This window comes from Actinorhabdospora filicis (assembly GCF_030269765.1).
GTDB classification, from domain to species: Bacteria; Actinomycetota; Actinomycetes; order Mycobacteriales; family Micromonosporaceae; genus Actinorhabdospora; species Actinorhabdospora filicis.
Window position 1 is genome coordinate 1 of record NZ_BSTX01000008.1, and the last position, 54,944, is coordinate 54,944.

The window sequence follows — 54,944 nt, forward strand, 5'->3', positions numbered from 1 at the left end:
GCCCCCGCCCCCGCCCCCCGATCATCCGGCCCCGGAAATGGCGGCAGCCTCCCCTTCCCCACCCCGATCGCGTATGGTCTCGCGTGTGACTGACGCCTCCCGCCGGATCCTCTTCGTCCACGCCCACCCCGATGACGAGAGCATCGGTACCGGCGCCACGATGGCGCACTACGCCGCCACTCCCGACACGCACGTCACCCTCGTGACCTGCACGCTCGGCGAAGAGGGTGAGATCCACGTCCCCGCCCTGGCGCGGCTGGAGGCGGCGCAGGCCGATCAGCTCGGTGGGTACCGGGTGGCGGAGCTTCAGCGGGCGTGTGCGGCGCTGGGGGTGAGCGATCACCGGTTCCTCGGTGGGGCGGGGCGGTACCGGGACAGCGGGATGATGGGGACGCCGGCCAATGAGAAGGCGCGGGCGTTCTGGCGGGCGGACCTGGACGAGGCCTCGGCGCACCTGGCGGAGGTGATCCTGGAGATCCGGCCGCAGGTGGTGGTCTCCTACGACCCGAACGGGTTCTACGGGCACCCCGACCACATCCAGGCGCACCGGGTGGCCGTGCGGGGCATGGAGCTGGCCGCCGGGAAGGGCCACGCGGTGGCGAAGTTCTACTGGACCACCGTCGCCAAGCGGGAGCTGGCCGCGGCCTTCGAGATCTTCAAGAACTCCACCGAGAACCCCTTCGGGGACGCCGAGAGTCCCGACGATCTCCCGTTCGGCACGCCCGACGCCGAGATCACCGCGCGCATCGAGGTCGGCTCCTACGTGATGCACAAGCACGCCGCACTCAAGGCGCACGCCACGCAGATCCCGGGGGACGACTGGATGTTCACGCTCGCCGCGCGCCTGGGCGAGGACGGGACGATGGGGGAGTACTACATCCTCGCCGACGGTGAACGCGGTCCCGGAGAGGGCTGGGAGACCGACCTCTTCGCGGGGATCTGATCAAGCCGGTCGATGCGACATGCCGACCGCGTTAAGCGTCCTCACATCCGGCGGGGCTAGTCTCAGCCGGTGAGCACTACCAGGACGAAACCCGCCCGGCAGGCGGAGTCGCCGCTGTCGCTGCGCCTGGCGGGGGCCGCGCTGGTGGCCGCCGCCGCGCTGGTCTTCGCCGTCATCGAGGCGTTCCTGGTCCCGCTGCGGGTGCGCGGGCCGTTCGCGGTCACCGTCGGGATGGACGGCGCGCTGATTCCGGTCTCGGCGTTCATCGCGATCGTGGTGAACACCGGACTGCCGTTCCTGGCCGCCTGGCTGACCGAGAAACGCGCGGCGGTGCTGATTCCGGGAATCGTCTGGTTCGTGGTGACGGTGCCGATGACGATGCGCACTTCCGACGGCGATCTGGTGATTTCCGATATGTGGACGGGATACGCCCTGCTTTTGGGCGGCGCGGTTTCCGTGGTGATCTCGGCGTACATCGCCTTCACGCGAAGGCCCTGACCGGCCACTTGCGCGTCCCCCGGCGTTTCCGGTAAGTATGTGCCGTGACGAATCCCCGTACCCGCTGGATTCCCGCGGCCGTTTTCGCCATCGGCATGGTGCTGGCGAAGGTCGTTTCGGGAATCGTCGTGAACGCGAAGAACCTCGACCCACTGGGTGACGAGGCGTTCACCATCGAACTGATCGCGCTCGCTTTCGTACTGGCGCTCAGCATCGCCGCGGGCGTGTGGTGGGGACGCGTGGGACCGCTGTCCCGGCTCATCCCCGAGACCGGCCTGGCGGTCGTGGTCGCCGGTGTCGTCGCCGTCCTGTGCGGCGCGTGGGCCGCCGGCGGCTCACCTTTCGAGGACGGCCTGGGCTTCTTCCTGCAGCGCCTGCTCTTCTTCTGGGCCGTGGGCCTGGTCGGGGTCGCGCTCGGGTACGTCGGCCTGGTGCTGTTCGGCGCCGACCACCGCAGCCGCCAGCTCAAGAGTGCCGAGCGGTACTACTCCGCCCGGGCTAAGCGGCACTGACTCCCCAGTTGACGTAGGTGTGGTGGACGGTGAAGCCGAGCCGGTCGTACATCGCCAGCGCCGCCGCGTTGGTGTCCTCCACCTGGAGGTAGGCGCGTTCGGCGCCCAGCTCCCGTCCCCACTCCATCAGCGCGCCCATGATGTAGGTGCCCAGGCCGCGCCTGCGCGCGTCCACGGCGACGTCGATGAGGGACAGGCCCAGCCAGCCCTCGGAGACCACGCCGCGCCCGATCGCGGCGACCGCGTCGTCCAGCCGCAGGATCGCGAAGCCCGTCTTCGGCGGGCCGCCCAGGATCGTCAGGGCCACCTGCGGCAGCTCGCCGCGGCGGGCCGAGACCAGCGACAGCGCGTCCATGCTCGGGGCCGAGTCGATGCGGACGGGCGGCAGGTCCGGGCGCGCGGCCGAGACCCAGTCGGCCAGCGCGCGCGTGCGGACCTCCACGCGCACCTGCTCCTCCCACCCCGTCTCGCGCAGCAGCTCGCCCACGCCCCGCGACAGCGGCAGGGGGACGGCGAAGGCCGGGGGCAGCCCGCGCGCGCCGTACCAGTCGCCCACGCGCGCCACGGCGTCCTTGAGGGGCATGCCGGGGTCGCCCAGGGGGAGGGCGCTGTTGCCGCGCCTCGTCCAGCCGGAGGCGGCCCGCAGGAGCCAGCCGCCGAGCCATTCGGTGTCCGGCGCGGGCCAGTGGTCGGCGCCGACGCGTTCCAGCGCGGCGATCTCGGAGTACTTCACCGGGCGCGGCGGGACGGGTTTGGCGGCCACGACGACCTCGGCGGAGATCGTCTCGCGGGAGCCGTCGTCGCGGCGCACGACGAGAGAACGATCACTGATCTCGACGAGCTCGCCGAGCACGTCGGTGAACCGTTCCCGGCCTTCGATCAACCCGGCATTCACCCGGATAACGACCCGGCCACCTAGGTGCGAGGGGGTCAGAGGCGGCATGATGAGGGCTCCCGGTTCGCGGCGGACGAAGACCCACACTAGGCTGGTCTTCCGGCAGCGAACCTACCTGCCGACGTGAGAGGACTGGCCGTGACATACATCATCGCCGAGCCGTGCGTTGACCTGCTCGACAAGGCGTGCATCGAGGAATGCCCCGTCGACTGCATCTACGAGGGCAACCGGATGCTGTATATCCACCCCGACGAGTGCGTGGACTGCGGCGCCTGTGAGCCTGTGTGCCCCGTCGAGGCCATCTTCTACGAGGACGACGTGCCCGAGGAGTGGGCGTCCTTCACCGACGCCAACTACAAGTTCTTCGAGGAGCTCGGCTCGCCCGGTGGCGCCTCCAAGCTCGGCAAGATCGAGACCGACGCCCCGTTCGTCGCCTCCCTGCCGCCCAAGGAAACCGAGCACTGACCGATGCTGTCCGACCGGCTGCCGCAGTTCCCCTGGGACCGACTCGCTCCCTACGGTGAGCGCGCGCGCCGCCATCCGGACGGGATCGTGGACCTCTCGATGGGCACGCCGGTCGACCCGGTTCCGCCGCTGGTCCGGCGTGCCCTCGAATCCGCCTCCGCCGAGCCCGGCTACCCGCTGACCGCGGGCACGCCGGAGCTGCGCGAGGCGATCGCCGCCTGGCTGCGGCTCCACTGTGGAGTCACCGGCGACTTCGGCGTCCTGCCCACCATCGGCTCCAAGGAGCTGGTGGGCCTGCTGCCGATGCTGCTGGGGCTGGGCGAGTCCAGGACGGTGGTCATCCCGCGCCTGGCCTACCCGACCTACGACATCGGCTCGCGCGTGTCGGGTTCCCCGGTCACCATGGCCGACCATCCCGGGCAGGTGCCCGCCGTGGACGTCGGGCTGATCTGGGTGAACAGCCCCGGCAACCCCCACGGCAAGGTCGCCACCGCCGGTGAGCTGCGCGCGTGGGTGGACTTCGCCCGCTCGCGGAACGCCGTCCTGGCCGTGGACGAGTGCTACCTGACCCTGGGCTGGGACACCGAGCCGGTCTCGGTGCTGTCCCTTCTGGACGGTGACAACACCGGCGTGCTGGCCGTGCACTCGCTGTCCAAGCGCTCCAACCTCGCCGGGTACCGCGCCGGTTTCGCCGGGGGCGACCCCGCCGTCATCGCCGCCCTCCTGGAGGCGCGCAAGCACACCGGCCTGATCGTCCCGACGCCGGTGCAGGCCGCGATGGCCGCCGCGCTGGGCGACGAGGAGCACGCCGCCGGGCAGAAGGCCGCCTACCGGGCCCGCCGCGAGATCCTGCGCGAGGCCCTGGTCGCGCGCGGCATGCGCGTCGACCACTCCGAGGCCGGGCTGTACCTGTGGGCCACCGCCGGCCGCGACTGCTGGGACACCGTCGCCGAGTTCGCCGACCTGGGCGTTCTGGCCGCCCCCGGCGAGTTCTACGGGCCCGGTGGGCGCGAGCACGTGCGCGTGGCGCTCACCGCCACCGACGAGCGGATCAAGGCCGCGGCTGTCAGACTGGCGGGATGAACGGATTACCGCGATTCGCCCGGGTCTTCGGGCACCAGGGCGTCGCCGAGGCCTACCGGCACCGCCCGCCCTACCCGGACCAGGTCTTCGCGATCCTCGGCCGCCTCGCCACCGCCGTGCCCCGGACCGTGCTGGACCTGGGGGCGGGTGAGGGCGCGCTCGCGCGGCCCTTGGCGTCCATTGTGGAGCGGGTGGACGCCGTCGACGTGTCGGCGGCGATGATCGCGGTGGGCCGCTCGCGGCCGGGCGGGGACGCGCCGAACCTGCGCTGGATCCACGGCCCCGCCGAGACCGCCGGGGCCGACGGTCCCTACGCGCTGGCGACGGCCGGGGCGAGTCTGCACTGGATGGACCTGGCGCCGCTGATGGCGCGGCTGGACGCCGTCCTGGCGCCCGGCGCGCAGCTGGCCATTGTGGAGCACGGCGCCCGGGACGCACCCTGGCGCGAGCGGCTGGACGCGGTGATCGAGCGGTACTCCCGCAATCCCGACCACGACCCGGCTTTCTCGGTGGTGAACGTGCTCGGTGAGACGTTCCGGCGGGCCGGCATGGCCGAGACGCGGCCGGTGCCGTTCCGGCAGCCGGTGGCCGACTTCGTGGAGGGGCTGCACTCGACCTCGGCGCTGGCGCGCGAGCACATGGACGCGCGGGAGTCCGACGCGTTCGGCCGCGAGGTCGCCGAGGCGGTCGGGCCGTGGATCCGTGACGGCGTACTCGACATGACCGTCACGGCGACGGTGACGTGGGGCGTCCCGGCTACGCGGGCGAGATGACCACGGCGGTGCCGTAGGCGCAGACCTCGGCGCCGGTCTCGGCTTCGGTGACGTCGTAGCGCATCGCGATGATCGCGTTGGCGCCGCGCGTCCGCGCCTGCTCGATGAGCCGGTCCATGGCCTGGTTGCGGCTCTCCACCAGCGTCTTGGACAGGCCCTTCAGCTCACCGCCCACAAGGGACTTCAAGCCCGCGCCGATCTGGCTGCCCACGTGCCGCGAGCGGACGGTGAGGCCGAAGACCTCGCCGATGACCCGGTCCACTTTGTACCCGGGGACGTCGTTCATGGTGACCACGAGCATCCCGGACGAGGCGTCCACGCCTCCGCTGTATTCCTCGACCCCCATGACACGACGCTACCGCGCCCCGGGGGTTCCGGGGCGCGGTTCGCCGGTCAGTTCTTGTGCAGCGCGGCGTTCAGGCCGCCCCACGTGCCCGTGCGCGGCTTCGCCTCCAGCGCCCCGGTCTGCGAGTTGCGCCAGTACAGCAGGTTGTCGGCACCGGACAGCTCGCGCGCCTTGACGACCTGCCCGTCCGGCAGCGTGATCTTCGAACCGGCGGTGATGTAGCAGCCCGCCTCGACGACGCAGTTGTCGCCGAGGGAGATGCCGATGCCCGCGTTGGCGCCCAGCAGGCAGCCCTCGCCGATGGAGACGACGTCCTTGCCGCCACCGGACAGCGTCCCCATGATCGAGGAGCCCGCGCCGATGTCGGAGTTGTTCCCCACCACGACACCCGCGACGATGCGGCCCTCGACCATGCTGGTCCCGAGCGTCCCCGCATTGAAGTTCACGAAGCCCTCGTGCATGACGGTGGTGCCCTCGGCCAGGTGCGCGCCCAGCCGCACCCGGTCGGCGTCGGCGACGCGGACGCCCGACGGCACGACGTAGTCGGTCATGCGCGGGAACTTGTCCACCGAGTACACCATCAGGCGGTGGCCCTCCAGGCGCAGCTTCGTGCGGACCTCGTCCAGGCCCGCCGCGGGCAGCGGGCCCAGGTCGGTCCACGCCACGTTCTCCAGGACACCGAAGATGCCCTCCAGGTTCGCCTGGTGCGGGCGGATGATGCGGTGCGAGAGCAGGTGCAGCCGCAGGTAGGCGTCGGCGGCGTCCTTCGGCGGCTCGGCCAGCGAGTCGATGACCGTGGTGACCTGCTTGGTCTCGATGCCCAGGACGTCGTCCTCGCCGGGCTCGAACTCCAGGTCGGATTCCTTCGGCTCGCCCAGGCCCAGCTCGGGGTACCAGACGTCGAGGATGGCGCCGTCGAGGGTGACATGGGCTTCGCCGACGCCCCAGGCGGCGGTGGATAGATAGGTGCTCACAGGGGGAGGGTAGCCGGGTCAGCGACCGGCCCTGGTGAGCAGGGAGTACATGTACGGGACGGGGAGGGAGGGGTTGCGGGCGGCGGCGGCGACGACCTCGCCGTCGGGGTCTTCGGTGAGCGCGATGATGAGCGCCGGATCCAGGGCGCGGCAACCGGCGGCGAACCGGCGGTGCGGCGGACCGGACCCGGCGAGCCTGGGCAGGATCTCGGCCGGGAAGCTCGGGTGGCGGGCGAAGCGCCAGGCCGAGATGGGCAGCTCGTAGCGGAGCAGGATGTCGGCGATGTACTCGCGCGGTGTGGACGGGTGCAGGCGGGCCTCGGCGGCCACGCGCAGGTCCCGGTCCTCCCAGAGGGTCGCCGCGACCGGGCCGGGCAGGCCGGGGGAGGAGGCCACGGTCGCCCGCATGATCCACGCCGGTGAGGCGGCGTAGGGGAGGCGCTCGCCGAGTGGCGCCAGCCGTAGCCACTCCAGCTCCGGCGTGCGCAGGAGGCCCGTGGGGAAGGAGCCGGGAGTGTCGTCCATCAGGTCGAGGAGTTCGGCGCGCGTGTCTTCGGAGAGCTCGCGGCGGGGCGCCAGGCCGTAGGCGATCAGGTGGGCGTCCCAGTCGCGGCTGAGGGCGGTCGTGACGAGCAGGTCGAGGACGGCGGGACTGAGGTGTTCGCGCTCGGCGATGTCCATCCGGGTGTCCTCATCGGCGGCGAGTTCGAGGAGCCGCTCCTCGGGAATCTCCCGTTCGGTGCGGGGAGCGCTCTCGTCCGCCGCGCCGGGCTGGTGGATGGGCCCGGGCCGGGCGAAGTCCGCCACCCGCTCACGGACGTCCTCCGGCGCGGACTCGTTCTCGGCCAGCCCCGCCAGCACGATCCACAGGAGTTCGAAGGCCTCTTCTTCGTCGGCGTGATCCATCCCGCAATCATCCGCGCGCCGCCGCCTGCGCGCCGTCCCGGACAGCTCCACGTGCGACACTCGGCCCATGAAGCCGCGCGTCACCGCCGATCAGCATCTCCTCGACTCCCAGCGCCGTTCCGAGTGGAAGCAGAAGGACGCCTGGCGCACCCTTCGCATCCTCTCCGAGTTCGTCGACGGGTTCGACACGCTCTCGGACGTGGGGTCCGCCGTCGCCGTTTTCGGTTCGGCGCGCACGAAGCAGGGTTCGGAGGGGTACCTGCTCGCCGAGCGGGTGGGGGCCGCGCTGGCCGCCGAGGGGTACGCGGTGATCACCGGTGGTGGGCCGGGGGTCATGGAGGCGGCGAACAAGGGCGCGAGCGAGGCCGGTGGGGAGTCCATCGGGCTGGGCATCGAGCTGCCCTTCGAGCAGGGCGTGAACGACTACGTCGACATCGGCCTGGACTTCCGCTACTTCTTCGTGCGCAAGACGATGTTCGTCAAGTACGCGCAGGCGTTCATCGTGCTCCCGGGCGGGTTCGGGACGATGGACGAGCTCTTCGAGGCGCTGACGCTGGTGCAGACGAAGAAGGTCACGCAGTTCCCGGTGGTGCTGATGGGCACCGAGTACTGGGGCGGCCTGGTCGACTGGATGCGCGACCGCATGCTCGAAGACGGCATGGTGAACGCGCAGGACATCGACATGCTGCTGGTGACCGACGACGTCACCGAAGCCGTCGCCCACGTCGTCAAGGGCGCCGCCGCGGTGAAGGACGCCGACTGACCCTGACCAGGTGACGGGGGCTTGAACGCGCCGAATAGGCGCCGGCGATGGAGTGCGCGGCGGCCGTCAAGGACGCCGACTAGCCCGAGCGGTTCGATCCGGCCGTACAGCCCCCCGGCGGTACGGCACTTCCGTCGCCCCCTCAGCCCGCGTAGAGCGGGCTGAACGCGCCGAATAGGCGCCAGAAATGGAGCAGGCCCACCGTGCCGGGGTGGGCCCTGCGCTCGCGCTAGACGCTCCGCTTGGGCGCCTTCGGCTGCTTGTGCCCCTGGATGGCGGCGACCATGTCCAGCACCTGCCTGGTCGCGGTCACGTCGTGCGCCCGGAAGACGCGGGCGCCGTGCCAGGCCGATACGGCGGTGGCGGCGAGGGTGCCGGGGAGGCGGCGATTGACGGGGAGGTCGAGGGTTTCGCCCACGAAGTCCTTGCGGGACAGGGCGACCAGGACCGGCCAGCCGGTGGCGACGAGTTCGTCGAGGCGGCGGGTGAGCTCCAGGGAGTGCACCGTGGCCTTGCCGAAGTCGTGGGTGGGGTCGATGAGGATGCCGTCGCGGCGGACGCCGGCGGCCAGCGCGCGTTCGGCGGCGCCGGCGAGCGCGTCGGCGACCTCGGTGACCACGTCCTCGTAGGTGACCTTCCCGGCGATGGTGCGGGGGGTCATGCCGCCGGTGTGGGAGCAGACGAGGCCCGCTCCGGCTTCGGCGGCCACCGACACGAGTTCGGGGTCGGCTCCGGCCCAGGTGTCGTTGATGAGGTCGGCGCCGGCCGCGGTGGCCTTCTCGGCGACCTCGGCGCGCCAGGTGTCGACGGAGATGACCAGCCGGGGGTGGCGCTGGCGGAGCTCGGCGATGAACGGGACGGTGCGCTGGATCTCTTCGTCGACGGACACCTCGTCGCCGGGTCCGGCTTTGACGCCGCCGATGTCGACGATGTCGGCGCCGTCGGCGACGGCCCGGTCGACGGCGGCGAGGGCGGCGTCGAAGGCGAAGTTGGCGCCCTTGTCGTAGAACGAGTCGGGGGTGCGGTTGACGATGACCATGAGCGCGAAGGAGCCGGGCCCGAAGGTCCGCGAGCCCAGTCGCAATGTGCCTTGGGGTGTGCCCGGTGAGTTGGGGGTCGGTGCGATTGCAGTCATGGAAGTCAATTGTCCTGGTATCGGGAAGTGTGGGGTGATGACGCTCCTGCGTCTGAGGGGTTCTCTCGGCTCTAGCGCCCGGCCGGGCCCGGGTCCGTCATGGAGCGTCCCTGCGCTCGACGGAAACGGGTCCGGATGGACGCGGCGGCGCTGACGGAGAAGCCGAGGCTCGCGGCGTACCGTTCTTCACGGTGTCTCAGCGCGGGTGTCGTCGCTTGCCGAGGAGTCCTCAGCGGAGAAGGAGTCACCCGCTGGTTAAGGGACACTCGGGGATCACCTCGCACGACCACGATGCTACTACCATGCAACCATGAAAGGAGGGGCAGGAACAGCTCCTGCCGCCGCTCACATGGCTCAATTCCTGCTCCTGCTCGTCGTGGTCGTCATCGCCGCCGGACTGGTGTTCGGGGTGGTCGTCCTGGCCACCGGCAAGGACGACGGGCTGCGCCCGGTCACGCCCGACGGGGTGTCCATCGGGCTCCCGGCCGACCGGCCGCTGTCCGAAGAGGACGTCCTCACCGCCCGCTTCGACACCGGACCGCGTGGTTACCGCACCCGTCAGGTCGATGACGCCCTCGCGCGACTCGCTTACGACGTGGGCTTCAAGGACGAACTGATCAAGGTGCTGGTCTCGGAGGTCCAGGCCTTGCGGGACGGGCGCGAGGACGACGCCGAACAGCTGCGCCTGGCCCGCGCCAAGGCTATCGGTGAGGCCACAGTGGACACATCCGGGGCGCGACCGGACGCCTCCGGCGCGGCACTGCCGCTGGTCGGCGAGGTGCGTCCGGCCGAGGCGCCCGCGCCCGCCGGTGAAGAGGCCCCGGAGTCGGCGTGGACGGAGCCCGTCGAGGGCGCCCCCGCCGATGACGAGCCCGCGGCGAAGAAGGACGCCGAGTGAGCGGTCTGGTCGCCGGCCCCGACGGCCTGCTCCGCTGCTCCTGGGGCGCCACCGCCGACGACTACCGCGCCTACCACGACGACGAGTGGGGACGCCCGCTGCGCGGCGACGACGAGATGTTCGAACGAATGTGCCTGGAGGCGATGCAGTCCGGGCTGTCCTGGATCACCATCCTGCGCAAGCGCGAGAACTTCCGGGCCGCCTTCGACGGGTTCGTCATCGACAAGGTCGCCGAGTACGGCCCCGACGACTACGAGCGCCTCATGGGCGACGCCGGGATCGTGCGCAACCGCGCCAAGATCGAGGCCGTCATGCACAACGCGAGGGTCGCCGCCGACATGGGCCCCGGGCTGTCGGACCTGCTGTGGTCCCACGCGCCCGAACCCCGGCCGCGCCCGCTCAGCATGGACACCGTCCCCGCCGTCACCGACGAGTCGAAGGCCCTGGCCAAGGACCTCAAGAAGCGCGGCTTCAAGTTCATCGGCCCCACCACCGCCTACGCGCTCATGCAGGCCGTCGGCATGGTCGACGACCACGTCGAGGGCTGCTGCGTGATCCTCGGCGAGGACGAGTGAGGCTTGCCTAAGGGGTCCCGCCACGCCACGCCGGTGGCCATGATCTGATGGCCGTATGGCGCACTGGCTGATCGTGGTGGACGACGCGGAGTACGAGCGCCAGCGCATGTACGCCGCCGACTCCGTGCCCCTCACCGTCCCCGGGCCCGCCGAGGGCGACCTGGTGCTGCTCGCCGCCGACGGCGTCCTGTTCGGCGCCGGGACGGTCCGCCGGGGCCGCGTCGCCTACACCCACCGGCTGCTGGACGAGCCGCCCGCGCTCGACGCCCCGGTCACCGGCGAGCTCGACGCCGCCGCCTGGACGGCGCTGCGCGCGCTCGTCCCCGACACCGCCGCCGTCACCGCGCCCCTGCGCGACTACCTGGTGAGCGTGCCGATCTCGGTGGAGGCCGCCTCACCGGCCGAGGCGGCGCGGCTGTACTGGGCCTACGTCCGCGAGCTGGGCCCGGCCGAGCTGCCGGCCTTCGTCTCGCCCTACGGCGACGAGCTGGAGATGCGCGCCTACGTCCTCGGCGAGGTCCACGAGATGGACCCCGAGGAGGAGGAGGACGAGGACGAGGAGTAGCGCCCCTCGCGTCCGGAGGGGCGCCGCCTCAGCTCTGCCGCAGGGTCAGCGAGGGAGCCGCCGTCGTCGCGCGAGAGGGAGAGACCTCGCGGGCGGGCGGCACCGGGCTGACCCGGCGCTCGATGGGACGACGCCAGTCGCCCGGCTCCCGGGAATCATGCCCGAAGAGTGCCCCGGCGACGGCGAGCAGGACGAAGAAGAGTCCGACGAAGACCAGTTCCATGATTGCCTCCGGTTGCGCGTCAAGTCCAGTGTGGGCACAATGGACCGGGAGTGGACTGGCCAAAGGAGAGAAAAGTGGACCGTTCCGAGATTCGCGAACTGCTCGGCGACTGGTCGGCCGGCGACGGCCCGCTCTACCAGCAGCTCACCGAGCGTCTCCGCCGCGCCATCGCCGACGGCGACCTGACCGTCGGGCAGCGCCTGCCGTCCGAGCGCGCGCTCGCCGAGTCCCTGGCCGTCTCCCGCGCCACCGTCGTCACCGCCTACGAGGCCCTGCGGGCCGAGCGACTGGTCAGTTCCCGGCAGGGGAGTGGCACGGTCGTGGCCCGGTCCGCTTTGACCGATGTGGCCCGCCGCGCCGGGGACGGCCGGGTCAAGAACGGACAGGCCGGGATGATCTTCCAGCGGCTCCTGGACGGGCCCGGGCAGAAGCTCATCTCGCTCAGCTGCGCCGCCGACCCCGGCTCGCCATGGGTCGCCAAGGCCCTCGCCGAACTGGACCTGCCCGCGCTGCTGTCCAACCAGGGCTACCACCCGCGCGGCCTGCCCGAACTGCGGCAGGCCATCGCCGCCATGTACCGCGAGCAGGGGCTGCCCACCTCCGAGGACCAGATCCTGGTGACCACCGGCGCGCAGCAGGCCATCGGTCTCATCGCCCAGCTCTACGCCCGGCGCGGCAACACCGTCATCGCCGAGACGCCCGGCTGGCCCGGCAGCGTGGACATCTTCCGCGACGCCGGTACCGACGTCGTCGGCGTCGACCTCGACGACGAGGGCATCGACCTCGCCGGGGTGCAGCGGGCCATAGAGCGCCACCAGCCCGCGCTGATCTACGTCATGCCCTCGTACAACAACCCCACCGGCCTGGTCATGAGCGCCACCCGGCGCCGCCGCCTGGCCGAGCTGGCCACCCGCCACGACATCCCCGTGTGCGAGGACAACGCCTACGACGGCTACTCGGCGGGCGCGGTCCCGCCGCCGGTGGCGGCCTTCGCGCCGCTCGCCGAGGTGCTGACCGTCGGCTCGCTGGGGAAGCTCGTGTGGGGCGGCCTGCGCATCGGCTGGGTGCGCGGTCCCGCCGGGATCGTCGACCGCCTGGCCCGCCGCAAGGCCCTCGCCGACCTGGGCAGCCCGCTGCTGGAGCAGGCGGTGGCCGCGCGGCTCGTCCCGGACCTGCCGGTCATCCGCCGCGAGCGGGCCGCCGAGGCCGGGGAGCAGCTGCGGGTGATGGAGGAGCTGCTGCGCGAGGAACTGCCCGAGTGGGAGTGGCGCACGCCCGACGGCGGCGGCTCCCTGTGGGTGCGCGTGCCGGGCGTGGACGCGCGCGTGTTCTCGCAGGTCGCGCTGCGGCACGGCGTGGAGGTCGTGCCCGGGACGGCGATGAGCACCGACGGGCGCTTCACCGACCGCATCCGGGTGCCCTTCACGTTCCCGGCGCAGACGATCGACACGCTGGTGTGCCGGCTGGGCAGCGCGTGGCGGGAGGCGCGGCGGCACGGGGCTCCGGCGGCGATGCCGGAGCGGGTGATCGTCTAGGGCGTGTCCTGTAGATCATGAGTGTGTGTCCACAATGGTCTGGTGGTGCGTCGTGGTGAGTTGACTGATAGCGCATGGTTGGTGATCGCGCCGTTGTTGCCGTCGCCTGCGGTACGTGGTGGTCGGTGGCGTGATCACCGTCAGGTGATCAACGGGATTCTCTGGAAGTTGCGGACGGGTGCTCCGTGGCGTGATCTGCCTGAACGTTTTGGGCCATGGAAGACCTGCCACGAGCGTCTTCGTCGGTGGACGGCGGATGGGACGTGGGAGAAGATCCTGGCAGCGGTGATCGTCCATGACGACGGGCGACCGGTCGAGTGGGTCATCAGTGTCGACTCATCGGTGGTGCGGGCGCATCAGCATGCGGCTGGTGCCCGCAAAAAAGGGGATCTACGTGGTCGTCGCCGCCCGCGCTGACCGGCGAGGCGATCGGGCGGTCTCGGGGCGGCTTGTCCACGAAGATCCATTTGGCTGCTGACGGACGAGGGCGGCCGTTGTCGATCCTGATCACGCCTGGTCAGGCAGGGGACAACCCGATGTTGTTCCCGGTCCTGGAGGCCATCGCGGTGGCCACCGGGAAACCCGGATGGCCACGCCGACGCCCCGACCTGCTCCTGGCAGATAAGGGCTACGCGCACGACTCCACCAGGCGTCGCCTGCGTCGGCGCGGGATCAAGCATGTGATCCCCGAACGGGCCGACACCATCGGCCGCCGCGTGCAGAAAGGTTCACGCGGCGGACGACCACCCGGCTTCGACCGGCAGGCCCATAAGCAACGCAACGTCGTCGAACGCTGCTTCAACCGGTTGAAACAGTGGCGCGACCTGGCCACCCGCTACACCAAACGCGCCAGCATCTACCAGGCGAGTCTCACCATCGCCGCCATCATGATCTGGCTCCGATGATCCACAGGACACGCCCTAGGGCGTGTCTTGTGGGTGCGAGACGGTGTCGGCCGGGTTCGCTGAAGTGCGGTCGGCTCGTCGCAGCTCTGCAAAGATCCGCAGGACAGGTCCTGGGGGCCCGGGCCGGGCTCCAGGCGCGGGCGGGGCGTGACCGGCGGGTGAATGTTTCGCACCGGTTACGGACTATCCACAATGGGTGTGTTGTCCACAGGTGCCCGGCATCGGCCGTTTGGTGGACTCCGCACGGGCTCGGCTACGTTCGCCCCGAGGGGGCGGGCTTCGGGCCCCCGCCGAAGGAGAGTCCGCGCGAGCGGAAGGTGAGTCCGCGCGAGCGGCCCGCGGGGCGTGCGCCGGGCCGTCCGCGGGCTCACCCGCGTCCGGCCCGTCGGCGTCGTACCGGGGTCAGTGCCCCTCGAAGACGATCGGCCGCTTGTTCACGAAGCTCTCCACCGCGTTGCGGTGGTCGGCGGTGAAGCCGCAGCGGCTCTGCGCCTCGGCCTCCAGCTCCAGGGCCTCGGCGAAGGGGATGTGCCCGGAGGCGCCCAGGGTGCGCTTGATGTAGGCGAAGGCGTGGGTGGGGCCGGTGGCCAGCCGCTTCGCCAGCTCCAGGGCCTGCGGCAGGACCTGGTCGTCGTCCTCGGTGACGGTGCCGAGGAGGCCGATGCGGCTCGCCTCGTCCGCCTTGACCTTCGTGCCGAGCATGAGCATCTCGGTGGCCTTGGCATGGCCGACGAGGCGGGGGAGGGTCTGGCTGGCGCCGGTGTCGGCGGACAGGCCGATGCCCGCGAAGGCCATCGAGAAGCTGGTGCCGGGACCGCCGACGCGGAAGTCGGCCAGCAGGGCCAGGGACGCCCCGGCGCCCGCGGCGGCGCCGCGCACGGCCGCCACGACCGGCTTGGGCATGGTCGCCAGGCTCTGCGCGATCGGGTTGTAGTGCTCGCGGACGGTGGCGAGGGGATCGCCGGTCTTGAGGTTCTCCACGTGCTCCTTGAGGTCCTGGCCGACGCAGAAGGCGCGCCCGGCGCCCGCCAGCACGATCGCGCGGCACGAGGCGTCCGTCGCCAGCGCGGCCAGCTCGTCGCGGAAGGCGACCTTGAGCTCGGTGGTGAGGGAGTTGAGGGTGTCGGGGCGGTTGAAGGTGAGGGTCACCACGCCCTCGGCGCGCTCGACGAGCAGGGAATCGGTCACGTGAGGCACTCTCCTATGTCGTTTCTGTGAGCATACGGTCGACGTGCCGGTCGGCGGCGGGGCGAAGCCGGGCGGCCTGGGCGTCGAAGAAGGCGGCGGCGGCCGAACCGGCCCAGCCCGCGGGCAGCAGCGCGGCGGGCAGTTGCGGGTCGCGGAACAGGAACGCGCGGAAGGCGTGCACGAGCCGGAAACGCGCGGCGTAGGCGGCCTCGTCGCCCGACATCGGGCCGATCGCGGACACCACCGGCTCCAGCTCGTCGATGAACTTCTCGTAGGCGAGCCCGAGGTCGCGCAGGTCCCACGCGCGGGCCACCAGCGCGGTGGCGTCCCCGCCGTGGCGGGCGTGGAAGCGCTCGTGGGGGACCCCGGCCTCGGTGAGCAGCTGCCCGGCCTCCTCGGCCTGCCAGGGCGACAGCCACGTCGAGCCGTCGCCGAGACGGCCGTAACCGAACAGCTGGAGTTGCGCGGCCATGCGTGCTCGGGCGGTGCGGTCGGTGGGCGGGGTCAGCACCAGCAGATCGAAATGGCCGTCCCACTCGCGGCGGGCGGTGCGGTAGATGCGCGCGCCGGCCGAGTCCAGGCGGCGCACGGCCCGTCCGGTGAGGGCGTAACCGCGCTGACGGCCCAGGCGGACGGGGGTGAGCCAGTCCTGCCGCAGCATCCGCGAGACGGCGGTGCGCACGGCCGGCGCGGCGATGCCCAGGGGTGCGAGCAACCGCACGAGGGCGGCGATCGGCGCGGCGCCACCGCGATTTCGCAGGTGGTCGCCGTACAGATCAAATAGGGCGGAGCGGGCTCGCACGGCAGACCATTGTGACAGTCACGTCACAAAAATGCCAGATTTTGTCACAACCACGCCGGGGCGGTTTGGGTTTTGCGGCCCTCATCGGGGAAGATTATTCGTCGGTGGCATTCAGCGCCACTGGTCGTGCGCCCGCAGCCGCCCCCGGCGGTGGGTGGCGACGGCTTGTGAACGGCCCGCGGGCGACCGCGGCATTGGATCGAGGGGAGACAACATGGCGGCCATGAAGCCGCGGACGGGCGACGGTCCGCTGGAGGTCACCAAGGAAGGCCGCGGCATTGTCATGCGCGTTCCGCTCGAAGGCGGCGGCCGGCTCGTGCTGGAGATGACGCCGGATGAGGCCAACGACCTCGGCGAGGCCCTGAAGTCCGTCACCTCGGAGTGACGGCGGAAGTCCGAGTTCTCCCGGCCTTCGACTTCGCGGCGGGATCCGGTTACCACCACGCGGCCGGATCCCGCTTCCGCCTCCCGCCCGGTATGGGCGTACCCGGCCGAGTTTGACAGCCCTGAATACGATGGCCGCTCCGCATGCCAAGCTGGATCCGGACGTGCCGGAGCGACCAGGGCTTGGACGGTGAAGCGCGTGACGCCATGGCGGTGCACCGGCGTGCGCGCAGGCGACCGGAAGACGAACCGATCGCCGCACGATCTCCGATGGGGAGGAGCACGGCGTGACTGACGGCGTCAATCCGGCCGGGACCAATCCGGGCGGCCCGGTCTACGGGCAGCCCTACCCGGGCACACCGGGCTCACCGGTGTATCCGCCGGTCGCGGCCCCACTGTCGCCGCCGGCGCCACCACCCCCACCCGCCCCCACCGGCGACTCGCCGTGGTGGGCGCAGAACGCGCAGAGCGATCCGTGGCGCGATCCGGGCGCCTCGGCGTCCGTCGTGCACACCGCGCCGCCCGCCGGTCCGCCCACGGACCCCGCGGCCGCGATGCCCGATTCGCCCCGGACGCCCGAGCCGCGCAAGAACGTCATGGGCCTGGTCTTCACCGTGGCCCTCATCACAGCACTGCTCGCCGGCGGTCTCGGCGCGACCATCGGCGTCCTCGCCGCGCGCAATGGTCCCGGCACCACTTCCGGTGGCGCCCCGCCCGTGGACCGCCCCGTCGGCTCGGTGGCCGACGTCGTCCGTCAGGTCACGCCCTCCGTGGTGACGATCCTGATCAAGGGCAAGGAGGGCGAGGGCAACGGATCCGGCCTGGTCATCAGCGCCGACGGCTACATCATCACCAACAACCACGTGGCCAACCCCTCGGACCTGCACAACGTGAAGCTGACCGTGGTCTTCGCCGACGGCTCCAGCGAGCCCGCCGAGTTCAAGGGCAGCTCCAAGGAATCCGACATCGCCGTGGTCAAGGTGAACCGCTCCGGGCTCCAGCCGGTGACCTTCGGCGACTCCGAGCAGCTCGCCGTCGGCGACCCCGTGCTCGCCATCGGCGCGCCCCTCGGGCTGTCGGGGACCGTGACGCAGGGCATCATCAGCGCCCTCGACCGTCCCGTCGTCGCCGGTGAGGCCGACGAGTCCTCGGTCACCGCCGCCATCCAGACCGACGCGGCCATCAACCCCGGCAACTCCGGCGGGCCGCTGTTCGACGCGTCCGGCCGCGCCATCGGCGTCAACGCCTCCATCGCCACCTTCGCCAACAGCGACGGCAAGGGCGGCAACATGGGCCTCGGCTTCTCGATCCCGATCAACCTCGCCAACCGCATCGCGCAAGAGATCATCGCCGACGGCAAGCCGTCCCGCACCGTCATCGGCATCGAGACCTCCGACAACGGCAACGCGGCGGGCGTCAAGGTCAAGAACGTGGTCAACCCCGGCCCGGCGGCCACCGCCGGCATCGTCGCCGGCGACGTGATCACCACCTTCAACGGCCGCCACCTGACCAGCCCGGTGGACCTCGTGGCGCTCGTGCGCAAGTACGCGCCGAACACCGTCGTCCAGATCGGGTTCAAGCACGGCTCCGAGGACAAGCAGGTCGCGGTGACCCTCGCCGCCGATGGTGATTGATCCCCACGGGCATTGCCGCCCCGCCGAGGTGCTGAGTAGGCTTCGGCGGGGCGACATCGTTTAGGGAGCTGTACATGTTCGAGAACCTCGGCTGGCCGGAGATCCTGGCCCTGCTCCTGATCGCCCTTTTCGTCCTCGGCCCGGAGCGTCTGCCCAAGATCCTGGCCGACATCGGCCGGTTCATCCGCAAGATCCGGACCATGGCCTCCTCGGCCACCGCGGACCTGAACAAGGACCTCGGCACGAACCTGGACATCACCGACCTGAACCCCAAGACCTTCATCCGCAAGCACGTGCTGTCGGAGGAGGACGAGGAGACCCTGAAGAAGCCGCTGATGGCGGCCTTCGAGGACCTCAAGCGCGACACCGAGGGCGTGCGCGGCACCCTGAAGGACACCGCCGACGGCATCACCCGCACCAACGGCTCCTCCGCCGCGGCGGCCACCGGGGCCTCGGCTTCGGCGGCGTCGACGTCGGCCGCGGAGAACACGGTGGAGACGACCGCGCGCAGGCGCTTCGACGACGACGCGACCTGAGCTGGCCTGAGCGCGCGCGGTTGTGAGACGGCGTTGGGGCGCCGGGTTGGACGGCGAGCCGAGACTGCCGAGACCGCCGGGGCAGTGGGCAACTGGCAGCCTGGGGACGGGGTGGCCTGGCCGCTGGGAGCGGGCGTGACCTCGGGTCGGCCGGGGCGGACCGCCGGGCCACTGGGGCGCCGAGCGGGGGCGCGGGTTCGCCGGGCGGGACGACCGTCCGGCCATTGAGCGGCCAAGCACGGACGCGACACCGGATTCACCGGGCGGGACCGTCCGGCCATCAGGCGGCTGGGTATGGCCGCGGCTTCGGGTACGCCGGGCCGGACTGCCGAGCACGGGCGCGGCCCCGGGGCGCCTGAGCAGGAGAAGGCGGAGCCGTCGCATCCGGGGACTGCCGAGTGCAGGTACGGCCCCAGCCCCGCCGGTGCGGGCCGCCGAACTACCGGACGCATGAGTCGCTGAACCGGACTGTTTCGGTGATGTTACGAGTTGTCCACATTCAGTAGGTTATCCACAGGTTGTGGACTCATCCATTTGGCACCCTTCGCGCGCGGCCGGTTACGTTCGCCCCAGCGGGGCGGGCTCTGGGCCCCCACCGAAAAGAGGTGCGATCGCGCGAGCCCGGACGCGCGGCAATGGCGAGCCGCGCCCGAGGGTGCGGGCACGGCGAGTCGACTGGTCGGCACCGGCACCGGCGCCGGCATTGGCACTGGCACCGGCACCTCGCCCGGGGCGAGGGGGCAGGGCAGCCCGGGGCCAAGGGCGGGCCGGGTTGCCCCAAGGCCAAGGGCGGGCCGGGTTGCCCCAAGGCCAAGGGCGGGCCGGGTTGCCCCAAGGCCAAGGGCGGGCCGGGTTGCCCCAAGGCCAAAGGCACGCCGGGTTGTCCCCAGCGCCAAGGCCACGCCGGGTGGGATGCGGGGCACGGCGGGTCGAGCCCGGGTGCGAGCACCCGGTGGGTCCGCTGATCAGCACCGATACCCTCGCCCGGTGACCGTTCTGCGCTCCCTGCTGCTGTTCGTGCTGGCCGCGTTCGCCGAGATCGGCGGCGCCTGGCTCATCTGGCAGGGCTGGCGCGAGCACCGGGGAGCCCTGTGGATCGCCGGGGGAGTCCTCGCGCTCGGCGCCTACGGCTTCGTCGCCGCCTTCCAGCCCGACGCGAACTTCGGCCGCATCCTGGCCGCCTACGGAGGCATCTTCGTGGCGGGCTCGCTGGCCTGGGGGATGGTCGTGGACAAGTTCACGCCCGACCGCTGGGACGCGATCGGCGCGGCGATCTGCCTGCTCGGGGTGGCGGTGATCATGTACGCGCCGCGTACCTAGGACTCTGTCGCACCGCGTACCTGAAGATCAGTTATCCACAGCCTGTGGATAAGCGAAAGGGCCCCCACCGGAGGCCCTTTCACCGTCACGCCTTCTGTCTCTGTCTCCGGCTGTCTCCCGCTGTCTCCAGCCGTCTCCCGCGATCTCCCGCGGTCCCCGCCATCCCCTGCGGTCAGCCCCGCCCGGGTCCGTTCAGCAGCCCCAGCGGCTTGCCCGCCAGGCTCTCCTTGCGGACCGCCAGGCGGTCGGCGACCGCGTTCAGCGCGCGGGCGGCGGGGGTCTCGGGGTCGCGCAGGACGAGCGGTACTCCGGCGTCCCCGGCTTCGCGGAGCTTCGGCTCCAGCGGGATCTGCCCGAGCAGCGGCACGGTCGCGCCGGTGATGCGGGTGAGGGCCTCGGAGACCGCTTCGCCGCCTCCGGCGCCGAAGATCTCCATGCGCTCGCCGTTCTCCAGTTCGAGCCAGGACATGTTCTCCACGACGCCGGCGAGGCGCTGGTGGGTCTGCATGGCGATGGCGCCGGCGCGTTCGGCGACCTCGGCGGCGGCCATCTGGGGGGTGGTGACGACGAGGAGCTCGGCGCCGGGGAGGAGCTGGGCGACCGAGATCGCGATGTCGCCGGTGCCGGGGGGCAGGTCCAGGAGCAGGACGTCGAGGTCGCCCCAGTAGACGTCGGCGAGGAACTGCTGGAGCGCGCGGTGCAGCATCGGCCCGCGCCACACGACGGCGGCGTTGCCCTGGGTGAACATGCCGATCGAGATGACCTTCACGCCGTTGGCCTGGGGCGGCATGATCATGTCCTCGACCTGGGTGGGCCGGTCCTCGGTGCCGAGCATGCGGGGCACGGAGTGCCCGTAGATGTCGGCGTCGACGACGCCGACCTGCAGGCCGCGGGCGGCGAGCGCGGCGGCGAGGTTGACGGTGACCGAGGACTTGCCGACGCCGCCCTTGCCGGAGGCGACGGCGTAGACGCGGGTGCGGGAGCCGGGCTGCGCGAAGGGGATGACCGGCTCGGCGCGGCCGGGGCCGCGGAGGGTGGTCTGGAGGTCCTTGCGCTGCTGGTCGGACATGACGCCGAACTCGATGCTCACGCCGGTCACGCCGGCGACGGCGCCGACGGCGGCGGTGACGTCGCGCTGGAGCTTGTCGCGCATGGGGCATCCGGCGATGGTCAGCAGGATCGTGACGGCCACCTGGCCGTCTTCGACGCGCACCGAGTCGACCATGCCGAGGTCGGTGATGGGCCGGCGGATCTCGGGGTCGTCGACGGTGGCGAGCGCGGCCCGGATGGCGTCTTCGATCGTGGTGCTGGGAGCGGACATGGCGTCCACTCTACGTCCGGATCAACCCTGGACGTCCCCTCCGGGGGCCGGAGGTGACGGACTCGACGGGGACGGCGAGGACGGCGTCGGCGAGGGCGACGACGAGGAGGCCGAGGGGGTCGGTGAGGGGCTGGTCGGGTCGGGTGTGGGCTCGGTCGGGTCGTCGGTGGGTTCGACGGGTTCCTGGGTGTGCGGCTTGTCCTGGGTGGGCGGGGTGTGGTTGAGGCTGGTGCCGGTGCCGTCGTTCTTGCCGAAGAGGCCGGAGAGGGGGTGCCCGAGGAGGGCTTCGGCGATGGTGACGAGGCCGAAGGTCATGACGCAGACGATGGCGGCGGTGGCCGCGATGGTCTTCCAGGGTTTGCGGGCGGGCTTCTTCGGGGTGGGGACGGGCGCGCCGACGGTGGCGCGGCCGATGGGGCGCGGGTCGCGCAACTCGACCACGCGGGTGGTCTCGGGTTCGCTTTCGACGACCTCGGTGGGCGGTGCGCCGTCGACGCGGGTGGCGTCGATGCCGAAGTGCTTGCCGAGGGGTTTGAGCTTCTCCTTGGTGTGCCGCATCGAGGCGAGGTAGATGGCGCTGCCGACGGTGCTGATGACGCTGGCGAGGACGGCGCCGATGATGGTCCCGGCGACGCCGAGGGCGGAGGCGGCGACCGTCGCGGTCACCGCCGCGGCCGTGGCGGCCGCGACCTGGAGCCCATTGAGCTCGATGCGGCCTCTCGGCTTGGGGGTCTCGTCCTCGTCGGTCATGGCACCTCCGGTCGGCGGGCGAAGTTTCCAGCCTGCATAACCGGGGCGGGGGCTGCCCAGTCCTTGTGAGGGTCCTCACCGAGGGTGAGGGAGTGACGTCGGTGGGGCGCGGAGCGGCTACCGCTTCTCGTACCGCTCGTGCTTGTCGGGCTTCTCGTCGAGCAGCCGGTTGAGTTCGCCGCGCACGAAGTCGCGGGTGGCGACCTCGCCGAGGGCGATGCGGAGGGCGGCGATCTCGCGGGCGAGGAACTCGGTGTCGGCCTTGGACGCCTCGGAGCGGCGGCGGTCGGCCTCGATCTGGATGCGGTCCCGGTCGGCCTGGCGGTTCTGCGCGAGCAGGATCAGCGGGGCGGCGTAGGAGGCCTGGGTGCTGAAGAAGAGGTTCAGCAGGATGAACGGGTAGGGGTCCCAGCGCAGCCCGAACAGGCCGATGAGGTTGACGAGGATCCACAGGATGACGAAGAGCGTCATGTAGACCAGGAACGACGCGGTGCCCATGAACCTGGCGAAGCGCTCGGCGAAGGCGCCGAAGGCGTCGGCGCTGAACCGGGGGAGGCGGATGCGGCCGGGGACTCTCGGTTCGGACAGGTTGCGCGCGTCGTCAGTCATGGGGCTGGTCCCGCCAGTCGGTGGGGAGGAGGTGGTCGAGCACGTCGTCGACGGTGACGGCGCCGACGAGGCGCCCGGCCTCCACGACGGGGAGCGCGACCAGGTCGTAGGTGGCCATCTTGCGGGTGATCTTGGCGAGGTCGTCGGCCGGGTCGAGGGGGTCGATGTCGCGGTCGACGATGGACCCGATCAGGTCGGCGGGCGGTTCGCGCAGGAGCCGCTGGAAATGGACGATGCCCAGGTAGCGCCCGGTCGGGGTGAGCGAGGGCGGGCGGGTCACGAAGATCTGCGCGGCGATGGCCGGTGAGTTGCGGCGGTCCCGGATCAGCGCCAGCGCCTCGGCGATGGTGGTGTCGGGGGGCAGGATGATCGGCTCGGAGGTCATCATGCCGCCGGCGGTGCCCGCGACGTACTTGAGGAGCTGCCGGACGGGGCTGGCCTCCTCGGGCTCCATCAGGTCCAGCAGTTCGGCCTGCTCGCTGGAGGGCAGCTCGGCCAGCAGGTCGGCGGCGTCGTCGGGTTCCATTTCCTCCAGGACGTCGGCGGCCCGGTCGCGGTCGAGGGCGGCGATGATGTCGACCTGGTCGTGCTCGGGCAGTTCCTCCATGACGTCGGCCAGGCGCGTGTCCTCCAGCGCGGCGGCCAGCTCGACGCGGCGGCGCTTGGGGAGGTCCAGCATCATCGTGGCCACGTCGGCCGAGCGCATCCCCTCCACGATGGACAGCAGGCCCTCGGTGCCCTGCGCGGTGGGGACGGTGACCAGCCCGCGGACCTCGTCCCAGTCGAACTGGTTGACGTGCGAGCGGCCCAGGCGCCCGCCGCGCTCGCGGACGGCGATGCGCGCCAGTTCCCAGTCGCCGGTGGCCTTCACCGGGCACATCGCGATGTCGGTGACCTCGCCGAGGCGCTCGGGCTCGCCGGGTTCGGTGATGACGCTGACGCGGCGGTCGAGGAGCTCGCCGAGGACGAGGACCTCACCGGCGCGGGCCTCGAACTTGCGCAGGTTCAGCTGCCCGGTGGACAGTTCGACGCCACCGCCGCCGATGTTGATCACGCGTCCCATGGGGATGAAGATGCGCCGCCAGGCGCCGATCTCGGCGACCACGCCCAGGACGCGCGGAGCCAGCGTCCCCGGCCGTGGGCGGGTGACGGCGTCGCGGACGCGCCCGACCTGGTCCCCGTTGGGGTCGAAGATGGGAGTGCCGGCCAGCCGGGCCAGATAGACGAGCGTGGACGAGCTCACGCGCCTCCCTCCCTTGCGGTCATGGGGGCAGCGTATCCGCTGCGGGTGCCGCCGCGTCGGGGTCTGCCGTAGGCTCCGGGAATGTCGCTTCGGTACGAGATCGTCGATGTGTTCACCGGTTCGGCCTACACCGGCAACCCGCTCGCCGTGGTCTTCGGCGGCGAGATCCTGACCGGGGACGCCATGCAGGCGATCGCCCGCGAGTTCAACCTGTCGGAGACCGCCTTCGTGCTGCCGGTGACCGATCCGGCCGCCTCCTACCGGGTCCGGATCTTCACACCGGGCGCCGAACTGCCCTTCGCCGGGCACCCCAGCATCGGCACCGCCCTCACCCTCGCCCGGCACGGCCTTCTCACCGAGGGCGGGCATCTGCAGGAGTGCGGGGCCGGGCTCATGCCGATCGCCGTCGAGGGCGGCCTGGCCGTGCTGACCGGCGGGACGCCGTCGCCGCTGGTGGAACTCGACCCGGAGCCGTACCTGGCCGCGGCCGGGCTCACCACCGACGATCTGGCCGGGACGCCGTACCGCACCGGCGCGGGCCTCGACCACCACTACCTGCCGGTCAGCGCAGACGCGGTGGCGCGCGCGACGAGCCGTCCACGCCCGGACGTGCCGAAGGTGTACCTCTTCTCCTGGGACGCCGGGGCGAAGCGGGCGCACGCCCGGCTGTTCGCGCCCGGCATCGGCGTGAGCGAGGACCCGGCGACGGGCTCGGCGGCACTGGGACTGGGCGCCTACCTCGTCGGGACGGGCGCGCTGCCCGGCGAGGGGACCTCGGCCTTCACCATCGACCAGGGCGACCGCATCGCGCGGCCCTCGGTCCTGGAGTGCGCGGTGGACGCCTCGGGCGGTGTGGCGACGAAGGTGACGGTGGCCGGTGGGGCGGTGCTAGTCGCCCGGGGTGAGCTGCTCGCCCTGCCCTAGCGGGGCGAGGGTGTAGACCGCGCACTCCGCCGTCCACCGCGCCACGGTGTCGTCGGTGCCGGGCAGGTTGAGGCGCTTCTGCGTCAGCGTCGGCACCACCTCCTCCCAGCGCTCGCCGCCGGGGCTAAGGCGCTCGACGGTCGCCGGGAACGTCACGATCGCGCCGCCGTGGTCGCCGCGCAGGGTGACGTCCACCGTGGACGCCGTCAGGCCCGGGTCGGGCTGCTCGCGGGGGCCGACCACGGTGGCCAGCGACTCGCCCACCGGGACGCACCACAGTGGACGGCCGCCGATCCAGGCGACGGCGGCCTTCTTGACGGCTTCGGCGATCAGTTCGGGACTGCTCACGGGCGTCCTCCCGGTGGCGGGTCGGAGATGTACTCGCGGCTTTCGTAGCGCGCCGCCCAGACGCCCTCGGGCCAGGCGGTCCAGCCGCCTTTGCGCAGGAGCGCCGAGAGGAACGCGCGCGGCTCGGTCAGGCGCGTCCAGACCGCCGGGAGGAACGTCGCGCGGCGGGTGCCGTCGCTCAGGATGAGGCCGTCGACGCCGGGGCGCAGCGCGTCCAGCAGCTCCCGGGGCGTGGCGGCCGCGACGGGTTCGGGACTGGTCAGCACCGAGACCTTGACGGTGAGGCCGGGCCACTCTCCCGCCTCGACGGGAGGCATGCGCGGGTCGCGCATCGAGCGCTGCGCGTTGGCGGCGATGTCGGCGTAGAGGGCGCGGCGGGCTTCGAGGGTGCCGATGCAGCCGCGCAGGCGGCCGTCGTGCTCCAGGGTCACGAAGGACGCGCCGGGCTCGCGGAGTTCGGCCGGATCGGCCTCGGTGAGCAGGTCGCCGAGGGTGACGGCCGTTCCGGTCAGGCGCGCGCGGACGGCGTCGAGCGCGATGCGGGTGACCGCGTCACCGATGCCTGCCATGGGGGAATGGTGTCACAACGCGAGGGTTTCGGCGCCGCGGTCCCACAGCCGCTTCGCCAGGGCGTCGTCACCGGCCTTGCCGCCGGGGCGGCGGAGGCGGCGGCGGACGTAGTAGCCGCCGCGGGTGACCGCGTCGTCCGTCGTTGCCAGCCACACCAGGGTGTCGGCGCCCGATTCGGGGCTGACGAAGAACCCGGGCATCTTCTTCACCAGGCGGAACAGGCCGTTCTCGTCGCCGAAGCGGGAGCGGACCGCGCCCGGGTGGAAGCAGGCCGGGGTGATGTCGGGCCAGCGGCGGGCGGCCTCGCGGGTGAAGTGGACATTGGCCTGCTTGCTGTCGGCGTAGGCGCGCCAGCGGGAGAAGCGGTCGCGGGTGGTGAACACCGGCGGGTCGAGGCGGCCCTGCACGTGCATCGCCGAGGTCGTGGTGATGAGGCGGCCGCCCGACAGCCGGTCCCGCAGCAGGTGCGCCAGCAGGAAACCGGCGAGGTGGTTGACCTGCATCGTCGTCTCGAAACCGTCGACCGTGGTGGACGCCGAGGTGGCCAGCAGGCCCGCGTTGTTGGCCAGGACGTCGACGCGGTCCAGCTCGCGCAGCTTCACCGCGAGCTCGCCGACGTCGCCGAGGTCGGCGAAGTCGCAGCGGTGCGCCACGGCGTCGGCGCCACCGGCGGCGCGGACGGCGTCCAGCGCGTCGTGGAGGCGGCGCTCGTCGCGGCCGACGAGCACGACCTGGCCGATCGGTGCCAGCGCGACCGCGGCGGCGCGGCCGATACCGGCCGATGCGCCGGTGATGACGAAGACGGGACGCTCCATACCCTGCATTCTCCCGCATGGGAGACTCGGGGGTATGACCCCAGTCCCGCCACGGCGTTCGCACCCCGACGTCATCCCGCACCCCACCATGAACCGGGTCGCCAGGGTCGAGCCGCTCACCGCCGGCAGCCTCGACGGGAAGGTCGCGCTGGTCACCGGCGCCGGGGCCCCCGACGGCATCGGCTTCGCCGTCGCCGGGCACCTGCGCGCCCTGGGCGCCGAGGTCGCCCTGGTGTCGACGACCCGCCGCATCCACGACCGCGCCGGTGAGGTGGGCGGATACGGGTTCGTGGCGGACCTGACCGACGACGCCGAGGTCGCCGGGGTCGCCGACGCGATCACCGAGCAGGTCGGCGAGGTCGACATCGTCGTGAACAACGCCGGGCTCAACTCCAAGGCCGCCCCCGCCGTCCTGCGGCCCGTGGCGCAGCTGACCTACGACGAGTGGAAGCGCGAACTGGACCGGAACCTGTCCACCGCGTTCCTCGTGAGCCGCGCGTTCGTGCAGGGCATGGCCGAACGCGGCTGGGGACGCGTGGTCAACGTCGCCGCCACCGCCGGGCTCATCAACGCCGTCCCCGCCGAGGCCGCCTACGCCGCAGCCAAGGCCGGGATGCTCGGGCTGACCCGCGCGCTGGCCATGGAGCTGGTCGCCGACGGCGTCACCGTCAACGCGGTCGCGCCCGGGGTGATTCGCACCGGTTCGTCCACGGTTCACGAGCTCCAGCGCGGCCTGGACTCCCCGATGGGACGCCCCGGATCCCCCGAGGAGGTCGCCGCCGTGATCGGCTTCCTCTGCACGCCCCACGCGTCCTACGTCACCGGGCAGGTACTCGTCGTCGACGGCGGCGAATCCATTCACGCCCATTGATCTCTACCCGGCCCGGGGTGGACCGTGTCCTTTTTGCGTGCCTCGTAAGATGAGCCCTTGCCGCATCCGCTCTCACCGCAAGGGAGCCCCTGTGCCTCACAATAAGGAGCCGCGCCAGTGGCAGTGATCTCCCGGACCCTGGGCAAGGCGACCGGTGTGGGGGCCCTGTGGCGCAACCGCCAGACCCTGCTCACCCTCGTCCAGCGTGACCTGGCGGTGAAGTACCAGCGCTCGGTGCTCGGCTACTTCTGGTCGCTCATCGAACCGATGGGCATGGCGGGGATCTACTACTTCGTCTTCGGCGTCCTGTACAACAGCGGCGGCAAGCAGGTCGAAGGCGGCGCCTACCCCGTCTTCGTGGTCGTCGGCATCTTCGCCTGGCAGTGGGCCAGCTCGGCGATGTCGGAGTCGACGCGCTCGCTGACCAGCCAGGCCTCGCTGATCACGACCATGCGCGTCCCCCGCGAGATCTTCCCCGTCGCCAAGGTCGTGGCCCGCTTCGCCGAGTACGCCGCCGGTCTGCCGATCATCGTCGTGTTCGCCCTGTTCTACGGCGCGAGCTTCAGCTGGACCCTCCTCCTGCTGCCGGTGGCGATCCTCATCCAGACCGCCCTGCTCGTCGGCATCTCGTTCATCCTCAGCTCCATCAACGTGCTGATGCGCGACGTGGACCGCTTCATGCGACTGGCGATGCGCATCCTGTTCTACGCCGCGCCCGTCGTCTACCCGCTCTCCAAGGTCCTGAACGCCGAGAGCGCCCCCGGCTGGCTGAAGGACCTGTACATGGCCAACCCGTTCGTCGGGATCATCCAGCTGCACCACTCGGTGTGGAACTCCCACGAACTGCCGGGCTGGCCGCTCTTCTGGTACAGCACCAGCATTTCCTTCGCCCTGCTGTTCGTCGGGTGGGCGCTGTTCCGCTCGCTGGAGGCACGGGTTCTGAAGGAGCTCTAGGACCCGGTTTCGCAAACGCCCGCCGGATCGGCTCCGGCGGGCGTTTTCGCGTTCAGAACCAGGTGGCCCACTCGCGGGCCTCGTCGAGGGTGACCGAGCCGGTGAGCTCCGCGGCGGCGAGGTTCCCCGGGACGCGGCCGGTCTCGCGCAGACGCCCCCACTGGGCGGGGTTCAGGGTGAGGACGCGGAGGGCGGGCGCGTCGGCGAGGGCCGCCAGTTCGGCCAGACCACCGTGGGAGAGGTCGAGCCGCAGGGGACTCTCCAGGTGCCGTGCGGGCACCGGATACGAGGCGCCGATCCCGTCACCGGGGAACAGGCGGTCGCCGTCGGACTCGTGGTCCCCGGCGCGCAAGGCGGCCACGACCTCCCGCAGCAGGCCGAGCACCGAATCGGCGACGTAGCCGACGGAGTCGTAGAAGTCGCGGCCGTACTCGATGAGCTGCCCGCGGCGGCCCAGCGGACCCGGATCCAGGTCGAGGACGCAGACGTTCCCCGACATGTCACCGGCGAAGGTCAGCCACCGGTCACTGCGGTGGATGCGACGAACATGGCCATGCGGCTCCGGCTCACCCAGTACAGGGATCACTGTGAAGGGGCCGTCGTCGAACGCGACGACACCCGGCTCTCCGGACAGGTAGCCCTCGGTCAGCCCCTCCAGCGGCAGCAGGCTCTGCCGCCCCAGCAGCCCCGTCTCATCCGGATCCCACTCCACCAGCCGGAACAGGGCGCGGACGTCGTCGGGCAGCCGCAGGCCGATGGCCCGCTCGGCCGCCAGGAGGTCCGCCTCCGTGCAGCCTGCGCCGAGATCCGGCGGGTGGCCGATGATCTCGGTGTAGCGGGCGATGAACTCCGCCACGAGGTCGCCGACCTCGGCCAGCACCGCCGGGTCGGTCGGCGGCCCGATCTCGGGCTGGGGCGAGGGATGGCGCGGTTCGCCGGGGAAGCGGAAGCCGGGGTCCAGGATCAGCCGGAACGGGTACGTCTCGGCGAATTCGCGGACGGGAACTGCGTCGGGCACGTGCGTCTCCTTCCCTCGGGGGCCGGGAAACCATAGACCGGCCGCCCGACGGAGGAGATCGCTACTTCCCGATCAGCCGCTTCGCCATCCGCTTCACGCGCGTCTTCACCGGGATCCGCACCAGGTTCACCGCGAGGCCGCCGTCGACGTGGGTGATCAGCACACCCGTCGCGCGAACGTCCACGCGCTTGGGCAGTCCCGCCCGGTGCGGCACGGGGAGGGTCACTTCCCCACCGCCGCCGGTGAAGGAGACCGCCACGCGCCAGACGCCCAGGTCCAGGCGGGCGAGTTCGGCGGCGGGGACGAAGGCGGAGACGGTGCCCTCGGGGGTGACGAGGGTCGGGACCGCGCGGGAGCCGCCGCCCTGGTAGAGCAGGCGGACGGCGATGTCGGGGCCGGCGCCGTGGGGGGCGACGGCGTGGACTTCGACGCCGTCCTTCCAGGCGCCGGTCAGGCCGAGGGCCTCGCGGGAGGCGCGGCGTTTGAGGCCGACGTCGAAGCTGAGGTTGCCGTGTTCGGTGGCGTAGGCGGCCAGGCCGCGGGGGCCGCAGACGGCGGGGGCGTCGCCGAGGTCGGCGGTGCCGTGGCGGCCGACGCGGGCGAGGCGGGAGAGGCCGTCGGCGTTCACACGCAGGGACACGTCCCAGAAGCCCTCGTCGAGCGATCCCAGCAGGTCCGCGGGGATCGTCGCGGTCCAGGTTCCGTCCACGATGGACGCCGGTACCTCGTGGGCGGGTTCACCGGCGCGCGCGCGGACGAGCAGCGCGCCGCCGTCGGGGACGACGGGGCCCATCGTGGCGGTGCCGGACAGGGTGTAGCCGTCGGCGGACCAGGCGGCGGTGTCGAGGGTCTGGCGCAGGCCGATCTCGCGGGTGATCTCGAAGGCCTCGTCGGGGACGCCGAGCCCGGCCCGGAAGGGCGCCCAGGCGGCGTAGGCGCGGCCGTCCTCGACGACGGCGGTGTAGGGCTCGCGGTTCTCCTCGGCCAGGCGCAGCGCGATCGCGGCGTCCATGTGGCCGGCGGCGACGAGGGCGAGGCGGACGCGGTCGTAGGCGTGGAGGGGTTCGGAGGAGCCGGGGGTGAGGTGGGCGCGGACCCAGCCGGCGAAGGTCTCGAAGGCCGCGCGCTTCTCGGGCCCGTCGGGTTCGGCGGCCAGGTAGAACAGGAAGTCGCGCTGTTCGATGTGGAGGTGGCGGCGGGCGAGGAGGTCGCGTTTGGGGCCCTCCTCCACCAGCGGCAGGATCTCCTCGAACATCACCTTCAGGAACGGCAGGCGGCGGATCGCGCCGCCCTCCTTGGTGGTGGTGTTCTGGCCGTCCTCGCGCAGGCGGGCGAAGTAGCAGTCGTAGGACGCCAGGACCGAGATGCGCTTGGCCGCGAGGTAGGCGCGGGCGGTGAAGGGCTGGTCCTCGCCGACGGGCAGGGACGGGTCGAGGCGCAGGCCGTGCTCGGCGAGGAAATCGCGGCGGAACAGCTTGAGGGTGGCCAGGGTCCAGTAGACGCGGGAGTCGAAGAGGTCGGCGTCGGGCTGGTCCTCTTTGTACATGGACGCCGCGACGCCCCGGCCGTTGACGCCCTTCATCTTGGCGAGGGTGATGTCGGCGTCGTTGGCCTCGGCCATGGCGACCAGGCGTTCCAGGGCCTCGTCGCCGAGGTAGTCGTCGGCGTCCAGGAAGAACACGTACTTCCCTTGGGCCAGGTCCATTCCGGCGTTGCGGGGGGCGGCGGGGCCACCGGAGTTCGGCTGGTGCGTCACGCGCATGACGGCGGGATGCGCTGCGGCGTATTCGTCGAGGACGGCGGCGGACCCGTCGGTGGAGCCGTCGTCGACGACGATCAGCTCCATCCGCTCGGTGCCGATGGACTGGCGGAGCACACTGTCCACGCACTCCCGCAGGTAAGGGAGCGCGTTGTACGCGGCGACGACGACACTGACGTCGGGTGAGGGCATGAGGGATCCTCAAGTTAGGGGCGGGCTCCCTCAATATAGGTGCCGCGAGTCGGTGACGGTGTGCAGTCGGCTCGCTCGAACGGTCAGCGCCCGCGCAGCTTACGGGCCACTTTACGCAGAAGCGGAGACTTCCGGACCAGCTTCTTCAGCGTGGACGTAGGGGGCGTTGTGAACCCCTGCCCGCCGTCGGTCGCGACGAGCACCGGCACCTCGGCGGCGGCGAACGGGCGCGGCAGTTCCTTGGTGCGCGGCACGCGCACGGTCTTGCCCGCGCGCGTCACCGACACGTCCCACTCTCCATCGGGGACGGTGGCCGAGGACGCGGTGAACACCCCGCCGACGACCGCCACCGGCAGCTCGGTCCCGCCCGCCGAGGCCGTCGTCGCGCCGGTCGTGGCACCGGCCACGGCCACGCCGGAGTCGGCGCGCCACACCAGGCCCAGGCCCGCCGCCTCCTTGGCGCCCTTGCGGATGTCGATGGTCAGGTTCGAGTGCGGGGACGTGTAGTAGGCGATCGCGACGGTGGCCGCGCCCGGGCCGGTCAGCACCGCCGGGCGGTCGGCGACGTCGACCTCGGGACGCCGCTTCGAGCCGACGCGCGCGCGGGCGATCTTGCCGCCCACCTCGACTTCCAGGAACACGTCCCACAGGCCGCCGGGCAGCTTCGCCAGCGCGCCCGGTGCCAGCGTGGTGTCCCACGAGCGGGCCTCGCGGCCCTCGGCGTCGCCGAGCGGGTTCGGGTTGGCCGTGAGGTACACGTCGGACAGGTCGATGGGCAGGCGGCGCTCCTCCTCGTCGGAGCGGCGGCGCAGGACCAGGCGGGCGCGGTCGGCGCGGACGCCCTCGACGCGCGCCAGGCCCGCCACGCGGTAGCCGGAGCCGGTCCACTCCGCGGCGGTCAGCTCGTAGCGCAGGGGCAGGTCGCGCAGCTCGTAAGCCTCGTCGGGGATGCCGTACTTCGGGTCGCGGAAGGTCGGCCACTTGGCGTAGACGCGGCCGTTCTCCACCACGATCGGGTAAGGCGTCTTGGACGTCTCCATCTTGCGCGAGGCGATCGCCTCGTCCATGAAGCCGCCCGCGATCAGCGGCAGCCGCACCTTGTCCCAGGCGCTCATGGGCTTGAGGACGTCATCGTTGAGGTAGGTCTTCACCCAGGCCCGGAACTCATCGAAGGCGGCCTTCTTGACCTCTTCGTCGGTCTCGCGGGACATGTGGGACAGGAAGTGCGCCTGCTCCACCGACAGGTGCCGCCGGGCCAGGGCGTCGCGCTTGCGCCCGGCCTCCACGGTCGGCAGGAAGTCGTCGAACATGGCCCGGTAGAAGGGCAGGCGGCGGGACACGCCGGGCTTGCCGGTGGTGTTGCCGCCGTCGTCGCGCAGGGTCGCGTAGTAGCACTCGTAGCTGGACAGCACCGAGATGTTCTTGGCCGCGACGTAGGCGCGGGCGGTGAAGGGCTGGTCCTCGCCGGTGGGCAGGTCGGTGGGGAAGCGGACGCCCAAGTCGACCAGGAACTGGCGGCGGAACAGCTTCAGCGCCGAGAGGGTGTAGTAGATGCGCGAGTTGTACAGGTCCGCGCGGGCCTCGTCGTGCCGGAACATCGAGGCGGCCACGCCCCGCCCGTTCACGCCGACCATCTTGCCCAGGACGATGTCGGAGCCGTTCTCCTCGGCCATCGCGACCAGGCGCTCCATGGCCTCCAGGCCGATGTAGTCGTCGGCGTCCAGGAAGTAGACGTACTTGCCCTTGGCGACGTCCATGCCCGCGTTGCGGGGAGCGGCCGGGCCGCCGGAGTTCGGCTGGTGCAGTACCGTCATGTTCGGGTGCTTGGCGGCGTATTCGTCCAGTACGTCCCCGGTGCCGTCGGTCGAGCCGTCGTCGACGACGACCAGCTCCAGGCGGTCCATGCCGATCGACTGCTTGAGCACCGAGTCGAGTGTCTCGTAGAGGTACGGCAACGCGTTGTACGCGCCGATGACGACACTGACGTCGGGAGAGGCCATGGACGGTCCCATCAGTAGGCTCGGGTCGTAACCGCCCGGTCGGGTGGCGGTGGACGAACCTTAAGATAGCCGTTGCCCGAAAACAGTTGCCGGTGTGGCGGCCGACACTCCACCCCCGATCCGGCCGCACGGCGACATGACCCACGGCGACCCGCGACAGCGGGAGGCCAAAAGGTGGAGAGCCTCGCGCTGTCGCGAGCTCCCGAGGAGAGGCTGGATGAAGGCGATGGAACCCGTGAGCACCACCAGGCCCACGGTCGCGGTCATACTCGCGGGCGGCACCGGTCAGCGCATTGGAATGCCGCTGCCCAAGCAGCTGCTCAAGGTGTCCGGCAAGGCGATCATCGAGCACACGATCGACGTGTTCGAGGCCGCGCCCGCCATCGACGACATCTACATCCTGATGACCCCGGACTACGTCGGGGACATCGAGAAGATCGTGGCCTCGCGCGGCTATGCCAAGGTCCGCAAGATCCTGCCCGGCGGCGGGACGCGCGCCGACACCACGCGCCTGGCCATCGAGGAGCTCGGCGAGCGCGACTGCAACATCCTGCTGCACGACGCCGTCCGGCCCCTGATCGACCGGCGCATCATCGACGACTGCGTGGCCGCGCTGGAGAAGTACGACGCCATCGACGTCGCGATCCCCTCCTCCGACACCATCGTCGAGGTCACCGGGGACGCCGCCGACGAGGTCATCAGCGCGATCCCGGACCGCTCCCGCCTGCGCCGCGGCCAGACCCCCCAGGGCTTCGCCCTGCCGGTGCTGCGCCGCGCCTACGAGCTGGCCGCGCAGGACCCCGACTTCACCACCACCGACGACTGCGGTGTCGTGCACCGCTACCTGCCCGACGTGCCGATCCACGTCGTCGCCGGCAGCGAGCACAACATGAAGGTCACCCACCCGATCGACGTGTACCTCGCCGACCGGCTCTTCCAGCTCGCCTCCGGGTACGCCCCGGCCGAGGCGACCCCGGAGGAGTACCGGGCGGCGCTGGCGGGCAAGACGATGGTGGTCTTCGGCGGCAGCTACGGCATCGGCGAGGGCATCTGCAAGATCGCCTCGGAGTACGGCGCGGCGGTGCACTCCTTCTCCCGCAGCTCCACCGGTACCCACATCGAGGACCCCGAGCACGTGGCGGCGGCGCTGAAGCAGGCGTTCGAGGCCACCGGCCGCGTCGACTTCGTGGTCAACACCGCCGGGATCCTCCACAAGGGACGCATCGACGAGTACGACGAGGCAGCCATCGAGGAGGCCCTGCGCGTCAACTACCTCGCGCCGGTGCACATCGCCCGCCTCGCCCTGCCCTACCTGCGGGAGTCGAAGGGCTCGCTGCTGCTCTACACGTCCAGCTCCTACACCCGGGGACGCTCCGGGTACAGCCTCTACTCCTCGGCCAAGGCCGCCACGGTCAACCTGACCCAGGCGCTGGCCGACGAGTGGGCCGAGGAGGGCGTGCGCGTCAACTGCGTCAACCCCGAGCGCACCGCCACCCCCATGCGCACCAAGGCCTTCGGCGATGAACCCAGCGACAGCCTGCTGGCCGCCGATCTGGTCTCGGCGGTGTCGGTGGACGTGCTCATCTCCGAGCTGACCGGGCACGTCATCGACGTGCGCCGGCCCTCCGCGGAGCCCCTCGCCTCCGGCAGCCTCGCCCCCTGGGCCGAGGCGGAGGGCGCGTAGCGACCGGACTCCCGGCCGGGTGCGCGCCCGGCCGGGTCGTCGGTCGTCCGGAGATCAGCGGTAGAGATCAGCGGTAGAAGGTGCGCCCGGCCGCGCCGGAGGACACCGACCAGACCTCGGTGATCAGGCCGCCCTCGACCCGCAGCGTGTCGGTGCCGCTGCGGGCGACCTCGCCGCCGTCGTCACCGGTGAACACCGCCAGGTAGGGACGCGCGACCAGCCCGTTCAGGGTCCCGTCCAGCAGCTCCAGATCCACCACCGGCGTGCCCTCGGCGGTGAAGCGCAGGTCGCCGCGCTTGTCGCGCCAGGCGGCGATGACGTCGGCCAGCTGCGGCGGCGTGCGGATCTCGTCGAAGGGCTCGGTGTTCGCCTGCGCGTACCGCAGCGTGAACAGCGGCGCCATGATCTGCCCGGCCAGCTCGGTGCCGCCGTTCCACAGCGCCGTCCAGTCGTCGTAGATCCCGGTTCCGGCGCGGCGCAGTTCCTCACGGGTGAGCATCGGTGACCCCTCCAACTCGATCATGTGGTCGGGCAGCGTAACCCGCCGATACGACAGTTCCGACTCGGGAGCCCTCCCCGTTTCGGCGAAGCACTACCCTTCCGGGGTGACCTCCACGACGACCCGGCGGCTGAGCGCCCGGGGCCGCATCATCCGCGTCCTGGCCGCGGTCATCGGCATGGTCGCGCTGGCGGTGGGCACCCTCTACGGCGAGGACGACTGGTTCCCGCTGGCGCCGTTCCGGATGTTCTCCACCGCCGACGACCCGAACCTGCCGGTGAAGATCGCGCGCGTGGACGCCGTCGACGCCACCGGCGCGAGGTTCACCCTCGACGAGGACAACGCCGGGGTCCGGCGCGCCGAGATCGAGGGCCAGATGGCGAGCCTGATGGCCGACCCGGCGAAGGTCGCCGCCATCGCCGACGCCTACGCCGCGCACAACCCCGGGAAGCCGCAGCTGGTGGAGGTGGACGTCATCATCGAGCACCACTGGCTCAAGGACGGCTCGGTGACCGGTGAGGTCACCGACGAGGTGGTGGCCACGTGGCGGCGCTAGTCTCCCGCGCGGGATCGGCGGTGGCGGGCTGGTTCACCTCGCCGGTGCCGCTCGGCCGGCTGGCGGCCTTCCGGACCCTCTGCTACCTGTTCGTGGTCGCCGACCTGCTGGTGTTCACCGGCTGGGTCCGCAACCACGCCTCGGTGCCGGGCTCGCTGTACCAGCCCCTCGCGATCGGGCGGATCCTCCCGCTGCCGACCCCGACGCCGCTGCTGGTCAACGGCATCTTCGTGGTCCTCATCGTGCTGGCGGCGGTGGCCGCGACCGGGCGCGCGCCGCGCCTGCTGGGCTGGCCGGTGTTCGTCCTGTACCTGGAGTGGATGATCATCGCGATGAGCTACGGCAAGGTCGACCACGACCGCGTCGGCTTCCTCGTCGCGCTGGCCGTCCTCCCGACCGTGGGACGCGCCCGCCACGGCGACGCCACCCGCTCCGAGGCCGCCGGGTGGGCCCTGCGCTGCACCCAGATCGCCGTGGTGGCCACCTACTTCCTGGCCTCCTGGGCCAAGCTGCGCTTCGGCGGCATCAAGTGGCTGTGGGGTTCGACGCTGACCCGCGCGGTCCTGCGGCGGGGGACGTGGGGCGCGCGGCTGCTGCTCGACGTGCCCGGCCTGCTCGTGGTCTCCCAGTGGGGGATCATCATCTTCGAGCTGTGCTCCCCGGCCATCTTCTTCCTCAAGGAGAAGTGGCGCTGGTGGGCCATCGGCGGCTTCTACGTCTTCCACCTGGTCGTCTTCTCCACGATCACCATCTCGTTCCTGCCGCATCTGGTGGCCATGGCGGCGTTCCTGCCGCTGGAGAAGGTGCGCCCGGTCACATGGGTCCGGCGGATGTCACGAAGGGGAGAGGCCATTTCGTCTTGAGGGTGTAGGCGACACACACCCGCGAGCGAAAGGAGCGTCCGATGGACGCCCGTCTGAACCTCTTCAAGATCCCCGGCATCGGCACCTTCACCCAGCACCTGCACGGGATGAACAAGGCCGTCACCGACGCGGGCATCCCGGAGACCACCCAGGAACTGGTCCGCCTGCGCGTCAGCCAGATCAACGGCTGCGGCTTCTGCACCGACATGCACTTCAAGGACGCCGTCGCCGCCGGTGAGGACGCCGTGCGCCTGAACATGGTGGCGGTGTGGCGCGAGGCGACCGTGTTCACCCCGGCCGAGCGGGCCGCGCTGGCCCTGGCCGAGGGCGGCACCCGCATCGCCGACAACGCGCCCGGCGTGACCGACGAGACCTGGGCCGCGGTGGTCGAGCACTACGACGAGAAGCAGCAGTTCGCGCTGATCCTGCTGGTCTCGCTGATGAACACCGTCAACCGGATGAACGCCATCAACCGGACCCCGGCCGGGAGCTACGTCGCGGGGCAGTTCGCGCACTAGACGCGGCACACGAAGAAGGGCCGGTGCATCGGCACCGGCCCCTTCGCATGTCCTACAGCCCCGCGCGCTTGGCCGCCTCGCGCTGCGCGGCCGGGAGCGCGCAGGCCGCCGTCCCGCCGGGCATCTTGTCGCGGTTGCGGGCCACCCACTTGTAGAGCGGCCAGGCCACCGCCAGCACCGGCTTGAGGCCCAGGACCGCGCCGAGCGGCTTCCAGAGCCCACCGGCGTCCTTCAGCAGGCGCGCGATGGCCGCCGGACCGGCCGCGGGCCTCCCCGGGCGCCCCTCGGCGTCCCGGTCCACCCACTGCACGGCGTTGTCGACGTCGTCCAGGCTCAGGCCCAGGGCCGCGTAGTCGGTGAACTGCCAGGCCAGCACGTCGGCCGAGGTGTGCACGCGCTTCTCGATGAAGCGCGCGCACGACGAGCAGAACGCGCAGTCTCCGTCGTACAGGAACACCGGTCGCATACCGCTAAGTATTCGCCAGCTTGCGCCGTTGCCCCAAGGTTCCGGTGAGGGAGCCCACTACGAAGACCACCGCGATCCCGGCCAGCAGGATCCACATGAACACCGGGACCAGGTTCAGCAGCGCGCCCACGGTGAGCAGCAGCGCGCGCCCGTCCCAGCCCAGGCCCGCCCAGCGGATGGACAGCGGCGAGGCGGCCTTGTCGATGCGGGCCGCCAGGTCGTAGTGGTAGACGGCCAGCACCGCCAGGGTGCTGAAGATCAGCGGCAGCGGGACGCCGTAGGAGCGCCCCACGAACAGCACGAACAGGTACTCCGCCGCGCGGCTCCCGGCCGGGACCAGCCAGTCGGTGGCACCGGCGTGCGGGTTGCGGGCGGTGAGCGCGAACAGCAGGTAGACCACGAAGGCCGCCACGATCGTCCACGGGACGGCGGTGGCCGTCCACGGGGTCGTCAGGACGCCCGCCAGCAGCACCACCAAGATCAGCCCGAGGACCGGCAGGGGCGCCGGGGCCGGAAGCTTCAGCAGCGACACCAGCCGCACGATCGGGCCGTCGTCGCGGTGGGTGGACTTGTCGGCCGACTCGAAGACCGGCGAGCGCACCGAGAACGACTGGAGGACCCGCCCGGCCATGACGTACAGGAACGATCCGCCCGCGCACACCAGGAACGCGGCGAGGGCGACCTGCCCGTCCCAGATCGCCGCGGCGATGCCCAGGACGGCCCAGCGGTCCCCGACGGGGAACGCGGCGGTGCGCTTGAACCAGTACTTGAGGCTGTTCTTGCGCGCCCCGAAGTCGGTCGCGGCCCGCCCGAGCGCGCCACCGGCCTTGGCCAGGCCCTCTTCCGCCGACGGCTTCTCGCCGATCCGGAACGGGTCGGCGGCGGTGGTGAAGGACGCCGTGGCGCGGCGCAGGACGTCGTGGTCGCGCATCGTGCCGTACCAGGTGTCGACCATGTGCCGCACCGACAGCAGCATCAGCGCCGCGATCGCCGGCCACCACGCGCTCGGGTGGCCGCTCTTGGCCGCGCCGTAGGCGAGACCGGCGTAGAGCAGGAACTCCTTGGCGCGGTCGGCGATCATGTCCAGCCAGCCGCCGAAGCGGCTGAAGCGGTGCGTGTAGCGCGCCAGCTCGCCGTCGACGCAGTCCAGCAGGAAGCTCAGCCACAGCAGGACGGCGCCGGCGATCATCGCCGGGCGGGTCGCCCAGGCGAACATCCCGGCGCCGATGACGGCCACGAAGATGGAGATCCAGGTGACGCCGGTGGGGGAGAAGCCGAGCCTGTTGGCCAGCTTCATGACCCGTGGCGCGATGGGCAGCACGAAGAAGGTGGCGAACAGGTCGTCGTGTTCCTTGCGGGCCAGCTTGTAGCGCAGCTTCCACTCGTCGACGCTGGTCGCGTAGGCCCAGGCGGGCCCGGCGTCCTCGGCGTCGGCGACGCGGCGGTAGGGCAGGCCCTTGATCTGGTAGGCCGTCACCGACTCGCCGCTGCGGGCCAGGCCGAGGGCGGCCAGCGCGATCGCGTCGGCCTCCGGGGCGAGGGCGGCGACGCGTTCGGCGCGCAGCTTCTCGATGACGGCGATGAAGTCGGCGCAGAAGGGCTCGCCGACCCGCAGCAGGCCGCGCAGGCCCGCGTTGGGCGCGTCGAGTTCGTGGAAGGACGTGGCCACGCCCACCACGCGCCCGCGCTCGGCGCGCACGGCCTCACCGGCGTCGAGGGGCCCGACGAGGGCCCCGACGCGCGGGATCGAGTCGCCCAGGACGAGGGAGAGCGCGGAGTCGGGGGTGAGCAGGTCGGCGGCGCAGGCCACCAGGGGGATGCCGTCGGCGATGGAGTGCGCGGCCAGGTCGGCGAGGGTCTCCAGGTCGCCGTCGACGTCGGCGGAGACGATGACGCGGCGGTTGAGGTCGCGCAGCGGCCCGGCCAGCTCGGGCCGGGCCACGATGACGATCTTGGCCCCGAGCGAGGCGAGCTGCCGGTCGAGGCGGGCGGCGAGGAGCTCGCCGTTGACGACGGCCAGCGCGCCGGGCGTGGTGGCCAGTAGCGCCACCCGCGTCATGCGCCGGTCACCACGTTGTAGGCGTCCAGGGCCTCGTCGAGGGTCCCGTCGACTTCGAGCTTGCCGGCGTCCAGGAACAGCCCGCGGGTGCAGAAGCGCTTGAGGTCGCCCTCGTTGTGGCTGACCAGGAAGAGCGTGCGGCCCTCGGCCAGCATCGACTCCATCTTCTGGTAGCACTTGTTGCGGAAGCGCTTGTCGCCGACGGCCAGGGCCTCGTCGACCAGCAGGATCGGGTGGCCCAGCTGCGTGACCACCGAGAAGCCCAGGCGGACCTTCATGCCGGAGGAGTAGTGCGTCACGGGCGTGTCGATGAACTTCTCGATCTCGGAGAAGGCGACGATCTCGTCGAACTTGTCCCGGATCTGCTTGCGGGTCATGCCGTGCATGCCGGCGACCATGTAGATGTTCTCGCGCCCGGTGAGGTCGCCGGAGAAACCGGCCGACAGCTGGAGCAGCGGGGCGACCTTGCCGCGGCAGTGCACGCTGCCCTCGTCGGGGACGAGGGCTCCGGAGATGAGGCGCAGCAGCGTCGACTTGCCGGTGCCGTTGGAGCCGATCACCCCGACCGCCTCACCCTGCCCGATGCCGAACGAGACGTTCCGCAGGGGCCAGAAGTAGTCCGCGGAGGGCTGGCGTCCCCCGCGGTGGATGATCATGTCGCGCAGCTTCAGGTTTCGCTTGCGGCTGCGGACGAACCGGATACCGAGGTCGCGTGCCTCGATGATCGGCTTGCTCACACGGGCTCCTCGCGGGGGCGATGGGGAGGCGATGGATCAGGGGGTCATGGTACTCAGGACCCCCGGGTGGGGGTTTCGGCGGCTCGTGCCGGTGGGACCGGCCTGACCGATATGGCCGTGCCGTGTCCCGCGTATGACCCTCGCATGGCCGTGTGAGGGCGCACACCTGAACCCCACTAGACTTCCAGCAACATCACCAACGGAACGAGACGTGCCCGCGTCCCGGGGCTGTGGCGTGACGTGTCCCGCCGTGGGCGCGGTCGCGCCCGATTCGGCCGGGCTCGCGCGTTATCGTGCGACGACGCGCACGTCTCATCCATGAGGGGTCGGAAGTTGTACAGCCTTATCCTGCTCAACGGCGGCATCGGCAGCCGTGTGGCGGCCGGTCAGCCGAAGCAGTTCGTCTCGGTCAACGGGCTGCCCATCATCGTCTACTCCCTCGTCGCGGCCGACGCGGTGGACGAGATCGACGAGATCATCCTGAACTACCCCGAGGGCTGGCGGGACGACGTCGAGAAGCTGGTCGTGGACTACGCCGTGCGCAAGCCGGTCACCTACGCCCCGGCCGGCGCGACCCGGCACGAGTCGGTGCGGTCGCTGCTGCCGCTGGCGCGCAACGAGCACGTCCTGCTGCACGAGACGGCCCGCCCGCTGGTGACCGCCGCCGACTTCCGGCGGCTGATCGCCTCCCCGCACGACAACGTGAGCTTCATGCTGCCGATCCCGTTCACGGTCGCCCCCGTCGACCCGGCCACCGGCAAGGTGACCGGGCACCTGGAGCGCGACCGGCTGCGGAACGTGCAGCTGCCGCAGAAGTACCGGCTGTCGGATCTCGCCGACGCCCACGCCTACGCCGAGGCCAATGGCCTGATCTTCACCGAGGACGGGACGCTCGCCACGGTCGCGGGCAAGGACGTGTACTTCCTCGACGGCGCCGACCGCAACTTCAAGGTGACCACCGCCACCGACGTGCGGCTGGCCGGGTTCCTGCTGGGAGGAGACGACGAGGGTGAGTGAGCGCAGGTCCGTCCTCATCACGGGTGCCTCGAAGGGCATCGGCGCGGCCACCGCCGAGCGGTTCATGGCCGCCGACAACGGTGTCACCGACCTGATCCTGCTCGCGCGGGAGTCGGCCGAGTTCACCGCCACGCAAGAAAGACTTCACGCGGGCAACCCCCACGGCAAGGCGATACGTCCTTACTACGTGGACCTCGCCGACCGCGCCCGAACCGTGGGCGTGCTGAAGGACGTCATGGCCGAGGTCGGCCGAGTCGACATCCTGGTGAACAACGCGGGCTACACCTCTCCCCGCGCCTTCCAGCAGGTCGAGTTCGCCGACTTCGAGCGGACCATGGCCGTCAATCTGTACGCGCCCTTCACCCTCGTGCAGGAGCTCCTGCACAACGGGAACACCTTCGAGCTGATCGTCAACATCGCCTCCACCGCCGGCATGGCCGGTCGGCCGGGGTGGCTGACGTACTCGGCGTCGAAGGCCGCCCTCATCACCATGAGCGAGGTGATGAAGGAGGAACTGGCCATCTACGGCACCCGGGTCGTGTGCATCTCGCCCGGGCGCTGCGCCACGGATCTGCGCAAGACGCTCGCACCCGACGAGGACCCCACAACGATCATGCAGCCGGAGGACGTCGCCGGGGTCATCGAGATGCTGACCACCGACGTCGGCCGGTTCGTCGACAGCCGCAACCTCGTCGTCCGTTTGTGACCCGTTTACACACAGGTAGGATCTTTTGCTCCGCTACATCTTCAAGGCGCTGGTCGGCAGGCTCGCGGGGGTCGGCCTGCCGCTGGCCGCGCTGGCGGTCTTCGCGCTGACCTCCTTCGACTGGGTCGGGTACGTCCTGTGCCTGGCGGCCATCGCGTTCCTGTGGTCCCGCACCAGCGTGCGCGGCCTCGGCCACCACCTCATGCCGCGCGTCATCGTCGTGTCGGCCGTGCTGATCGACCTGGGCCGCCGCGGGCACCTGGGCCTGACCGCCGACCAGTGGCCGCTGACCGTCTCCGGCATCGGTCTGCTCTGCCTGATCGCCTACGAGCCGCTGATGGTGATCGCCCTGCGCACCGGGCGCACCGTCACCCACAACCTCGACGTGGTCCGGGTCGGCAAGTCCAAGCTCATCGACGGCCGCCCGATCTTCGTGCTGATCTCGGTGCTGACGCTGGTCTTCGGCGCCTGCGCGGCCTTCGACCTGCAGACCCCGATCGTGACCGCGATCGTGGCGATCGCGGCGATCTTCTCCGCCGGAGCCGTGCTGGCCGCCTGGCGCATCCGCAAGCGCTACGTCCGCAAGACCGACTCCGACGTGCGCGACGCGGTCCAGAAGTACGCGCCGAAGTACATGGTCCACATGTCGGCCCCGGTCGGCTCGGAGTACCAGCTGCTGACCTGGCTGCCCTACCTGGACCGGCTCGGCGAGCCCTACCTGATCGTGCTGCGCGAGAAGCACCTGATCGACAAGATCGCCCAGGCCACCGACAAGCCGATCGTGCTCGCCAACTCGATCGTGGAGCTGGAGAACCTGCTGGTCCCCAGCCTGAAGGCGGTCCTGTACGTCAACAACGGCGGCAAGAACCTGCACATGATCCGCTTCACCGGCCTGGAGCACGTCTTCATCGGCCACGGCGACTCCGACAAGGCCAGCAGCTACAGCCCCGTCACCGCCATCTACGACCGGGTGTGGGTCGCCGGGCGCGCGGGCGTGGACCGCTACGCCAAGCACGGCGTGGACATCTCGCTGCGCAAGTTCCGCATCGTCGGCCGCCCCCAGCTCGACAAGCTGAAGGTCGGCCCGGTCAGCGCCGAGGGCAAGACGGTCGTGTACGCACCCACCTGGGCCGGCGCGGCCGACGACACCAACTACTCCTCGCTGGGCAAGGGCGTCGCGATCGTCCAGGCCCTGCTGGACCGCGGCGCCACGATCATCCTGCGCCCGCACCCCTTCGTCAGCCGCAACGCCGCCTCGGTCAACCAGCTCGCCAAGGTCGAGGCCCTGCTGACCGAGGACGCCGCCAAGACCGGCCGCAAGCACCTGTTCGGCGAGGTCACCAGCCGCGACATGGACCACGTCGACTGCTTCAACATGGCCGACGCGATGATCTCCGACGTGTCCGGCGTGGCCTCCGACTGGCTGTACTCCGAGCGTCCCTTCGCCATCACCGACATGCACGACCGGGGCGCGACGTTCACCTCGGACTTCCCGCTCGCCAAGGTCTCCTACGTGCTGGACAAGAAGATGACGCGCCTGAGCGCCGTCCTCGACGACCTGCTCGGCGAGGACCCCAAGCGCGCCGACCGGCTGGCCGCCAAGACCTACTACCTCGGCGACTTCCCCGCCGAGCGCTACAGCGAGGCGTTCACCGACGAGGTCGTGCGCATCGTCGAGGGCCGCGACCACGAGAGCGAGATCCACGGTCCCGCCACCGCCGTCATCGAGTCCTTCCAGGACGACGCGGCCACGGTCTGACCACGCGTTTCCGGGAACGGGCGGCCTTCGGGCCGCCCGTTCCTTGTGTCCCGGGCGCGTTTCGGGGTATTCACCCCTCATGTCCGCCGAGGAGTACCTTCCGCAACAGCGCGACCTGGCCGAGCTGACGGCGGCCGCCGCCGCGTGCCGGGGCTGCCGCCTCTGGGCCGACGCCACCCGGACGGTGTTCGGCGAGGGCGACCCGCACGCGTCGCTGATGCTGATCGGCGAGCAGCCCGGCGACACCGAGGACCACCGCGGCCGCCCCTTCACCGGGCCCGCCGGAGGCGTCCTCGACCGCGCGCTCCTGGCCGCCGGAATCGAGCGCGAGGCGGTGTGGCTGACCAACGCCGTCAAGCACTTCAAGTTCACCGTCGACGAGGACGGCCGCCGCCGTCACCGCAAACCCGACCGCCCCGAGATCCTGGCCTGCCTGCCGTGGCTGCGCGCCGAGATCGCCGCCGTGCGGCCCGCGCTCGTGGTCGCCATGGGCGCCACCGCCGCCCAGGCCGTCATCGGCCCGTCCTTCCGGGTCACCCGCAGGCGCGGGCAGCTCCTCGACGGCCGCGACGGGTACCGGCTGATGGCCACCGTCCACCCATCGTCGATCCTGCGGACCCCGCCCGCCGACCGCGAGGCCGCCTTCGACCTGTTCGTGGCCGACCTCTCCGCCGCCGCCGCGACCCTACGACCCGGAGCGTAGGACACCCCGCCCGCCTGCGCCGCCGGGCGCACCCACACCGTCCACACTCGGCCGACGCCGCCGGGCCCGTTCCCGGCCAGCCTTGACGCATGATCGAAACGATGCTGGACGGCGCCCGAACCGCCGTCGCCGTGCCCGACGACTTCAACGGGACCCTCCTGCTCTGGAACCGCACGCCGCTGCACCTGTCCGCGGCCGGCGAGCCCGTCGAGCTCGCCGCCCACCCCGTCCTCGCCGAAGCCCTCCTCGCCGACGGCTACGCCCTCGCCGCCTCCAACTACACCCAGCCGCCCGGCGGCGCCTTCGCCGAAGCCCTCGCCGACAGCGAGCGGCTGCTCAGCCACGTCCACGACACCCTCGCGCCCGAACGCGTCGTGGCCTGGGGCGGCTCCGGCGGCGGCCTGCTGGCCACCCTGCTCGCCGAGCGCGGCCTCGTGGACGGCGCCATGCCCCTCGGCGGCGCCTTCGACGGCCCCGTCGGGATCCTCGACCGCGCCCTCGGCTACGCCCAGATCCTCACCACCCGGCTCGGCTCCGACATCCCCGTCACCGGCATCACCGACCGCCTGGCGACCCTCGGAGCGGTGCGCGAGCTCATCGCGCGGGCCACGCCGCTCGCGCTCGCCGAGGCCAGCGCCGCCGCCGAGGTGCCGCCGTGGTTCCAGGCCCTCAAGCCGCGTCCCGTCGAGCCGGAGGACGCCCACGCGGCCCTGGTCAAGTACGGGACGGTCGGCATCGCCACCTTCTGGGCCACCCTGCGCGGCGACGTCGAGCAGCGCCTGGGCGGCAACCCCTCGTCCACGCCGTCGTGGGTGGCGGGCGTGCCGCCGATCGAGGCCGACCCGGGCGTCCGCGCCGAGCTGGAGAAGATGACGCCGACCGGGGCCGCGCTGGCGCCCGTGCTGGCCCTGCACTCCACCGGGGACGGCCTCACCCCCGTCGGCGGGCTCGCGCGCTACCTCTCGCGCGCCGACCGGCAGCTGGTGCGGGCGGTCTACGCCTCGCGCGGCGGGCACGTGTGCTTCACCTTCGCCGAGATCCGCACGACGCTGCGGGCCCTGCTCCAGCGTCTGGACACCGGCGCGTGGCCGGACCTGAACCCCGCCCGGCTGCTGGAGGAGGCCGCCGCCGAGGACACCGCCCTCCAGCAGGCGCCCGACTGGGGCGCGACCTGGCGTCCGGTGCCGGCGTCCCCCGCCTTCATCTGATCTACTAATCATCCTAGTAGGCTGGCCGGGTCAACCACCCCCGACCGAAAGCCTCCGGGATGACCAGACGCGCACGCCTCACCGCGGTCGTGACCGCCGTCCTCGCACTCCTGAGCCTCGCCTCCCCGGCCGCCGCCGACCCCGTCGACGGCATCGAGAAGGAGCTCACCGACAAGTTCCACGACCTGGAGGCGGTGATCGAGGACTACAACTCGATCACCCTCGCCTTCAGTGACACCAAAGAGAAGATCGCCGCGCTGGAGAAGGAGCTCAAGCCCTTCGAGGACGAGCTCGCCGTCCTCTACCGGCGCACCGGCGACATCGCCGCCCAGGCCTACATGGGCGGCCGGATGAACGGGGTGGCGGCGCTACTGGGCGCCGGCACCCCCGACGTCCTCGCCGACCGCATGACCATGCTGGACCAGCTCACCTCCGCCGACGCGCGGGTGATCGGCGAGCTGAACGCCGCCAAGGCCGGGCTCGACGAGCGCAAGTCCGTCCTGGACGGGCTCTACGCCGAGCAGTCCGGCCGGGAGGGCGAGCTCAAGACCAAGAAGCAGACCATCGAGGCCGACCTGGAGCGCCTCCAGGGCGAGCGCGAGAAGGCCTACCGCGACTCGCGTGGGCTGCGGCCGGACGATTTCGTCCCGCCGTTCGTGCCCGGCGACCGGGGCACGGTGGTGAACTTCGCGCTCGCGCAGGTGGGCAAGCCGTACGTGTGGGCGTCCTCGGGTCCCGGCGGTTACGACTGCTCGGGGCTGACGCTGCGGGCCTGGAGCAAGGTCGGGCTGGCGCTGCCGCATAACGCGGCGGCGCAGTGGAACATGCTCCCGCACATCCCGCGCGACCAGTTGCGGCCGGGTGACCTGGTCTTTTACAACGACCTGAGCCATGTGGCGATGTACATCGGCAACGGTTACGTGGTCCAGGCGGCGATCAACTTCAACAACGTGAAGGTGGAGACGGTGGAGAGCGCGGCCAGCGACTACTACGGGGCCGCCCGCATCCCCGGATACTGACCGGGGGTATTCTCATACCCCTGGTAGGTATCTTGGTCACTAAGGCGGATAGGAGATGGCCATGCGGACCTGGTCGAGGCGCGGATTCCTGACGGCGGCCGCGGCGGCGACGGCCGGAGCGGCCGTCGGGTGCGCGCCCGAGTCCTCCGCTCCCACGCCCGTCCTCCCCGGCGACCCCTCGGTCGCCGCCGCCGAGCGGGCCCGGCGTCTCGACGGCGCGGCGGTCGTGGCGGCGGCCATGACCGCCGCGCCCGCCACCGTCGACCTCGGCGGCGGCCTGGCCGTGGCCACCTGGGCCTACGACGGGCGCGTCCCGGGCAAGGAGATCCGGCTCAAGGCCGGGCAGGTCCTCAGCGCGACGGTCACCAACGGGCTCCCCGTCGACACGACCCTGCACTGGCACGGCCTGGCCGTGCGCAACGACGCCGACGGCGTCCCCCACCTCACCCAGGACCCCATCGCGCCCGGCGGCTCACGCGTCTTCGAGTTCACCGTCCCCGACGCCGGGACGCACTGGTTCCACCCGCACGTCGGCGTCCAGCTCGACCGGGGCCTGTACGCGCCGCTGATCGTGGAGGACCCGGCCGACCTCGGACGCCAAGACGCCGAGGCCGTGCTGGTCCTGGACGACTGGCTGGACGGCGTCGACGGCCGCGACCCCGACGCCGAACTGGCCACCCTGCTGAAAGGCATGGAGATGGATCACGGCATGGCCATGTTCCCCAGCCCGGTCCTCGGCGGCGACGCCGGCGACGTCGCCCATCCCCACTTCCTGATCAACGGGCGCACCATCGCCGAACCGCACGTGGTGACGGCCGGGCCCGGACAGCGCGTCCTGCTGCGGCTGATCAACGCCGGGGCCGACACCGCCTTCCGCTTCGCCGTCGCCGGGCACCGGCTGACCGTGATCGCCACCGACGGGTACCCCGTCGTGCCGGTCGAGACGTCCTCGCTGCTCATCGGCATGGGCGAGCGCTACGACGTGCTCCTCACCGCGGGCGACGGCGCGTTCCCCATCGTCGCGGCCGCCGAGGGCAAGGGCGCGCGGGCGGCGGCGCTGCTGCGCACCGCGTCCGGCGCGGCCGATGTGACGGCGGGCGTCCCGGAGCTGCTGGGCACCCCACTGCTGGGCATCGACCTGACCACCCCACCCGAGCGGCTGCTGCCCGCGCGCCCCGCCGACGTCACCCACGACGTGGTCCTGGCCGGGGACATGGCCACCTACGACTGGACCATCAACGGGCGCCTCCACCCCGACGTCCCGCCCTTCGAGGTCCGCGAAGGCCAGCGCGCGCGGTTCCGGGTCCAGAACGCCTCGGCCATGTTCCACCCCGTCCACCTGCACGGCCACACCTTCCAGACCGGCTCCCTGCGCAAGGACACACTGCTGGTCCTGCCCGGGCAGAAGGCCGAGTTCGAGATGCGGGCCGACAACCCCGGCCAGTGGATGCTCCACTGCCACAACGCCTACCACGGCGAGGCCGGAATGATGGCCACCGTTTCCTACGTGAAGTAAGGCGAGCCACTGGTCCAGCGTGCCCCGCGATCCCGTCCCATCCGCCCGCTAGCATCGGCCACGGTGAATGGAGGACGCGTGCGAGCATTCGGTGAACTAGAGGCGGTGATCATGGAACGCCTGTGGTCGGCCGGGGAGTGGCGCACCGTCCGCGAGGTGCTCACCGAACTCCTCCAGCAACGCCAGATCGCCTACACGACCGTCATGACGGTCCTGGACAACCTGCACAAGAAGGGCTGGCTGCGCCGCGAATCCTCCGGCAAAGCCCACCGCTACACCCCCGTCATGACCCGCGAGGAATACGGCGCCGCCCAGATGCGCCACGCCCTCGACGCCAGCGGCGACCCCGCGGTGGCCCTGCTCAAATTCGTCAACCAGATGTCACCTGAAGAGGCCGCCGGACTCCGCGCCGCCCTCGACGCCCACGAACGCCGCAACGGCCGATGACCGCCGCCCTGCTCCTGTGCGCCTACGCGCTCCTCATCACCCGCCTCGCCCCACTCGCCCTGCGCCGCGCCGACCGCGCACCACGCCTGGCCGTGACCGCCTGGTACGCCGCCGTGGTCACCGTCGGCTCCTCCCTCATCGCCGCCGCCGCGCTCCTCGTGGCCACCCCCGAGCACTCGTGGGAACGGCTGTGCGCGCTGGTCCGGCTGTGCGTGGAAGCCCTGCAAGGCGCCCACGACTGGATCGGCGTCCTGCTCGCCGCGCTCGCCCTGGCCGGGGCCGCGATCGTGTCCTTCCGCATCGGCGTCGCCGCCGTCGGCACCCTCGGCGCGTCCATGCGCGGCCGCCTCCGCCAGGCCCGCCTCGCCGCCACCGCCGGGCGCCGCCTCCCCGGCACCGGCGCCACCGTCGTCGACCACGACGTCGCCACCGCCTACCTCGTCCCCGGCCGCCACGCCACGATCGTGGTCACCAGCGCCGCCGTCGAGGCGCTCACCGGACGCGAGCTCGCCGCCGTCATCGCCCATGAGCAGGGCCACCACTCCGGACGCCACCACCTGCTGGTCGACGGCATGCGCGTGCTCACCCGCGCCTTCCCCCGCAGCCGCTTCCTGGCCGTCGCCCACGCACAGGTGGCGCTGCTGGTGGAGATCTGCGCCGACGAGTCGGCCGCCCGCCGCCACTCCCGCATCGACCTGGCCCGCGCGCTGGTGACGATGGCCGAGGCACAGGCCCTCCCGACCGTCTTGGCCGCCTCCGGTGGGGACGCCCTCACGCGCATCAAGCGGCTCCTGTCCCCGCCGGTCCCCCTGGGGCGCGGCACGCGCGCCGGGCTCACCGCCGCCCTGGCCGCCATGGCGTCCGCGCCGGTCGCCGTGGCCGGGCTCGCGCTCGCCTGGCCGCTGCTGATGGACTGCCCGGCGCCTTTCGTCTAAGCCCGCGCGCGCCGGACCCGCCGCAGCAGCAGCGGGACCACGATCCCGAACAGCAGCGCGAGGGCCACGCCGTACAGGTTCTCCCCGACCCGCAGCCAGAACGTCCGCTGGATCTGCGCCTGATCGGCCACGCCGTACAGCATCATCGTCAGCACGATGAACGCCGTCGCCCCCGAGGCCAGGTACCAGCGGCTGGCGGCGGTGGCGATGCCCGCGACCGTGGCCAGCCCGATCAGCGCCGCCACCCACCCCACCGGCACGCCTAGCGCGATGACCGCGCACGCGGCGAACGCCCCCGCGATCGTGGCCGCCACCCGGCCGACCGCCCGCACGGTGAGCATCTCCCGGTCCGGGCGCATCACCAGCAGCGCCGCCGTCGACGCCCACCCCAGGTGCGGGACGCCGAGCAGCAACCCCGTCGCCACCGCCACGGCCGCCGCCAGCCCCAGCAGCGTCCCGTAGGCCGGCGCGTACTTCTCGCCCATGCGCGGCGGAGGCGTCCGCCCGCCCGCCCCGTCCGGCCACAACAGCGCCAGCAGACCGCTCCACACCGAGCCGATGGCGATGACCACGGCCAGCCCGGCGGCCGTGCCCACCTCGCAGCTCAGCCCCACCGAGGCCGACGGGACGATCAGCGACAGCATCGGCGGCCCCAGCGCCGAACGCGCGGCCAGCATCGCCGCCCCCAGGCACAGCGCGAAGATCCCCGCCACGGCCGCCACCGCGTTCAGCGCGAGCACACTGCCCACGAGCACCCCGAGTCCGAACAGGACACCCGCGATCACCGCCACCGGGCGCTTCCGGCGCGGCCCGCCCAGCCCCATCAGGCCCACCGGCAGCGTCCCCACCGCCAGCGCCGCCCCCTGCGCCACGTGCCCGCCCGCCACCAGGACGACGGCGGGCGCGACGGCCAGCGCGGCGTGCAGCGCGTCCGGCCACCGCCAGGTCACCGCCCTCATGCCCACCCCCGTGGCCGACGCTACGGGACCGGGGGGTGAGGCGAGTGGTGTTCACGCTTTAGGCTCGCGATCATGTACCCCGCCTGGCAACCACCCCGCCGACCGGGCAGCCTCGACGCCGCCGTGGTCATGATCCTGCTGAACGCGGCGGTGCTGCTGGCGCTCATCGCGCTGGCGGTGATCCGGCTCGTCGACAACGGCCCCGAACCGCTCTTCGACCTGGCCCTGGTGATCATGGTCCCCGGCCTGGCCGGACTCGGCGTCCTCGCCTACGGCCTGGTGGCGGCACGCCCGTCGGCGCGCATCGGGGTCCTGGTGACGCTGCCGCTCCAGATACCCCTGTACCTGCTGTTCATCGTGCTGCTGGGACCGCAGGTCGCCGAACGCGTCGAGTACCGGGACACGGTGATGGACGGGCACGACTTCTGGACGGTGCTCCTGTGCGGCCTGGGCGTGGTGGTGTGCGCGATCGGGCCGGTGCTGGTGAGCGGGGCGAGGGTGCGGGCTTACTTGTCGCGGGCTTAGGGGGATTGGGCTCGTCCACGGGCTTGTCGTGTGGCTTGCCCTTGCCCTTGCCCTTGGCCGTGGTCGAGGCCCGTCCACGTGCTTGTCGTCGGGTCACCGCCGTCGTGGTCGTCGCCGCGAATGGGCTGGCGCGTGTTCCGGCCGTGGCCGGCCGGAACACTTGCCCTCGGTTTCCGTACCCGGCGTTGCTGCCTCTAGAGCCGAGTCGGACGCTGGCCGCAGGGCTTGCGGCTCGGCGTGTGGTTGCGGTGACCGCGATGGTCTTTAGTTCGACGACTAAAGGGATGGAGAGATCTGCTCTTTCACCGTTGCCCCGGCGATGTGTGCGGCTTGCGCTTTTAAGACCTGGCTTCAAACACGACGGTGGGGGCTTGGCTTGTGGTTTCGCACAGGCTGGGTACGGGGCACTTCAGTGGCAAGCATCCGGGTCGCCCTGCGACCCGGATGCGCGGCAGCCCAGACGCCAGCCCGAGCACTACGGCCTCAAGCCATACCGGGTCAGCTCAGGAACAGCCCCCCTAAAACCCAAAGTGCCCGAACACCGCTGGCCCGATGAACCCCGTGACCCGCTCCAGCCCCGCCGGCGACACCGCCAGCACCAGCACGCCATAAGGCCGCACCCCCTCCGGCGCGTGGACGTGCGCCACCAGCGCCGGTTGCCCGTTGGCGCGCGTGTACGCGGTGGTCAGCGGACCGGGCCGGACCCGCGCCCGGCTCTCCAGGAACGCCGCGATCGCCGCGGGCCCCTGGTACTCGTGCGGCATCGGCGGCATCGTCAGCCACGCGTCATCGGTCAGCAGCGACACGATCGCGGGCGTGTCGCCGTCCTCCATCGCCCGCGCGAACAGCGCCGCCACCTCCCGCTCCCGGGCGTCACCGGCCTCCGGCACGCTCTCCCGGTGGGCGTCCAAAGTGGCCCGGGCCCGCCGCAGCATCCCCTTCACCGCGATCGGGGTCGCCTCCAGCATCGCCGCCGCCTCACCCGCCCGGAACCCCAGGACGTCGACCAGCACCACCGCAGCCCGCTGCCGCGCCGGGAGCCGCTGCAACAACGTGGTGAACGCCAGCCCGACCGCCTCACGCTCCTCATAGCGCGAGTCGGGCGCGGTCACCGCGTCCAGCATCGCGTCCGGGTACGGATGCAGCCACAGCGGCTCGGCCAGGCGCGTCGGCTCGGGCAGCTCGGCCTCGCGCGGACGCCGCGCCAGCCGCCGCAACGCGTTCAGGCCACGGTTGGTGGCGATGCGGTACAGCCACGTGCGCAGTGAGGCCCGCCCCTCGAAGCCGGGCAGCCCCCGCCACGCCGCCAGCAGCGTCTCCTGCACCACGTCGTCGGCCTCGGTCAGGGAGCCCACGATGCGGTAGCAGTGCAGGTGCAGCTCACGCCGATACGGCTCGACCAGTTCGGCGAAGGCCGACTCACTGAGAACGGACACACCGAACTCCTCTCGTCACCTACATCGACACCACCGAACCCCGAAACGGACCGGTCCATTCCGGTGACCGCCGGTGTCGATATCGGCATGACCGACAATGTCAACGCCCGGCGCGTCCTCGCCGTCACGGCCGTCGCCGCCCTCCTCGTCGGGCTCGACACCACCGTGGTGGCCACCGCGCTCACCGCCGTCCGCATCGACCTCGGCGCCACCGGGGAGAGCCTGGAGTGGACGGTCAACGCCTACACCCTCGCCTTCGCCGTCCCGATGCTCGCCTCCGCCGCCCTCGGCGACCGCTTCGGGCGCCGCCGCGTCTTCGGCGCCGGACTCATCCTCTTCGCCCTCGCCTCGGCGGCCTGCGCGCTCGCGCCGAACCTGCCCGTGCTCATCGCCGCCCGCGCGGTCCAGGGCGCCGGGGCCGCCGCCGTCCTGCCATTGGCCATGACGCTGCTGAGCGCCGCGTACACACCCGAGCGGCGAGCGCGGGCCCTGGGCGCCTTCTCCGCCGTGGTCGGCGCGTCGGTTCCGGCCGGGCCGCTGCTGGGCGGGCTCGTCGTCGACGGCCTGTCGTGGCGTTGGGTGTTCTGGCTGAACGTGCCCGTGGTGGCGGTGCTCCTGCTGGTGCTGCGGCGGCTGCCCGACTCGCGCGGTGAGGCACGCCTCGACGTCTGGGGTCTGCTGGTCGGCGCCGCCGCGTCCGCCGCGCTGGTCCTGGGCCTGGCCGAGGGTGACCTCCGCCTGGTCGCCTTCGGGCTCGTCCTCGTGGTGGTCTTCGTGCTCGTGGAGCGGCGGCCCGGTGCGGTCCTGCCGCCCCGGCTGTTCGGTTCGCGCGCCTTCGCCGCCGGGAACGCCGCGATCTTCCTGCTGTGGGCCTCGGCCTTCGGCTCGGTGTACTACATGGCCCAGTACCTTCAGGCCGGGCTCGGCTCGCGGCCGCTGCTCGCCGGGCTTCAGCTCGTCCCGTGGGGAGCGATGACGGTCCTCGTCCCGCGTCTGGCCGGTGCTCTCATCCCGCGCTTCGGCGAGCGCCCGTTCATCGTCGGCGGGATGCTCCTGCACGGCGCGTCGATGCTGTGGATCGCCACTTCCGGCATCGGTTACTGGCACCTGGTGGTGCCGCTGATGCTGTCCGGGACCGGGGTGGCCGCGGCGATCCCGGCGACGCAGAGCGCGGTCATGGGCTCGGTGGCGCCCGTCGACCTCGGCCGGGCCTCCGGCGCGTACGGGACCCTCCGCCAGCTCGGCGGTGCCTTCGGGGTGGCCGCGCTCGTCGCGGTCTTCGCCGCGAACGGTTCCGTGGCCGCGCCCGGTGAGTTCGCCGCGGGCTTCTCCGCGGCGATCACGGTGAGCGCGATCCTGGCGGGCGCGGCGGCGGTCGCCGGAGCGCTGGTGCCTCACAGGCGCCGCAGGGCCTCCTCCGACGCGCTTCCCGCCTCCGCCGCGAACACCTCCAGCCCGCAGCACGCCGGTGCCTCCGGCAGCGCCACCGACGAGGCCACCAGCCTCAGCTCGCCCGCGAGCGGGTGATCGAGGACGAGCGCCCGCTCGCGCAGCCGCGCCACCGGGCGCTCGTCCCACAGCCGCGCGAAGTCGGTGTCACCGCGCATCTCGGCGATGTGCGCGGCCAGGTCGGCGTCCCCGTAGCGGCCGTGCAGGACGCGCAGGTGCGCCACGTGTCCGCGCGCGGCGGCCTCCCAGTCGCGGTAGAGGCCGCGCGAGGCGAACAGGGTGTGGGTGAGCGTCCGGTGCTGGCCGAAGACGGCCACGGCGAGCCGGTTGGCGGCCAGGATCTGGGTGTGGCGGCCGAAGACGAGGGCGGGGCTGCGGACGAAGGAGTCCAGCAGCGTCCGCCACGCCTCCGGCAGCGTCGTCTCATGTGGACACGGTTTGCCGCGGTGGGCGAGGCCGTGCAGGTAGGCGAGTTCGTCGGCGTCCAGCCGCAGGGCGCGGCCGACGGCGTCCAGGATCCCGGGCGAGACGGCCTCGCCGCGTCCCTGCTCCAGCCGGGTGTAGTGGGCGATGCTCACGCCCGCCACGGCCGCCAGTTCCTCCCGGCGCAGGCCGCCGACGCGGCGGGTGCCGCCGTGCTCGCGCAGGCCG

General features: G+C 71.8%; 58 protein-coding genes and 1 pseudogene (1 of these 59 running past the window's edge). 34 read left to right on the top strand and 25 right to left on the bottom strand.

Annotation, left to right across the window (positions count from 1 at the left end):
* Positions 1-73: 73 nt before the first annotated feature.
* The 3 genes from mshB to QSK10_RS32745 all read left to right on the top strand — a co-directional run bounded on the left by mshB (position 74) and on the right by QSK10_RS32745 (position 1,953).
* Positions 74-943 carry an N-acetyl-1-D-myo-inositol-2-amino-2-deoxy-alpha-D-glucopyranoside deacetylase gene (gene mshB, locus QSK10_RS32735; protein ID WP_432705392.1) on the top strand — a complete coding sequence of 290 codons (870 nt, stop codon included), beginning with the start codon at positions 74-76 and terminating at the stop codon, positions 941-943.
* Positions 944-1,012: 69 nt separating this feature from the next.
* Complete coding sequence (locus tag QSK10_RS32740) at positions 1,013-1,441, top strand: hypothetical protein (RefSeq protein ID WP_285667420.1); 429 nt, start codon at positions 1,013-1,015, stop codon at positions 1,439-1,441.
* Positions 1,442-1,485: 44 nt separating this feature from the next.
* Positions 1,486-1,953, top strand: a complete 468-nt coding sequence (locus tag QSK10_RS32745) for a hypothetical protein (RefSeq protein ID WP_285667422.1) — start codon at positions 1,486-1,488, stop codon at positions 1,951-1,953.
* Here QSK10_RS32745 and QSK10_RS32750 read toward each other — a convergent pair.
* Entirely contained in the window at positions 1,940-2,836 is an 897-nt protein-coding gene (locus QSK10_RS32750) for a GNAT family N-acetyltransferase (RefSeq protein WP_285667423.1), read from the bottom strand. The genes QSK10_RS32745 and QSK10_RS32750 overlap by 14 nt on opposite strands.
* A gap of 150 nt (positions 2,837-2,986) precedes the next feature.
* On the opposite strand from QSK10_RS32750, the gene fdxA reads away from it, so the two are divergent.
* Genes fdxA through QSK10_RS32765 form a run of 3 tightly spaced genes read left to right on the top strand, consistent with a single transcriptional unit; the run spans position 2,987 to position 5,169 of the window.
* The gene (fdxA, locus tag QSK10_RS32755; RefSeq protein ID WP_285667424.1) at positions 2,987-3,313 is read left to right on the top strand and encodes a ferredoxin; all 327 of its coding nucleotides are present in this window, start codon (positions 2,987-2,989) and stop codon (positions 3,311-3,313) included.
* A gap of 3 nt (positions 3,314-3,316) precedes the next feature.
* Positions 3,317-4,396, top strand: a complete 1,080-nt coding sequence (dapC, locus tag QSK10_RS32760; protein ID WP_285667426.1) for a succinyldiaminopimelate transaminase — start codon at positions 3,317-3,319, stop codon at positions 4,394-4,396.
* On the top strand, positions 4,393-5,169 hold the full coding sequence (locus QSK10_RS32765; protein ID WP_285667427.1) for a class I SAM-dependent methyltransferase: 777 nt from the start codon (positions 4,393-4,395) through the stop codon (positions 5,167-5,169). Before dapC ends, QSK10_RS32765 begins: the two co-directional genes overlap by 4 nt.
* Here the strand turns inward: QSK10_RS32765 and QSK10_RS32770 are convergent.
* Genes QSK10_RS32770 through QSK10_RS32780 form a run of 3 tightly spaced genes read right to left on the bottom strand, consistent with a single transcriptional unit; the run spans position 5,153 to position 7,395 of the window.
* Positions 5,153-5,515 carry a YbjQ family protein gene (locus tag QSK10_RS32770; protein ID WP_285667428.1) on the bottom strand — a complete coding sequence of 121 codons (363 nt, stop codon included), beginning with the start codon at positions 5,513-5,515 and terminating at the stop codon, positions 5,153-5,155. The two genes, QSK10_RS32765 and QSK10_RS32770, sit on opposite strands and share 17 nt — an antisense overlap.
* Before the next feature lie 47 nt (positions 5,516-5,562).
* Complete coding sequence (dapD, locus tag QSK10_RS32775; RefSeq protein WP_285667429.1) at positions 5,563-6,489, bottom strand: 2,3,4,5-tetrahydropyridine-2,6-dicarboxylate N-succinyltransferase; 927 nt, start codon at positions 6,487-6,489, stop codon at positions 5,563-5,565.
* Positions 6,490-6,507: 18 nt separating this feature from the next.
* Positions 6,508-7,395: a hypothetical protein gene (locus QSK10_RS32780; protein ID WP_285667430.1), complete on the bottom strand. Its 888-nt coding sequence runs from the start codon at positions 7,393-7,395 to the stop codon at positions 6,508-6,510.
* Between QSK10_RS32780 and QSK10_RS32785 the strand changes: the two genes are divergently transcribed.
* Entirely contained in the window at positions 7,394-8,158 is a 765-nt protein-coding gene (locus QSK10_RS32785) for an LOG family protein (RefSeq protein WP_432705398.1), read from the top strand. The genes QSK10_RS32780 and QSK10_RS32785 overlap by 2 nt on opposite strands.
* Before the next feature lie 229 nt (positions 8,159-8,387).
* Here QSK10_RS32785 and folP read toward each other — a convergent pair whose 3' ends face one another.
* Entirely contained in the window at positions 8,388-9,293 is a 906-nt protein-coding gene (gene folP / locus QSK10_RS32790; protein WP_285667432.1) for a dihydropteroate synthase, read from the bottom strand.
* A gap of 349 nt (positions 9,294-9,642) precedes the next feature.
* On the opposite strand from folP, the gene QSK10_RS32795 reads away from it, so the two are divergent.
* From QSK10_RS32795 to QSK10_RS32805, 3 genes are read left to right on the top strand one after another with little or no spacing between them, the layout of a single operon-like run.
* Positions 9,643-10,191, top strand: a complete 549-nt coding sequence (locus QSK10_RS32795) for a DivIVA domain-containing protein (protein WP_285667433.1) — start codon at positions 9,643-9,645, stop codon at positions 10,189-10,191.
* Positions 10,188-10,766, top strand: a complete 579-nt coding sequence (locus QSK10_RS32800) for a DNA-3-methyladenine glycosylase I (RefSeq protein ID WP_285667434.1) — start codon at positions 10,188-10,190, stop codon at positions 10,764-10,766. Before QSK10_RS32795 ends, QSK10_RS32800 begins: the two co-directional genes overlap by 4 nt.
* Positions 10,767-10,821: 55 nt before the next feature.
* A complete protein-coding gene (locus QSK10_RS32805; RefSeq protein WP_285667435.1) occupies positions 10,822-11,331 on the top strand; it encodes a hypothetical protein in 510 nt (169 codons plus the stop codon).
* 28 nt (positions 11,332-11,359) lie between these two features.
* Here QSK10_RS32805 and QSK10_RS32810 read toward each other — a convergent pair whose 3' ends face one another.
* Positions 11,360-11,554: a hypothetical protein gene (locus tag QSK10_RS32810; protein WP_285667436.1), complete on the bottom strand. Its 195-nt coding sequence runs from the start codon at positions 11,552-11,554 to the stop codon at positions 11,360-11,362.
* 74 nt (positions 11,555-11,628) lie between these two features.
* On the opposite strand from QSK10_RS32810, the gene QSK10_RS32815 reads away from it, so the two are divergent.
* A complete protein-coding gene (locus QSK10_RS32815; RefSeq protein ID WP_285667437.1) occupies positions 11,629-13,089 on the top strand; it encodes an aminotransferase-like domain-containing protein in 1,461 nt (486 codons plus the stop codon).
* A 45-nt stretch (positions 13,090-13,134) separates the two neighbouring features.
* Positions 13,135-13,994 (top strand): IS5 family transposase gene (locus tag QSK10_RS32820; RefSeq protein WP_432705399.1). Its coding sequence is split into 2 segments (ribosomal slippage): positions 13,135-13,474 and positions 13,474-13,994, totalling 861 coding nucleotides; the frame shifts between segments, so codons are not numbered across the junction.
* 402 nt (positions 13,995-14,396) lie between these two features.
* Here the strand turns inward: QSK10_RS32820 and QSK10_RS32825 are convergent.
* Positions 14,397-15,182, bottom strand: coding sequence for an enoyl-CoA hydratase-related protein (locus tag QSK10_RS32825; protein ID WP_285667438.1), 786 nt, complete (start codon positions 15,180-15,182; stop codon positions 14,397-14,399).
* A 13-nt stretch (positions 15,183-15,195) separates the two neighbouring features.
* On the bottom strand, positions 15,196-15,984 hold the full coding sequence (locus QSK10_RS32830; protein WP_285667439.1) for a PaaX family transcriptional regulator: 789 nt from the start codon (positions 15,982-15,984) through the stop codon (positions 15,196-15,198).
* A gap of 214 nt (positions 15,985-16,198) precedes the next feature.
* On the opposite strand from QSK10_RS32830, the gene QSK10_RS32835 reads away from it, so the two are divergent.
* The 4 genes from QSK10_RS32835 to QSK10_RS32850 all read left to right on the top strand — a co-directional run bounded on the left by QSK10_RS32835 (position 16,199) and on the right by QSK10_RS32850 (position 19,858).
* On the top strand, positions 16,199-16,369 hold the full coding sequence (locus tag QSK10_RS32835; RefSeq protein ID WP_285667440.1) for a DUF3117 domain-containing protein: 171 nt from the start codon (positions 16,199-16,201) through the stop codon (positions 16,367-16,369).
* Between the two features lie 286 nt (positions 16,370-16,655).
* The gene (locus tag QSK10_RS32840; protein ID WP_285667441.1) at positions 16,656-18,002 is read left to right on the top strand and encodes a S1C family serine protease; all 1,347 of its coding nucleotides are present in this window, start codon (positions 16,656-16,658) and stop codon (positions 18,000-18,002) included.
* A gap of 74 nt (positions 18,003-18,076) precedes the next feature.
* On the top strand, positions 18,077-18,538 hold the full coding sequence (tatB, locus tag QSK10_RS32845) for a Sec-independent protein translocase protein TatB (protein WP_285667442.1): 462 nt from the start codon (positions 18,077-18,079) through the stop codon (positions 18,536-18,538).
* A gap of 987 nt (positions 18,539-19,525) precedes the next feature.
* Positions 19,526-19,858, top strand: a complete 333-nt coding sequence (locus tag QSK10_RS32850) for a YnfA family protein (RefSeq protein ID WP_285667443.1) — start codon at positions 19,526-19,528, stop codon at positions 19,856-19,858.
* Positions 19,859-20,030: 172 nt separating this feature from the next.
* Here QSK10_RS32850 and QSK10_RS32855 read toward each other — a convergent pair whose 3' ends face one another.
* The 4 genes from QSK10_RS32855 to QSK10_RS32870 form a co-directional block, all read right to left on the bottom strand.
* Positions 20,031-21,179 carry an Mrp/NBP35 family ATP-binding protein gene (locus tag QSK10_RS32855; RefSeq protein ID WP_285667444.1) on the bottom strand — a complete coding sequence of 383 codons (1,149 nt, stop codon included), beginning with the start codon at positions 21,177-21,179 and terminating at the stop codon, positions 20,031-20,033.
* Positions 21,180-21,200: 21 nt separating this feature from the next.
* Positions 21,201-21,929 carry a hypothetical protein gene (locus QSK10_RS32860; protein WP_285667445.1) on the bottom strand — a complete coding sequence of 243 codons (729 nt, stop codon included), beginning with the start codon at positions 21,927-21,929 and terminating at the stop codon, positions 21,201-21,203.
* 117 nt (positions 21,930-22,046) lie between these two features.
* Positions 22,047-22,538 carry a DUF1003 domain-containing protein gene (locus QSK10_RS32865; RefSeq protein ID WP_285667446.1) on the bottom strand — a complete coding sequence of 164 codons (492 nt, stop codon included), beginning with the start codon at positions 22,536-22,538 and terminating at the stop codon, positions 22,047-22,049.
* Positions 22,531-23,781 carry a magnesium transporter MgtE N-terminal domain-containing protein gene (locus QSK10_RS32870; protein ID WP_285667447.1) on the bottom strand — a complete coding sequence of 417 codons (1,251 nt, stop codon included), beginning with the start codon at positions 23,779-23,781 and terminating at the stop codon, positions 22,531-22,533. The genes QSK10_RS32865 and QSK10_RS32870 overlap by 8 nt, the downstream gene beginning before the upstream one ends.
* An 81-nt stretch (positions 23,782-23,862) precedes the next feature.
* Between QSK10_RS32870 and QSK10_RS32875 the strand changes: the two genes are divergently transcribed.
* Entirely contained in the window at positions 23,863-24,705 is an 843-nt protein-coding gene (locus tag QSK10_RS32875) for a PhzF family phenazine biosynthesis protein (protein WP_285667448.1), read from the top strand.
* On the opposite strand, the gene QSK10_RS32880 is transcribed toward QSK10_RS32875, so the two are convergent.
* Genes QSK10_RS32880 through QSK10_RS32890 form a run of 3 tightly spaced genes read right to left on the bottom strand, consistent with a single transcriptional unit; the run spans position 24,670 to position 26,438 of the window.
* Entirely contained in the window at positions 24,670-25,053 is a 384-nt protein-coding gene (locus QSK10_RS32880) for a hypothetical protein (RefSeq protein ID WP_285667449.1), read from the bottom strand. The genes QSK10_RS32875 and QSK10_RS32880 overlap by 36 nt on opposite strands.
* Complete coding sequence (amrA, locus tag QSK10_RS32885; RefSeq protein WP_285667450.1) at positions 25,050-25,622, bottom strand: AmmeMemoRadiSam system protein A; 573 nt, start codon at positions 25,620-25,622, stop codon at positions 25,050-25,052. The genes QSK10_RS32880 and amrA overlap by 4 nt, the downstream gene beginning before the upstream one ends.
* Before the next feature lie 12 nt (positions 25,623-25,634).
* Positions 25,635-26,438, bottom strand: coding sequence for an SDR family NAD(P)-dependent oxidoreductase (locus QSK10_RS32890; RefSeq protein ID WP_285667451.1), 804 nt, complete (start codon positions 26,436-26,438; stop codon positions 25,635-25,637).
* 34 nt (positions 26,439-26,472) lie between these two features.
* On the opposite strand from QSK10_RS32890, the gene QSK10_RS32895 reads away from it, so the two are divergent.
* Together QSK10_RS32895 and QSK10_RS32900 are read left to right on the top strand one after the other, a co-directional pair.
* A complete protein-coding gene (locus QSK10_RS32895; RefSeq protein ID WP_432705393.1) occupies positions 26,473-27,309 on the top strand; it encodes an SDR family NAD(P)-dependent oxidoreductase in 837 nt (278 codons plus the stop codon).
* A gap of 126 nt (positions 27,310-27,435) precedes the next feature.
* On the top strand, positions 27,436-28,263 hold the full coding sequence (locus QSK10_RS32900; protein WP_432705400.1) for an ABC transporter permease: 828 nt from the start codon (positions 27,436-27,438) through the stop codon (positions 28,261-28,263).
* Positions 28,264-28,315: 52 nt separating this feature from the next.
* Here QSK10_RS32900 and QSK10_RS32905 read toward each other — a convergent pair whose 3' ends face one another.
* From QSK10_RS32905 to QSK10_RS32915, 3 genes are all read right to left on the bottom strand, one after another.
* Complete coding sequence (locus QSK10_RS32905) at positions 28,316-29,281, bottom strand: SMI1/KNR4 family protein (RefSeq protein WP_285667453.1); 966 nt, start codon at positions 29,279-29,281, stop codon at positions 28,316-28,318.
* 61 nt (positions 29,282-29,342) lie between these two features.
* The gene (locus QSK10_RS32910; protein ID WP_285667454.1) at positions 29,343-31,232 is read right to left on the bottom strand and encodes a glycosyltransferase family 2 protein; all 1,890 of its coding nucleotides are present in this window, start codon (positions 31,230-31,232) and stop codon (positions 29,343-29,345) included.
* An 83-nt stretch (positions 31,233-31,315) separates the two neighbouring features.
* Positions 31,316-33,232: a glycosyltransferase family 2 protein gene (locus QSK10_RS32915; protein ID WP_285667455.1), complete on the bottom strand. Its 1,917-nt coding sequence runs from the start codon at positions 33,230-33,232 to the stop codon at positions 31,316-31,318.
* Positions 33,233-33,458: 226 nt separating this feature from the next.
* On the opposite strand from QSK10_RS32915, the gene QSK10_RS32920 reads away from it, so the two are divergent.
* Positions 33,459-34,916, top strand: coding sequence for an SDR family NAD(P)-dependent oxidoreductase (locus QSK10_RS32920; protein ID WP_432705401.1), 1,458 nt, complete (start codon positions 33,459-33,461; stop codon positions 34,914-34,916).
* Between the two features lie 67 nt (positions 34,917-34,983).
* Here QSK10_RS32920 and QSK10_RS32925 read toward each other — a convergent pair whose 3' ends face one another.
* Positions 34,984-35,439: a nuclear transport factor 2 family protein gene (locus QSK10_RS32925; protein WP_285667458.1), complete on the bottom strand. Its 456-nt coding sequence runs from the start codon at positions 35,437-35,439 to the stop codon at positions 34,984-34,986.
* An 82-nt stretch (positions 35,440-35,521) separates the two neighbouring features.
* On the opposite strand from QSK10_RS32925, the gene QSK10_RS32930 reads away from it, so the two are divergent.
* From QSK10_RS32930 to QSK10_RS32940, 3 genes are read left to right on the top strand one after another with little or no spacing between them, the layout of a single operon-like run.
* Positions 35,522-35,971, top strand: coding sequence for a hypothetical protein (locus tag QSK10_RS32930; protein ID WP_285667459.1), 450 nt, complete (start codon positions 35,522-35,524; stop codon positions 35,969-35,971).
* Positions 35,959-36,834: an HTTM domain-containing protein gene (locus QSK10_RS32935; protein ID WP_285667460.1), complete on the top strand. Its 876-nt coding sequence runs from the start codon at positions 35,959-35,961 to the stop codon at positions 36,832-36,834. The genes QSK10_RS32930 and QSK10_RS32935 overlap by 13 nt, the downstream gene beginning before the upstream one ends.
* Positions 36,835-36,875: 41 nt before the next feature.
* Complete coding sequence (locus QSK10_RS32940) at positions 36,876-37,352, top strand: carboxymuconolactone decarboxylase family protein (protein ID WP_285667461.1); 477 nt, start codon at positions 36,876-36,878, stop codon at positions 37,350-37,352.
* Positions 37,353-37,404: 52 nt separating this feature from the next.
* Here the strand turns inward: QSK10_RS32940 and QSK10_RS32945 are convergent, their stop codons facing one another.
* Genes QSK10_RS32945 through QSK10_RS32955 form a run of 3 tightly spaced genes read right to left on the bottom strand, consistent with a single transcriptional unit; the run spans position 37,405 to position 40,614 of the window.
* Positions 37,405-37,818 carry a thiol-disulfide oxidoreductase DCC family protein gene (locus QSK10_RS32945; protein WP_285667462.1) on the bottom strand — a complete coding sequence of 138 codons (414 nt, stop codon included), beginning with the start codon at positions 37,816-37,818 and terminating at the stop codon, positions 37,405-37,407.
* 4 nt (positions 37,819-37,822) lie between these two features.
* Entirely contained in the window at positions 37,823-39,877 is a 2,055-nt protein-coding gene (locus QSK10_RS32950) for a DUF5941 domain-containing protein (RefSeq protein ID WP_285667464.1), read from the bottom strand.
* Positions 39,874-40,614 carry an ABC transporter ATP-binding protein gene (locus tag QSK10_RS32955; RefSeq protein ID WP_285667465.1) on the bottom strand — a complete coding sequence of 247 codons (741 nt, stop codon included), beginning with the start codon at positions 40,612-40,614 and terminating at the stop codon, positions 39,874-39,876. Before QSK10_RS32955 ends, QSK10_RS32950 begins: the two co-directional genes overlap by 4 nt.
* 333 nt (positions 40,615-40,947) lie before the next feature.
* Here QSK10_RS32955 and QSK10_RS32960 point away from each other — a divergent pair, with 333 nt between their 5' ends.
* The 9 genes from QSK10_RS32960 to QSK10_RS33000 all read left to right on the top strand — a co-directional run bounded on the left by QSK10_RS32960 (position 40,948) and on the right by QSK10_RS33000 (position 49,924).
* Positions 40,948-41,631: an IspD/TarI family cytidylyltransferase gene (locus tag QSK10_RS32960; RefSeq protein WP_285667466.1), complete on the top strand. Its 684-nt coding sequence runs from the start codon at positions 40,948-40,950 to the stop codon at positions 41,629-41,631.
* The gene (locus QSK10_RS32965; RefSeq protein WP_285667467.1) at positions 41,624-42,337 is read left to right on the top strand and encodes an SDR family NAD(P)-dependent oxidoreductase; all 714 of its coding nucleotides are present in this window, start codon (positions 41,624-41,626) and stop codon (positions 42,335-42,337) included. Before QSK10_RS32960 ends, QSK10_RS32965 begins: the two co-directional genes overlap by 8 nt.
* A gap of 25 nt (positions 42,338-42,362) precedes the next feature.
* The gene (locus QSK10_RS32970; protein WP_285667468.1) at positions 42,363-44,096 is read left to right on the top strand and encodes a CDP-glycerol glycerophosphotransferase family protein; all 1,734 of its coding nucleotides are present in this window, start codon (positions 42,363-42,365) and stop codon (positions 44,094-44,096) included.
* Between the two features lie 79 nt (positions 44,097-44,175).
* Positions 44,176-44,799 (top strand): UdgX family uracil-DNA binding protein, encoded by a 624-nt coding sequence (locus QSK10_RS32975; RefSeq protein ID WP_285667469.1) that lies wholly within the window; start codon positions 44,176-44,178, stop codon positions 44,797-44,799.
* Between the two features lie 89 nt (positions 44,800-44,888).
* Positions 44,889-46,007: an alpha/beta hydrolase family protein gene (locus QSK10_RS32980; RefSeq protein ID WP_285667471.1), complete on the top strand. Its 1,119-nt coding sequence runs from the start codon at positions 44,889-44,891 to the stop codon at positions 46,005-46,007.
* 59 nt (positions 46,008-46,066) lie between these two features.
* Positions 46,067-47,026, top strand: coding sequence for a C40 family peptidase (locus QSK10_RS32985; protein ID WP_285667472.1), 960 nt, complete (start codon positions 46,067-46,069; stop codon positions 47,024-47,026).
* A 61-nt stretch (positions 47,027-47,087) separates the two neighbouring features.
* Positions 47,088-48,542 (top strand): multicopper oxidase family protein, encoded by a 1,455-nt coding sequence (locus tag QSK10_RS32990; protein ID WP_285667473.1) that lies wholly within the window; start codon positions 47,088-47,090, stop codon positions 48,540-48,542.
* Between the two features lie 78 nt (positions 48,543-48,620).
* A complete protein-coding gene (locus QSK10_RS32995) occupies positions 48,621-48,989 on the top strand; it encodes a BlaI/MecI/CopY family transcriptional regulator (protein WP_285667474.1) in 369 nt (122 codons plus the stop codon).
* The gene (locus QSK10_RS33000; protein ID WP_285667475.1) at positions 48,986-49,924 is read left to right on the top strand and encodes a M56 family metallopeptidase; all 939 of its coding nucleotides are present in this window, start codon (positions 48,986-48,988) and stop codon (positions 49,922-49,924) included. Before QSK10_RS32995 ends, QSK10_RS33000 begins: the two co-directional genes overlap by 4 nt.
* Here QSK10_RS33000 and QSK10_RS33005 read toward each other — a convergent pair.
* Positions 49,921-50,883: an FUSC family protein gene (locus QSK10_RS33005; RefSeq protein ID WP_285667476.1), complete on the bottom strand. Its 963-nt coding sequence runs from the start codon at positions 50,881-50,883 to the stop codon at positions 49,921-49,923. The two genes, QSK10_RS33000 and QSK10_RS33005, sit on opposite strands and share 4 nt — an antisense overlap.
* A 72-nt stretch (positions 50,884-50,955) precedes the next feature.
* On the opposite strand from QSK10_RS33005, the gene QSK10_RS33010 reads away from it, so the two are divergent.
* On the top strand, positions 50,956-51,408 hold the full coding sequence (locus QSK10_RS33010; protein WP_285667477.1) for a hypothetical protein: 453 nt from the start codon (positions 50,956-50,958) through the stop codon (positions 51,406-51,408).
* A gap of 518 nt (positions 51,409-51,926) precedes the next feature.
* Here the strand turns inward: QSK10_RS33010 and QSK10_RS33015 are convergent.
* Positions 51,927-52,844, bottom strand: coding sequence for an RNA polymerase subunit sigma-70 (locus QSK10_RS33015; RefSeq protein WP_285667478.1), 918 nt, complete (start codon positions 52,842-52,844; stop codon positions 51,927-51,929).
* A gap of 87 nt (positions 52,845-52,931) precedes the next feature.
* On the opposite strand from QSK10_RS33015, the pseudogene QSK10_RS33020 reads away from it, so the two are divergent.
* Positions 52,932-54,089, top strand: a pseudogene (locus tag QSK10_RS33020) (MFS transporter); the annotation flags it as partial.
* 149 nt (positions 54,090-54,238) lie between these two features.
* On the opposite strand, the gene QSK10_RS33025 reads toward QSK10_RS33020, so the two are convergent.
* On the bottom strand, positions 54,239-54,944 hold the 3' portion of the coding sequence (locus tag QSK10_RS33025) for a helix-turn-helix domain-containing protein (protein ID WP_285667479.1). The gene runs 68 nt beyond the window's last position; the window shows 706 of its 774 coding nt (coding positions 69-774); the start codon falls outside the window, past its right edge — the gene reads right to left on this strand; its stop codon occupies positions 54,239-54,241.

What these genes read in the sequence shown, in the direction of transcription:
- QSK10_RS32805 (WP_285667435.1), top strand. Translation starts at nt 10,822, where the DNA reads ATGGCGCACTGGCTGATCGTGGTGGACGACGCGGAGTACGAGCGCCAG.
- QSK10_RS33005 (WP_285667476.1), bottom strand. Translation starts at nt 50,883, where the DNA reads ATGAGGGCGGTGACCTGGCGGTGGCCGGACGCGCTGCACGCCGCGCTG.
- QSK10_RS32950 (WP_285667464.1), bottom strand. Translation starts at nt 39,877, where the DNA reads ATGACGCGGGTGGCGCTACTGGCCACCACGCCCGGCGCGCTGGCCGTC.
- QSK10_RS33000 (WP_285667475.1), top strand. Translation starts at nt 48,986, where the DNA reads ATGACCGCCGCCCTGCTCCTGTGCGCCTACGCGCTCCTCATCACCCGC.
- QSK10_RS32985 (WP_285667472.1), top strand. Translation starts at nt 46,067, where the DNA reads ATGACCAGACGCGCACGCCTCACCGCGGTCGTGACCGCCGTCCTCGCA.
- mshB (WP_432705392.1), top strand. Translation starts at nt 74, where the DNA reads ATGGTCTCGCGTGTGACTGACGCCTCCCGCCGGATCCTCTTCGTCCAC.
- QSK10_RS32920 (WP_432705401.1), top strand. Translation starts at nt 33,459, where the DNA reads ATGGAACCCGTGAGCACCACCAGGCCCACGGTCGCGGTCATACTCGCG.
- QSK10_RS32875 (WP_285667448.1), top strand. Translation starts at nt 23,863, where the DNA reads ATGTCGCTTCGGTACGAGATCGTCGATGTGTTCACCGGTTCGGCCTAC.
- QSK10_RS32925 (WP_285667458.1), bottom strand. Translation starts at nt 35,439, where the DNA reads ATGATCGAGTTGGAGGGGTCACCGATGCTCACCCGTGAGGAACTGCGC.
- QSK10_RS32855 (WP_285667444.1), bottom strand. Translation starts at nt 21,179, where the DNA reads ATGTCCGCTCCCAGCACCACGATCGAAGACGCCATCCGGGCCGCGCTC.
- QSK10_RS32910 (WP_285667454.1), bottom strand. Translation starts at nt 31,232, where the DNA reads ATGCCCTCACCCGACGTCAGTGTCGTCGTCGCCGCGTACAACGCGCTC.
- QSK10_RS32945 (WP_285667462.1), bottom strand. Translation starts at nt 37,818, where the DNA reads ATGCGACCGGTGTTCCTGTACGACGGAGACTGCGCGTTCTGCTCGTCG.
- QSK10_RS32795 (WP_285667433.1), top strand. Translation starts at nt 9,643, where the DNA reads ATGGCTCAATTCCTGCTCCTGCTCGTCGTGGTCGTCATCGCCGCCGGA.
- folP (WP_285667432.1), bottom strand. Translation starts at nt 9,293, where the DNA reads ATGACTGCAATCGCACCGACCCCCAACTCACCGGGCACACCCCAAGGC.
- dapC (WP_285667426.1), top strand. Translation starts at nt 3,317, where the DNA reads ATGCTGTCCGACCGGCTGCCGCAGTTCCCCTGGGACCGACTCGCTCCC.
- QSK10_RS32890 (WP_285667451.1), bottom strand. Translation starts at nt 26,438, where the DNA reads ATGGAGCGTCCCGTCTTCGTCATCACCGGCGCATCGGCCGGTATCGGC.
- QSK10_RS32915 (WP_285667455.1), bottom strand. Translation starts at nt 33,232, where the DNA reads ATGGCCTCTCCCGACGTCAGTGTCGTCATCGGCGCGTACAACGCGTTG.
- QSK10_RS32975 (WP_285667469.1), top strand. Translation starts at nt 44,176, where the DNA reads ATGTCCGCCGAGGAGTACCTTCCGCAACAGCGCGACCTGGCCGAGCTG.
- QSK10_RS32940 (WP_285667461.1), top strand. Translation starts at nt 36,876, where the DNA reads ATGGACGCCCGTCTGAACCTCTTCAAGATCCCCGGCATCGGCACCTTC.
- QSK10_RS32765 (WP_285667427.1), top strand. Translation starts at nt 4,393, where the DNA reads ATGAACGGATTACCGCGATTCGCCCGGGTCTTCGGGCACCAGGGCGTC.
- QSK10_RS32895 (WP_432705393.1), top strand. Translation starts at nt 26,473, where the DNA reads ATGACCCCAGTCCCGCCACGGCGTTCGCACCCCGACGTCATCCCGCAC.
- QSK10_RS32865 (WP_285667446.1), bottom strand. Translation starts at nt 22,538, where the DNA reads ATGACTGACGACGCGCGCAACCTGTCCGAACCGAGAGTCCCCGGCCGC.
- QSK10_RS33010 (WP_285667477.1), top strand. Translation starts at nt 50,956, where the DNA reads ATGTACCCCGCCTGGCAACCACCCCGCCGACCGGGCAGCCTCGACGCC.
- QSK10_RS32990 (WP_285667473.1), top strand. Translation starts at nt 47,088, where the DNA reads ATGCGGACCTGGTCGAGGCGCGGATTCCTGACGGCGGCCGCGGCGGCG.
- QSK10_RS32980 (WP_285667471.1), top strand. Translation starts at nt 44,889, where the DNA reads ATGATCGAAACGATGCTGGACGGCGCCCGAACCGCCGTCGCCGTGCCC.
- tatB (WP_285667442.1), top strand. Translation starts at nt 18,077, where the DNA reads ATGTTCGAGAACCTCGGCTGGCCGGAGATCCTGGCCCTGCTCCTGATC.
- QSK10_RS32835 (WP_285667440.1), top strand. Translation starts at nt 16,199, where the DNA reads ATGGCGGCCATGAAGCCGCGGACGGGCGACGGTCCGCTGGAGGTCACC.
- QSK10_RS32810 (WP_285667436.1), bottom strand. Translation starts at nt 11,554, where the DNA reads ATGGAACTGGTCTTCGTCGGACTCTTCTTCGTCCTGCTCGCCGTCGCC.
- QSK10_RS32860 (WP_285667445.1), bottom strand. Translation starts at nt 21,929, where the DNA reads ATGACCGACGAGGACGAGACCCCCAAGCCGAGAGGCCGCATCGAGCTC.
- QSK10_RS32770 (WP_285667428.1), bottom strand. Translation starts at nt 5,515, where the DNA reads ATGGGGGTCGAGGAATACAGCGGAGGCGTGGACGCCTCGTCCGGGATG.
- QSK10_RS32780 (WP_285667430.1), bottom strand. Translation starts at nt 7,395, where the DNA reads ATGGATCACGCCGACGAAGAAGAGGCCTTCGAACTCCTGTGGATCGTG.
- amrA (WP_285667450.1), bottom strand. Translation starts at nt 25,622, where the DNA reads ATGGCAGGCATCGGTGACGCGGTCACCCGCATCGCGCTCGACGCCGTC.